The organism is Nonomuraea sp. 3-1Str, assembly GCF_031570565.1.
Classification (GTDB): Bacteria; Actinomycetota; Actinomycetes; order Streptosporangiales; family Streptosporangiaceae; genus Nonomuraea.
On sequence record NZ_JALHBK010000038.1, the window covers coordinates 1 to 56178 of the forward strand.

The 56178-nt window shown below is 72.7% G+C and carries 53 protein-coding genes and 1 riboswitch (1 of these 54 only partly in view); of the genes, 21 read left to right on the top strand and 32 right to left on the bottom strand.

Annotated elements, in window-relative coordinates:
- From MTP10_RS37950 to MTP10_RS37980, 7 genes are all read right to left on the bottom strand, one after another.
- A partial coding sequence (locus MTP10_RS37950) for a YfjP family GTPase (RefSeq protein ID WP_310716245.1) occupies positions 1-1419 on the bottom strand: 1419 nt, incomplete at its 3' end.
- Positions 1416-3146 (bottom strand): ABC transporter, encoded by a 1731-nt coding sequence (locus MTP10_RS37955; protein WP_310716247.1) that lies wholly within the window; start codon positions 3144-3146, stop codon positions 1416-1418. The genes MTP10_RS37950 and MTP10_RS37955, both read right to left, overlap by 4 nt.
- Before the next feature lie 9 nt (positions 3147-3155).
- Complete coding sequence (locus MTP10_RS37960) at positions 3156-3812, bottom strand: response regulator transcription factor (RefSeq protein ID WP_310716365.1); 657 nt, start codon at positions 3810-3812, stop codon at positions 3156-3158.
- A 65-nt stretch (positions 3813-3877) separates the two neighbouring features.
- On the bottom strand, positions 3878-5299 hold the full coding sequence (locus MTP10_RS37965) for a HAMP domain-containing sensor histidine kinase (RefSeq protein ID WP_310716249.1): 1422 nt from the start codon (positions 5297-5299) through the stop codon (positions 3878-3880).
- A complete protein-coding gene (locus MTP10_RS37970; RefSeq protein ID WP_310716251.1) occupies positions 5299-5991 on the bottom strand; it encodes a response regulator transcription factor in 693 nt (230 codons plus the stop codon). Before MTP10_RS37970 ends, MTP10_RS37965 begins: the two co-directional genes overlap by 1 nt.
- Positions 5992-6008: 17 nt before the next feature.
- Positions 6009-7199 (bottom strand): L-2-hydroxyglutarate oxidase, encoded by a 1191-nt coding sequence (gene lhgO / locus MTP10_RS37975; protein WP_310716253.1) that lies wholly within the window; start codon positions 7197-7199, stop codon positions 6009-6011.
- Positions 7196-8209: an NAD-dependent epimerase/dehydratase family protein gene (locus MTP10_RS37980; RefSeq protein ID WP_310716255.1), complete on the bottom strand. Its 1014-nt coding sequence runs from the start codon at positions 8207-8209 to the stop codon at positions 7196-7198. The genes lhgO and MTP10_RS37980 overlap by 4 nt, the downstream gene beginning before the upstream one ends.
- A gap of 81 nt (positions 8210-8290) precedes the next feature.
- Between MTP10_RS37980 and MTP10_RS37985 the strand changes: the two genes are divergently transcribed.
- Entirely contained in the window at positions 8291-8665 is a 375-nt protein-coding gene (locus MTP10_RS37985) for a hypothetical protein (protein ID WP_310716257.1), read from the top strand.
- Positions 8666-8677: 12 nt separating this feature from the next.
- Here MTP10_RS37985 and MTP10_RS37990 read toward each other — a convergent pair whose 3' ends face one another.
- Positions 8678-9724: a hypothetical protein gene (locus MTP10_RS37990; RefSeq protein WP_310716258.1), complete on the bottom strand. Its 1047-nt coding sequence runs from the start codon at positions 9722-9724 to the stop codon at positions 8678-8680.
- 7 nt (positions 9725-9731) lie between these two features.
- A complete protein-coding gene (locus MTP10_RS37995) occupies positions 9732-11015 on the bottom strand; it encodes an MATE family efflux transporter (protein ID WP_310716260.1) in 1284 nt (427 codons plus the stop codon).
- A 43-nt stretch (positions 11016-11058) separates the two neighbouring features.
- Between MTP10_RS37995 and MTP10_RS38000 the strand changes: the two genes are divergently transcribed.
- Entirely contained in the window at positions 11059-12027 is a 969-nt protein-coding gene (locus tag MTP10_RS38000; protein WP_310716262.1) for an aldo/keto reductase, read from the top strand.
- 115 nt (positions 12028-12142) lie between these two features.
- Here MTP10_RS38000 and thpR read toward each other — a convergent pair whose 3' ends face one another.
- The 4 genes from thpR to MTP10_RS38020 all read right to left on the bottom strand — a co-directional run bounded on the left by thpR (position 12143) and on the right by MTP10_RS38020 (position 16034).
- Positions 12143-12700 carry an RNA 2',3'-cyclic phosphodiesterase gene (gene thpR, locus MTP10_RS38005; protein ID WP_310716263.1) on the bottom strand — a complete coding sequence of 186 codons (558 nt, stop codon included), beginning with the start codon at positions 12698-12700 and terminating at the stop codon, positions 12143-12145.
- A 40-nt stretch (positions 12701-12740) separates the two neighbouring features.
- Positions 12741-13964 carry an MFS transporter gene (locus tag MTP10_RS38010; RefSeq protein WP_310716265.1) on the bottom strand — a complete coding sequence of 408 codons (1224 nt, stop codon included), beginning with the start codon at positions 13962-13964 and terminating at the stop codon, positions 12741-12743.
- A 23-nt stretch (positions 13965-13987) separates the two neighbouring features.
- Entirely contained in the window at positions 13988-14434 is a 447-nt protein-coding gene (locus tag MTP10_RS38015) for a MarR family transcriptional regulator (RefSeq protein ID WP_310716267.1), read from the bottom strand.
- Between the two features lie 157 nt (positions 14435-14591).
- Positions 14592-16034 (bottom strand): NCS2 family permease, encoded by a 1443-nt coding sequence (locus tag MTP10_RS38020; protein WP_310716269.1) that lies wholly within the window; start codon positions 16032-16034, stop codon positions 14592-14594.
- Between the two features lie 81 nt (positions 16035-16115).
- On the opposite strand from MTP10_RS38020, the gene MTP10_RS38025 reads away from it, so the two are divergent.
- A complete protein-coding gene (locus MTP10_RS38025; protein ID WP_310716271.1) occupies positions 16116-16331 on the top strand; it encodes a DUF2530 domain-containing protein in 216 nt (71 codons plus the stop codon).
- Positions 16332-16423: 92 nt separating this feature from the next.
- Positions 16424-17899 carry an alpha/beta hydrolase gene (locus MTP10_RS38030; protein ID WP_310716274.1) on the top strand — a complete coding sequence of 492 codons (1476 nt, stop codon included), beginning with the start codon at positions 16424-16426 and terminating at the stop codon, positions 17897-17899.
- A 75-nt stretch (positions 17900-17974) separates the two neighbouring features.
- Here the strand turns inward: MTP10_RS38030 and MTP10_RS38035 are convergent, their stop codons facing one another.
- Positions 17975-21133, bottom strand: coding sequence for a sacsin N-terminal ATP-binding-like domain-containing protein (locus MTP10_RS38035; protein WP_310716276.1), 3159 nt, complete (start codon positions 21131-21133; stop codon positions 17975-17977).
- Between the two features lie 104 nt (positions 21134-21237).
- Positions 21238-22047 (bottom strand): DUF3027 domain-containing protein, encoded by an 810-nt coding sequence (locus MTP10_RS38040; RefSeq protein WP_310716277.1) that lies wholly within the window; start codon positions 22045-22047, stop codon positions 21238-21240.
- A 245-nt stretch (positions 22048-22292) separates the two neighbouring features.
- On the opposite strand from MTP10_RS38040, the gene MTP10_RS38045 reads away from it, so the two are divergent.
- Positions 22293-23915: an MFS transporter gene (locus tag MTP10_RS38045; RefSeq protein ID WP_310716279.1), complete on the top strand. Its 1623-nt coding sequence runs from the start codon at positions 22293-22295 to the stop codon at positions 23913-23915.
- Between the two features lie 42 nt (positions 23916-23957).
- On the opposite strand, the gene MTP10_RS38050 is transcribed toward MTP10_RS38045, so the two are convergent.
- Together MTP10_RS38050 and MTP10_RS38055 are read right to left on the bottom strand one after the other, a co-directional pair.
- Positions 23958-24353 (bottom strand): cold-shock protein, encoded by a 396-nt coding sequence (locus MTP10_RS38050; protein WP_310716281.1) that lies wholly within the window; start codon positions 24351-24353, stop codon positions 23958-23960.
- Positions 24354-24445: 92 nt separating this feature from the next.
- Positions 24446-25063: an HAD family hydrolase gene (locus tag MTP10_RS38055; RefSeq protein ID WP_310716367.1), complete on the bottom strand. Its 618-nt coding sequence runs from the start codon at positions 25061-25063 to the stop codon at positions 24446-24448.
- A 216-nt stretch (positions 25064-25279) separates the two neighbouring features.
- Between MTP10_RS38055 and MTP10_RS38060 the strand changes: the two genes are divergently transcribed.
- The 5 genes from MTP10_RS38060 to MTP10_RS38080 all read left to right on the top strand — a co-directional run bounded on the left by MTP10_RS38060 (position 25280) and on the right by MTP10_RS38080 (position 32181).
- On the top strand, positions 25280-25954 hold the full coding sequence (locus tag MTP10_RS38060; RefSeq protein WP_310716283.1) for a helix-turn-helix domain-containing protein: 675 nt from the start codon (positions 25280-25282) through the stop codon (positions 25952-25954).
- Between the two features lie 50 nt (positions 25955-26004).
- Positions 26005-28419, top strand: a complete 2415-nt coding sequence (locus MTP10_RS38065; RefSeq protein WP_310716285.1) for a helicase-associated domain-containing protein — start codon at positions 26005-26007, stop codon at positions 28417-28419.
- A 94-nt stretch (positions 28420-28513) separates the two neighbouring features.
- Positions 28514-29992: an AMP-binding protein gene (locus tag MTP10_RS38070; protein ID WP_310716287.1), complete on the top strand. Its 1479-nt coding sequence runs from the start codon at positions 28514-28516 to the stop codon at positions 29990-29992.
- Between the two features lie 62 nt (positions 29993-30054).
- Positions 30055-30453 (top strand): hypothetical protein, encoded by a 399-nt coding sequence (locus MTP10_RS38075; protein ID WP_310716289.1) that lies wholly within the window; start codon positions 30055-30057, stop codon positions 30451-30453.
- Positions 30454-30528: 75 nt separating this feature from the next.
- On the top strand, positions 30529-32181 hold the full coding sequence (locus MTP10_RS38080) for a DNA repair helicase XPB (RefSeq protein ID WP_310716290.1): 1653 nt from the start codon (positions 30529-30531) through the stop codon (positions 32179-32181).
- A 228-nt stretch (positions 32182-32409) separates the two neighbouring features.
- Here the strand turns inward: MTP10_RS38080 and MTP10_RS38085 are convergent, their stop codons facing one another.
- Positions 32410-32742 carry a hypothetical protein gene (locus MTP10_RS38085; RefSeq protein ID WP_310716292.1) on the bottom strand — a complete coding sequence of 111 codons (333 nt, stop codon included), beginning with the start codon at positions 32740-32742 and terminating at the stop codon, positions 32410-32412.
- 120 nt (positions 32743-32862) lie between these two features.
- Here MTP10_RS38085 and MTP10_RS38090 point away from each other — a divergent pair, with 120 nt between their 5' ends.
- Positions 32863-34875, top strand: a complete 2013-nt coding sequence (locus tag MTP10_RS38090; protein WP_310716294.1) for an AAA family ATPase — start codon at positions 32863-32865, stop codon at positions 34873-34875.
- 57 nt (positions 34876-34932) lie between these two features.
- On the opposite strand, the gene MTP10_RS38095 is transcribed toward MTP10_RS38090, so the two are convergent.
- From MTP10_RS38095 to MTP10_RS38115, 5 genes are read right to left on the bottom strand one after another with little or no spacing between them, the layout of a single operon-like run.
- Positions 34933-35622: a nucleoside/nucleotide kinase family protein gene (locus MTP10_RS38095; RefSeq protein WP_310716296.1), complete on the bottom strand. Its 690-nt coding sequence runs from the start codon at positions 35620-35622 to the stop codon at positions 34933-34935.
- Complete coding sequence (locus MTP10_RS38100; RefSeq protein WP_310716297.1) at positions 35619-36500, bottom strand: sugar phosphate isomerase/epimerase; 882 nt, start codon at positions 36498-36500, stop codon at positions 35619-35621. The genes MTP10_RS38095 and MTP10_RS38100 overlap by 4 nt, the downstream gene beginning before the upstream one ends.
- Positions 36501-36533: 33 nt before the next feature.
- Positions 36534-37310 (bottom strand): ATP-binding cassette domain-containing protein, encoded by a 777-nt coding sequence (locus MTP10_RS38105; protein ID WP_310716299.1) that lies wholly within the window; start codon positions 37308-37310, stop codon positions 36534-36536.
- Complete coding sequence (locus MTP10_RS38110) at positions 37307-38284, bottom strand: ABC transporter permease (protein WP_310716300.1); 978 nt, start codon at positions 38282-38284, stop codon at positions 37307-37309. Before MTP10_RS38110 ends, MTP10_RS38105 begins: the two co-directional genes overlap by 4 nt.
- Positions 38285-38314: 30 nt before the next feature.
- Positions 38315-39346 (bottom strand): substrate-binding domain-containing protein, encoded by a 1032-nt coding sequence (locus MTP10_RS38115; protein ID WP_310716302.1) that lies wholly within the window; start codon positions 39344-39346, stop codon positions 38315-38317.
- 158 nt (positions 39347-39504) lie between these two features.
- Between MTP10_RS38115 and MTP10_RS38120 the strand changes: the two genes are divergently transcribed.
- Together MTP10_RS38120 and MTP10_RS38125 are read left to right on the top strand one after the other, a co-directional pair.
- The gene (locus MTP10_RS38120; RefSeq protein ID WP_310716303.1) at positions 39505-40713 is read left to right on the top strand and encodes an ROK family protein; all 1209 of its coding nucleotides are present in this window, start codon (positions 39505-39507) and stop codon (positions 40711-40713) included.
- Between the two features lie 88 nt (positions 40714-40801).
- On the top strand, positions 40802-41332 hold the full coding sequence (locus MTP10_RS38125) for a YbhB/YbcL family Raf kinase inhibitor-like protein (RefSeq protein WP_310716305.1): 531 nt from the start codon (positions 40802-40804) through the stop codon (positions 41330-41332).
- Here MTP10_RS38125 and MTP10_RS38130 read toward each other — a convergent pair.
- Complete coding sequence (locus MTP10_RS38130) at positions 41320-41601, bottom strand: hypothetical protein (RefSeq protein WP_310716306.1); 282 nt, start codon at positions 41599-41601, stop codon at positions 41320-41322. The genes MTP10_RS38125 and MTP10_RS38130 overlap by 13 nt on opposite strands.
- Before the next feature lie 19 nt (positions 41602-41620).
- Here MTP10_RS38130 and MTP10_RS38135 point away from each other — a divergent pair, with 19 nt between their 5' ends.
- The 3 genes from MTP10_RS38135 to MTP10_RS38145 all read left to right on the top strand — a co-directional run bounded on the left by MTP10_RS38135 (position 41621) and on the right by MTP10_RS38145 (position 44209).
- Positions 41621-42244 (top strand): histidine phosphatase family protein, encoded by a 624-nt coding sequence (locus MTP10_RS38135; protein WP_310716307.1) that lies wholly within the window; start codon positions 41621-41623, stop codon positions 42242-42244.
- Positions 42245-42515: 271 nt separating this feature from the next.
- Positions 42516-43109 (top strand): sigma-70 family RNA polymerase sigma factor, encoded by a 594-nt coding sequence (locus tag MTP10_RS38140; RefSeq protein WP_310716309.1) that lies wholly within the window; start codon positions 42516-42518, stop codon positions 43107-43109.
- Between the two features lie 5 nt (positions 43110-43114).
- On the top strand, positions 43115-44209 hold the full coding sequence (locus MTP10_RS38145; RefSeq protein WP_310716311.1) for a hypothetical protein: 1095 nt from the start codon (positions 43115-43117) through the stop codon (positions 44207-44209).
- Between the two features lie 81 nt (positions 44210-44290).
- Here the strand turns inward: MTP10_RS38145 and groL are convergent, their stop codons facing one another.
- The 5 genes from groL to MTP10_RS38170 all read right to left on the bottom strand — a co-directional run bounded on the left by groL (position 44291) and on the right by MTP10_RS38170 (position 49045).
- Positions 44291-45919 carry a chaperonin GroEL gene (gene groL / locus MTP10_RS38150; protein WP_310716313.1) on the bottom strand — a complete coding sequence of 543 codons (1629 nt, stop codon included), beginning with the start codon at positions 45917-45919 and terminating at the stop codon, positions 44291-44293.
- A 308-nt stretch (positions 45920-46227) separates the two neighbouring features.
- A complete protein-coding gene (locus MTP10_RS38155; protein WP_068927743.1) occupies positions 46228-46428 on the bottom strand; it encodes a cold-shock protein in 201 nt (66 codons plus the stop codon).
- 274 nt (positions 46429-46702) lie between these two features.
- Positions 46703-46978 (bottom strand): MoaD/ThiS family protein, encoded by a 276-nt coding sequence (locus MTP10_RS38160; RefSeq protein WP_310716318.1) that lies wholly within the window; start codon positions 46976-46978, stop codon positions 46703-46705.
- A gap of 45 nt (positions 46979-47023) precedes the next feature.
- A complete protein-coding gene (gene thrC / locus MTP10_RS38165; protein ID WP_310716320.1) occupies positions 47024-48256 on the bottom strand; it encodes a threonine synthase in 1233 nt (410 codons plus the stop codon).
- Positions 48257-48269: 13 nt separating this feature from the next.
- Positions 48270-48411: riboswitch (SAM riboswitch) on the bottom strand.
- A 79-nt stretch (positions 48412-48490) separates the two neighbouring features.
- Positions 48491-49045 (bottom strand): RNA polymerase sigma factor, encoded by a 555-nt coding sequence (locus tag MTP10_RS38170; RefSeq protein WP_310716322.1) that lies wholly within the window; start codon positions 49043-49045, stop codon positions 48491-48493.
- A 31-nt stretch (positions 49046-49076) separates the two neighbouring features.
- Here MTP10_RS38170 and MTP10_RS38175 point away from each other — a divergent pair, with 31 nt between their 5' ends.
- A complete protein-coding gene (locus MTP10_RS38175) occupies positions 49077-50522 on the top strand; it encodes a trehalose-6-phosphate synthase (protein ID WP_310716323.1) in 1446 nt (481 codons plus the stop codon).
- 17 nt (positions 50523-50539) lie between these two features.
- Here the strand turns inward: MTP10_RS38175 and MTP10_RS38180 are convergent, their stop codons facing one another.
- From MTP10_RS38180 to MTP10_RS38190, 3 genes are read right to left on the bottom strand one after another with little or no spacing between them, the layout of a single operon-like run.
- Entirely contained in the window at positions 50540-51127 is a 588-nt protein-coding gene (locus tag MTP10_RS38180; protein ID WP_310716325.1) for a hypothetical protein, read from the bottom strand.
- Between the two features lie 49 nt (positions 51128-51176).
- Positions 51177-51947: a trehalose-phosphatase gene (gene otsB / locus MTP10_RS38185; protein WP_310716327.1), complete on the bottom strand. Its 771-nt coding sequence runs from the start codon at positions 51945-51947 to the stop codon at positions 51177-51179.
- 52 nt (positions 51948-51999) lie between these two features.
- Positions 52000-52323, bottom strand: a complete 324-nt coding sequence (locus tag MTP10_RS38190) for a DUF3263 domain-containing protein (RefSeq protein ID WP_310716328.1) — start codon at positions 52321-52323, stop codon at positions 52000-52002.
- A 117-nt stretch (positions 52324-52440) separates the two neighbouring features.
- Here MTP10_RS38190 and MTP10_RS38195 point away from each other — a divergent pair, with 117 nt between their 5' ends.
- The 4 genes from MTP10_RS38195 to MTP10_RS38210 form a co-directional block, all read left to right on the top strand.
- Complete coding sequence (locus tag MTP10_RS38195; RefSeq protein ID WP_310716329.1) at positions 52441-53256, top strand: SAM-dependent chlorinase/fluorinase; 816 nt, start codon at positions 52441-52443, stop codon at positions 53254-53256.
- Positions 53257-53385: 129 nt separating this feature from the next.
- Complete coding sequence (locus MTP10_RS38200; RefSeq protein ID WP_310716330.1) at positions 53386-54660, top strand: S8 family serine peptidase; 1275 nt, start codon at positions 53386-53388, stop codon at positions 54658-54660.
- Positions 54661-54705: 45 nt separating this feature from the next.
- Positions 54706-55110: an OB-fold domain-containing protein gene (locus MTP10_RS38205; RefSeq protein WP_310716332.1), complete on the top strand. Its 405-nt coding sequence runs from the start codon at positions 54706-54708 to the stop codon at positions 55108-55110.
- Positions 55092-56178: the 5' portion of a lipid-transfer protein gene (locus MTP10_RS38210; protein ID WP_310716334.1), read on the top strand. Its footprint extends 113 nt past the window's final position; only the first 1087 of its 1200 coding nucleotides appear in the window; its start codon is at positions 55092-55094; its stop codon lies off the right edge, out of view. Before MTP10_RS38205 ends, MTP10_RS38210 begins: the two co-directional genes overlap by 19 nt.

Sequence of the window (56178 nt, forward strand, 5' to 3'; positions counted from 1 at the left end):
CCGCGACCGGGGCGCCCGGCCCGTGGGCGGCGGCGGTGCGGCGGCCTCGCCGACGTCGCGGATCGCGGTCTCCACGCGCGCCTTCTGCACGGCGGAGGCCGCCGGCAGGGACGTACGCCCGACGATCTGCCGGCCGTCGTCCCGCCGGGCGGGGGCCTTGGCGGCGGGCATGCCACCTGACGCGGCGATCGCCGTGCCGGTGCCGCTCCTCGATCCGTTCTCCGCTCCAGGGCCGGGGCCCGGGCTGATGCCTGTGCCGAGGCGGAGGCGGCGCAGGGGGTCGGGCCTGAGGCGGCGGATCCACCGGGTGACCGGCCAGCCGGTGGCGACCACGGCCCGGTGCCGGTGCCCCTTCGCCACGGCCTCCAGCACGAGCGGCACGCCGGCCGCCTCCTCCAGCGCCACCGTGAGCCGCCTTCCCAGCCGCGCCGTGACGTCTCCGGCCGGCTCCGCCTCCGGCAGCTCGGCGGAGCGCGCGATCTCCCTGCCCGCGGCCAGGACCCCGAGAGCTGTGCCGGGCGAGGCCGTCGTGGGGTGATCGTGCTCGTCCGTCTCCCCCGCCGCCTCCTCGTCGAGCGGGGTCCCCGAGGAGCCGGTGGAGGCGGTGGAGGCGGTGGCGAGGAGGTCGGCGGCGGTGGTGACGTCCGCGGCCAGCCGGGCGGCCCAGGCGCGGCGGTCCGCGACGCGCCCCGCCAGGAGCGCGCGCAGCTCGGGCAGCCCCATGCCGGTACGGGCCGAGGTGGCGAGCACCGGCACGCCCTTCAGGTCGTCCTCGTCCAGGAGCCGCCGCACGTCGCGCAGGCAGCGGTCCACCGCGTCGGGCGGCAGGCGGTCGGCCTGGTTGAGCGCCACGACCATCACGTCGCGGTGCCCGGACAGCGGGCGCAGGTAGCGCTCGTGGAGGGCCGCGTCGGCGTACTTCTGCGGGTCCAGCACCCACACCAGCAGGTCGACCAGCTCGACGAGGCGGTCGACCTCCAGGCGGTGGTCGAGCCGGATGGAGTCGTGGTCAGGCAGATCCAGCAGGATAAGTCCGGAAAAATCCTGACCTGTTGGGGTGCCTGCCTCATGGCGGGTGAAGACGTCCAGCCAGTCCAGCAGCGGCCCCGCCCCCGCGTCGCCGTCCCACACCGCCGCCTGCACGGCGGACGTGGTCGGCCGCGTGACGCCCACCGCCGCCACCTCCGTCCCCGTCAGGGCGTTGAACAGCGACGACTTCCCGCTCCCCGTGGCCCCGGCCAGGGCGACGACCGTGTGCTCGGCCGAGAGGCTGCGGCGGACCCCGGCCCGCTCGGCCACCGCCCGCGCGGACTCCACCGCGCCGTCCGGCAACCGTCCCCCGGCCAGCGTGGCGGCCTCCATCAGGGCGTCGAGCCGGGAGTCCAGCGGCGGCCCCTCCTTGCGGCGCAGCAGCTTCATGCCGTACCTCCCGGCGTGTCCAGGGCGCCGGGTGGCAGCTCCGCGCGGTGGGCCCGGACCGACCCGGCCGCCTCCATGAGGGCGTCCGCCGTGCCCGGCGACGGCTCGACGGGCTCCAGCAGCGCGGTGTACCGCGCCGCCTCCTCCTCCATCAGCACCCGCACCCGCTCCCGCAGGTCGTCCCGGGCCCGGACGGTCAGCGTCCGCACCGCCTGGTCGCCGAAGATGGCCTCCAGCAGCTTCTGCGACAGCACGCTGGTGCCGCCCGCGATGCCCACCTCGATCCCGGTCAGCCCGCCCGTCGAGGCGAACACGGCCAGCATGAGCAGCAGCCCCGCCCCGTTGACCCCGAACGACGCCAGCCGCGCCGTCGTGCGCCGCTCCCCGCCTTCCTGCCGTACGAGGTCCATCACGAACTCCTGCCAGCCCCGCACCGCGGCCTCGGCCCGTTTGCCCAGGTCCGGCGAGGCGCGGCCGAGCCGGGCGGCCTCGACGGCGCCGACCCGCTCGATGATCCCGGGGCCGCCGGGCGCGGCCGACCAGCCGTCCAGCGCGCGCTCCGCGGCGGCGTCGGCGGCTCCCCTGATCAGCGCCTCGACCCCGCTCTCCAGCGCGTCGCGCAGCTCGGCGGCGGGCACGCGGCCGGTGAAGAACGACACGAGCCGGTCGCGCAGCCAGCCCACCCGGCTCTCCAGGGACCGCATCAGGTCGCCGGTGCCGATGAAGTCCTGCCAGCGGGCCAGCACCTCACCGCGCAGCAGCGAGCCGTCGCGCATGCCCTCGTCGAAGTCGGCCATCGCCCCCGCGTACGCCCCCGTCACGATGGACCGGAGCCCGTCGAAGCCGGCCTGCTGCCGGCGCACGGCGGTCGCGAGTTCGGGCACCCGCGCGGCCAGGCTGTCGAGCGCCCCGGACAGCGTCTGCCGCACCACGCGGGCCCGCTCGGCGGCGTCGGCGGCCAGCCCGGTCAGCCAGGCGACGATCGGCCCGACGAGCGGGGCGGGCAGGCGCGCCTTTTCGGACGGCAGCGCCGCCTCCGGCACGGTGAACAGCCGGGTGCCGTCGAGCCCGTTGGCGACGAGGAGCCGTTCGAGATCGCGGGTGACGGGCGCGGCGGCCTCCGGGGGCACCCGGTCGAGGACGACGGCGAGCGCGGTGCTCCGCTCGCGGGCCGAGCGCAGGAAGCTCCACGGCACCTCGTCGGCGTAACGGGCGGCGGTCGTGACGAACAGCCACAGGTCGGCGGCGGCGAGGAGCTGCGCCGCCAGCTCCCGGTTGGCGGTCACCACGGAGTCGATGTCGGGGGCGTCGAGCAGGGCCAGCCCGGCGCCCAGCGCCTCGGAGGTCACCACCCGCAGCGCGCCCGCCGAGTCGCCGCTGGTGCGGGACAGCCCGGGCAGCACGTTCGCGCCCATGAACCAGTCGAGGTCGACCGGGCTGGCGACGAGCGTCGGCACGAGCGTGGTCGGCCGCAGCACGCCGGGCTCGGCCACGTCGGCGCCGACGAGCGAGTTGACCAGCGTGGACTTGCCAGCCCCGGTGGAGCCGCCCACCACGGCCAGCAGCGGCGCGTCGATGGCGCGTAGCCGCGGCAGGAGGTAGTCGTCGAGCTGCCCGGTCATCTCCCTGAGCAGCCGGCGATCGTCCTCGGCACGGCCGATGGCGAGCGGGAACAGCTCTCCGTCGAGCCGGCGCCGCAGCCCCTCCAACGCACCCAGCAGGTCCATGTCCTCAAGCTAGCCCGCAGGCGGCTCCCTAAGCACATATCCGACGCTCCGCAGCGTGTGGATCAGTCGCGGCTCGACCGCGTCGACCTTGCGCCGCAGGTAGGAGACGTATGACTCGACCACGCCGGCGTCGCCGCCGAAGTCGTAGTTCCACACGTGGTCGAGGATCTGCGCCTTGGACAGGACGCGCCCCGCGTTGGACATGAAGTAGTGCAGCAGCTTGTACTCGGTCGGCGACAGCCGCACCGGCTCGCCGGCCCGCCACACCTCGCGCGCGTGCTCGTCCAGCTCCAGGTCGGCGACCTTCAGCCGGGTGGCCGGCGCGCTCTCGCCCCGGGTGCGGCGCAGCACCGCGCGGATGCGGGCCTGCACCTCCTCCAGGCTGAACGGCTTGGTGACGTAGTCGTCGCCCACGCCCAGCCCGGCGATCTTGTCCTCGGTGGCGTCACGGGCGGTCAGGAAGAGCACGGGGGCGGTGATCCTCCTGGCCACCTCGAAGCCGTCGAGGTCGGGCAGCATCACGTCCAGCACCACGAGGTCGGGCGAGGTGCGCTCGGCCACCTCGACGGCCTCGTAGCCGTCGGCGGCGGTCAGCACCTCGAACCCGGAGAAGCGCAGGCTGGCGGACAGCAGATCCCTGATGCTGGGCTCGTCGTCCACCACCATGATCAGCGCCTCGGGTTCGGTCACCTACATAGCGTTACGCAGGGAGCTGAGGAATAGCTGAAGGGTCACTCCAAGGCGAGTGGGAGTTCGACGCGGAAGGTGCAGCCGGCGCCGACCTCGGTGGTCAGCGTGACGGCGCCGCCGTGGGCCTCCATGAGGGCCCGCACGATGGCCAGGCCCAGGCCGCTGCCCCGGTCGTCGCCGGCCCGCCGCCGCGAGCGCGCCGTGTCGGCCCGGTAGAAGCGCTCGAAGACCTTCTCGGCCTGGTCCGGCGGCAGTCCCGGCCCCTTGTCGGCGACCTCCAGGAACACGGTGTCCCGGCCGGCGCCGACACGGACGGTGACAGGCGTCCCCTGGTCGGTGTGGACGAGCGCGTTGGTCACCAGGTTGCCGATGACCTGGCGCAGCCGTACCTCGTCGCCGGAGACGATGAGGGCGGCGCCGCCGACGACGTCGAGGCTGATCACCCGGTCGGGCTGCAGGATGCGGGCGTCGTGGACGGCGTCGGCGGCCAGCGCGAGCATGTCGACAGGCCCCATCCTGAGCGGGCGCTGCTGGTCGACGCGGGCGAGCAGCAGCAGGTCGTCCACGAGCAGGCTCATCCGGCCGGCCGCCTTCTCCACGCGCTGCATGAGCTCGGCGGGGTCGGCGCCGGGGTTCTGCCGGGCGTACTCGGCGAAGCCGCGGATGGAGGTGAGCGGGGTGCGCAGCTCATGCGAGGCGTCTCCCACGAACTGGCGCATGCGGTCCTCGGAGCGGCGCGCCGCGGCCTCGGAGGCGGAGCGGGCGGCGAACGCGGCCTCGATCTGCGCGAGCATGCCGTTGAGCGAGCGGGCCAGCCGGCCCACCTCGGTGCGCGGGTCGCCGTCGGGGACGCGCCGGCCCAGCTCGCCGCCCGCGATGGCCTCGGCGGTGCGCTCGATCTGGATCAGCGGGCGCATGCTGCGCCGCACGCTGGTCACGCCGACGACGGCCAGGATCAACAGGATGCCGCCGCCGCCGAGCAGCTCGATCAGGCCCAGCCGCCGGGTGATCTCGCTGACCTCGGTCAGATCGGCGGCCACGACGAACGAGCCGTGCGGGGTCGCGGTGTGCAGGACCCGCCACTCGCCCTCGCCGTCGCCGGCCTTGGCGGTGTAGATGCCGGGGCCGGGCGAGGGCGACAGCACCGGCTTGGACTTGAAGTCCACGTCGCGGTCGATCTGGAGCGGCTGGTAGCGGCCGGTCCCGTCGCGTACCAGGACGATCGTGTCGGACTCGATGAGCAGCGGCTTGTCCCCGACCTTGCGGCCCTTCTCGCGCCGCTGGAAGTCGTACTCCAGCTTCTTCTGCATGCGTACGGCGACCAGGTTGACCTGGCCGTCGACCCGGTCGAGCAGGTAGCCGTGCAGGACCGAGACGCTGACCAGGCCGATGAAGGTGAGACCGAGCGCGAGCAGCGCCAGCATCGCGGCGATCAGCTTGATCCTGAGCGGCAGGCCGGACATCAGGGACTCGGCGGCAGGCGCAGCACGTAGCCGACACCGCGCAGCGTGTGGATGAGCCGAGGGCTCCGGTTGTCGATCTTCCGGCGGAGCACCGACACGTACGACTCGACGATGCCCACCTCGCCCCGGAAGTCGTAGTCCCACACGTGGTCGAGGATCTGCGGCTTGGACAGCACCCGGCCGGCGTTGGTCATGAAGTAGCGCAGCAGCTTGAACTCGGTCGGCGACAGCGCGACCGCGGTGCCGCCGCGCCACACCTCGTGGCTCTCCTCGTCCAGCTCGATGTCGGCGAACGTCAGCCGCGGCGGCGGCGCGGGCCCGTCGCCGGTGGTGCGGCGCAGCACCGCGTGGATCCGGGCCACCACCTCTTCGAGGCTGAACGGCTTGGTCACGTAGTCGTCGCCGCCCAGGGTCAGACCGCGGATCTTGTCCTCGGTGTCGTCGCGGGCGGTCAGGAACACCACCGGCGTGTGCGTCCCGCCGCCCCGCAGCCGCTGCACGATCTCGAACCCGTCGAAGTCGGGCAGCATGACGTCGAGCACGATGAGGTCCGGCCGGTGCCGCTGCACGGCGGCCACCGCGTCGTGGCCGCTCTTGGCCGTGGTCACGTCGAACCCCGCGAACCTGAGGCTCGCGGCGAGGAGTTCGAGGATGTTGGGGTCGTCCTCGACGATCAGCAGGCGCGCTTCCATCACATCCAAGGATGCACTCATCGGGCGAGTGCTGGAACAAGTGCGGCGATATGCCGCGCGATCGCGAGGCTCGACGTGGCCGCCGGAGAGGGGGCGTTGCGGACGAGCACCACCCGCCCGTCCACGTCCACGGCGAAGTCGTCGACCAGGCGGCCGTCCCTGGCCACGGCCTGCGCCCGGACGCCGCCCTCGGTGCGGCGCAGGTCCTCGGCGGTCAGCTCGGGCACGTAGCGCCGGGCCGCCTTGAGGAAGGCGCGCCTGGCCAGCGAGCCGTAGATCTCCTTCAGGCCGGTGCGCCAGTGGTGCCCGGCCATCCGCACCGTTCCGGGCCAGCCCATGATCCGCCGCACGTCCCGCACGTCGCGCCGCCGGTAGCCCTCGTAGGCGAGCGCCAGCACGGCGTTCGGGCCGACCAGCACCTCTCCGCCGATGTGCCGGGTCAGATGGACGCCAAGGAACGGGTAGCGCGGGTCGGGCACCGGGTAGATCAGGCCGCGCACCAGGTCCCTGGCGTCGCCGGCGAGCTCGTAGTACTCGCCGCGGAACGGCACGATCCTGATGTCGCCCCGGCGGCCGGCCAGCGCGGCGACCCCGTCGGTGCCGAGTCCGGCGCACACCACCAGCCGGTCGAAGGCGAAGCGCCGCCCGGCCGCCACCACCTCCACGCCCGAGGCGGTCTCCCTGATCGCGCGAACCTGGTGCTCCAGCCGTACGGACCCGCCCAGCTCCGCCACGTCGAGCGCGAGTCGGCGCGCGACCGCGGCGAAGTCGGTGATCGCCGTGTGCGGCGAGTGGACGGCGCCGACGCCGACGGCGTGCGGCTCGATCTCGCGCAGGCCCAGCGCGTCCAGCTCGGCGACGCCGGGCACGCCGTTGGCCCTGGCCCGCTCGGCCAGCGCCTTCAGCAGCGGGCGCTCGGCGCGGGTGCTCGCCACGACGAGCTTGCCGACCTCCTCGTACGGCAGCGCGTGCCGTGCGCAGTAGTCCTTGAGCAGCGCCACGCCCTCGCGGCACAGCCGGGCCTTGAGCGATCCGGGCGGGTAGTAGATGCCCGCGTGGACCACGCCGCTGTTGTGTCCCGTCTGGTGGGCCGCGACCCGGCTCTCCTTCTCCAGCACGGTCACCTCGGCGCCGCGCTGCATGGCCAGCTCGCGGGCGACCGCCAGGCCGACGATGCCGGCGCCGACGATCCCAATCTTCTCCGTCACGGCGACAGTCTGCCTATTTCCCGCCGATCCAGGTGGCCTTCCGCGCAGAGCCACCGCAATGTATCCGAAACGGTGTCTCGAACCGGGCGCAAAGTGACGCCGAGCGCCTCCAGGGCGGGGGCGTCGTCGGTGGGGACCATGGTGAGCATGATCTCGGCCGCGTCGCGGGTCAGGGGGTAGGCGATCCGGGCGCCGAGCGCCTTGGCCCCGTCGAGGGCCGCCGCGGCCCCGCGCAGCAGGCCGGCGGGCAGCCGGTACGCGCGCCCGCGCCGGCCGGTCAGCTCGGCGCAGAGGGCGGCGAGCTCCGCCCAGGTCAGGAAATGTCCACCGATGAGGTGGCGCCGCGCACCCTGCCCCGGCGTGAAGCAGCGGGCCAGCGCCTCGGCCAGGTCGCGCACGTCCAGCACGCACACGCCGCCCGGGACGATCGGCCAGCCGGAGCGCGTCCCGGCCCGGATGCCCTCGTTGAGCGCGTCCAGCCTGGGCTGTCCCGGGCCGAGCAGGCCGCCGGGGTAGACGATGGTCACGCCGTCGAGGCTCCTCGCGTGGCGCTCGCCCTCGACCTTGGAGCGGCCGTACGCGTTGCGCGGGCCGGCCAGGGGGCTGCCGGCGGTGATGACCGGCCCGGCGGGCGGGACGAACACCGCGACCGTGGAGACGTGCACGACGGGGTCGAGCCGCAGCTCGACGGCCTGGTCGAGGACGTTGCGCAGGCCGACGACGTTCGAGCCGCGCAGGTCGGCGCCGTGCCCGGTGACGCCCATGTCGGCCGCGGCGTGCAGCACGGCGTCACAGCGCTCGAGCGCGTCGCGGACGGCCGCGGCGTCGCGGATGTCGGCCCGGTGCTGAGGCCAGGAGGCGCCGGTCCGTCCGAGGCCGGCTCCGGCCAGGGAGCGCGCGGCCTTGGCCGGGTCCCTGACGAGGAGGTGCGGCTCGTGCCCGGCCTCGGCCAGGGCGACGGCCGCGTGCGCTCCGACGAACCCGGAGGCACCGGTGACCAGCACGCGCATGCGGCCAACCTAACGCTCACTTGGTGAACGATCAACCGTCCTCCCCCTGGCCGCGGAATCGAACGTGAGTACGATGGACTCATGTACGTCCCGCCGGAGTGGCCCGCCGAGGTCCGGCCGCCGAGCGTCCCCGACTGGGAGACGTCCGCCGTGGCCTGGCTGCTCGACGCGGTGCCGCCCGACTACCGCGCCTACGAGGTGCTCAGGCGCCATCCCGTGGCGCTGGCCCGGATGGCGAGCCACCACGTCCGCTCGGCCGTCGAGGCGGCCCGCGCCGGCTACCGCGGCGCCGCCGTCGACCTCAAGGGCCACCTGCCGCCGCACGCCATCGAGGCCGTCCTCGACGCCTACCGGCAGGAGGGGCCCCGCCTGGTACGGCTGTCACGCTCGATCGAGGTGGTGGAGCGCGCCCTGCGGGGCGACCTGTTCACCGCCACGATGCGCCACCACCGCTGAGCCCGCCGGACGTCAGCGGGTGCGGCGGGCGATGTAGGAGATCACACCGGTCGCGCCCGCGGCGGCGGCCAGCCAGATGAGCACGTCCCGGGCGCTCAGCCCCTTGCCCCCGCCGTCCCCGCCGTCCGACGCCTCCGGCCGCGGCGAGGCGGTACGGGCTCCCCGCTGCGAGGTGCGGGGGCTCCGGCTCCGCGTGGGTTCGGCCGACGCCGGGACGTCCCGCACCGCCTGGTCCGGGAGCGGCACCTGGTAGACCGGGCTCGACGCCCCCTCACTGCCGGCGAGCAGCGCCCTGCCGTCGGCCGTGTACGCGATCGACTCGGCCTGGTCGAGCTCCGGCATCGACACCTTGGTGATCATGTCGCCGTTCGGCCGGTAGAGGGTGGCCGAGAAGTAGGTGCGGACCACGTACGAGGAGCCGTCCGGCGCGTACGCGGCGTCGGTGGCCATCAGCGGCGCGGCGGCCACCTTGCGCAGCACGTTGACCCGGCCGGTGCGCAGCTTCGCGGGGGCGGCGTACACGGACCCCGCGAACTCCTTGGACACCACGTACAGCCGCCCCGTGACCGGGTGGACCATGAGCCCCTCGGCGTTGCGGGCGCCGTCCTCGTAACGGAAGCGGTAGCGGACCGCCGGGAGGGTCGCGTCCCGGAGGGTCTCCGGCTCGGTCACCTTGTAGACGGAGACGTCGGGCCACGCACCGTCCATGTTGTCGCCGATGTCGGCGAACCACAGCACGCCCCGGCCGGTGACCGGGTCCTTGGTGGCGGCCATCGCCTCCCAGTCGCGCGCCTGCGCCCCGCTCACCCGGAACGTCGCCCGGGTCCGCCCGTCGCCGCCGACCGCGTAGAAGACGGGGGCGGCGGAGCTGTCGTTGTGCGTGTAGTAGACGTCCCGGTGCGTCGGCGAGACCGCCAAGCCGCTGGACTCGGTGATCCGCTTGTCCTTGAACCGGAACAGCCTCTTGCCCACGTCGTCGGCCGCCGCGGGCGCCGAGAGAGCGCCCAGTGCCACGCATGTCGCCGCGGCGGTCACGACCGCCCGTCTCAGGTCCCCCACGCCGCCATCATGCCTCAACGACCGCCCGACCGACCCGAGCGCTGTGCCGGTGGAAGCCCGTGCCCTGGAGCACGACCAGAACGAGGTTGGTCACGGCCAGGGCCGTCCACAGCCCGGTGAGCCCCCAGGCCGCCGCCACCGGCACGGCCGCCGCCACCATCAGCCCGTAACCGCCGGCGAAGTAGACCATGCTGGCCGCGGACTTCTTCAGCGCGGTCAGCCCGATGCCCTGCACCGCCTGCGCGCCGTCGGCGGCCGAGGCGAGCAGCATCAGCGGCAGCAGCCCGGCCGCCCGCTCCCGGACGCCGGGGTCGTCGGTGAACAGCGCCAGCACCGGATCGCTGACGACCAGCAGGACGAGCGCGCCCACGGCCGTGCCGCCGAGCGCGACCAGCGCCGCCACCCGGTTGGCGCGCCGCGCTCCCGCGGCGTCGGCCGCGCGGGCCACCTCGGGCACCGACGCCTGCGCCACGGACAGCGAGGCCAGCATGATGAGGGAGGTGAGCGTGGTCAGCACCGCGTGGGCGGCGGCGTCACGGGCACTGGTGGTGCTCGCGGCGAAGGTGATGACCCCGAGCCCGCCGAACTTGATCAGCACTGTGGCGGCCAGCGGCACGCTCACCCGGGCCAGCTCGGCGATCCGGGCGGGCCGCGGCCGGCCCTGGCTCACCCGGACGCCGATGGCGCGCCGCAGGCAGACGTTGGCCACCACCACGCCGACCGTCCCCCACAGCAGCCAGGCGACGCCCACGCCGGTGAGGCCGAGGCGCGGCACCAGGACGAGCGAGCAGCAGGCCATCACGGCGGTGCCCGCCAGGCTGGACCAGAGCACCTTCCGGCTGTGGCCGAGCGCGACGAGCACGGTCGTGGCGCCGCCGCCGGAGGCGTACACGAGCAGGTAGAGGGCCAGCAGCCAGGGCAGCGGCCCCAGCTCGGCGACCACCTCGCCGGGAACGCCGGTGACCCGCGCGAGCAGGGGCACGGCGAGGACGGCGAGGGCGCCGGCCGTACCGACGAGGAGCGTGAGCCAGCGCGCGTCACGGAGGACGGGGACGGCGCGGACGGGATCGTCGCGGTGCGGCGCGACGAACGGCCCGAGCCCGCGCAGCGCTCCCGTGACAGCGGCGGCGGCGGGGTTGAGCACGGCGGTCATGACCGCGAAGGCCGCCAGCGTGACGGTGGCGTGCCGGCCGAGCACCGAGGTGACCACGAAGGTGCCGATCACGCTGGTCACCATCGAGAGGAAGAGGGGAACCGCCGACCTGATGATCACCCCGCCCACCCGCGTCACCCTACTAGCCTGGAGTGCGCTCCAGGTATTTAGCCTGGGAGGTATGGATTATGTGAACCTCGGACGCAGCGGGCTCAAGGTCAGCCCGCTCTGCCTCGGCACCATGAACTTCGGGCCCGTGACGAGCGAGGAAGACTCCTTCGCGATCATGGACCGGGCCCACGAGCTGGGCATCAACTTCTTCGACACGGCCAACGTCTACGGCTGGAAGAAGGGCGAGGGAGTCACCGAGCGGATCATCGGCAACTGGTTCGCCAAGGGCGACGGCCGCCGGGAGAAGACGGTCATCGCGACCAAGCTCTACGGCTCGATGGGCGACTGGCCCAACGACGACCGGCTCTCCGCCCTCAACATCCGCCGCGCCTGCGACGCCTCGCTCCAGCGCATGCAGACCGACTACATCGACATCTACCAGGCCCACCACGTCGACCGGAACACGCCGTTCGACGAGTTCTGGGAGGCGATGGAGGTCCTGCGACAGCAGGGCAAGATCCTCTACGTCGGGTCGTCCAACTTCGCGGGCTGGCACATCGCCAAGGCCCAGGAGACCGCGGCCCGCCGCAACACGCTGGGCCTGGTCAGCGAGCAGAGCCACTACAACCTGCTGACCCGCGCGGTCGAGCTGGAGGTGCTGCCGGCCTGCGAGGACTACGGCCTCGGCGTCATCCCGTGGAGCCCGCTCGGCGGCGGCCTGCTCGGCGGCGTGCTCCGCAAGATCGACAAGGGTCGCTCGGCCGCCGAGCACATGGTCAAGCAACTGGAGAAGCACCGCGACCGGATCGAGCAGTACGAGAAGTTCTGCGACGAGCTGGGCGAGGACCCCGCGTACGTGGCGCTGGCGTGGCTGCTGACGCGGCCCGCGGTCACCGCCCCGATCATCGGGCCGCGCACGCTGGAGCAGCTCGACGGCAGCATGCGGACCCTGGAGATCACGCTGGACGAGCAGGCGCTGGCGCGTCTGGACGAGATCTTCCCCGGTCACCGCACCGCGCCGGAGGACTACGCCTGGTAGGAGACGCGGTTCGCGGACGCGTCAGCGGAGCAGGGCGCCGATGATGACGATCAGCACAAGGAGGCCGAGCACGGTCGGCAGCAGCCAGGAGCGAGGACGATCCACGTTGTGGAGCCTAATCGGGCCGCGAGGGTGTCAGCGCCCACTCGGCCAGTGACTCGTACCTCACCTGGGCGCCGGTGTGGCTGCGCACCAGGCGGACGGCCTCCGCCCGCCACGGCGTCCCGCTGAAGCCCGACAGCGACTCGACGAGCGGGCGGAGGTCCGTCTCCGCCCGCGCACGGGCCAGTGTCAGATGCGGGTGGAAGCGCTTGTCGTCGGCCTGACCGGCGCCCGCCCGGCGGGCGCCGGCCTTGACCGAGTCGGCCAGCCGGTTCATGGGGTCGCCGGAGACGGCCGCCCAGAAGACCCTGGCCCGCCGTACGGACGAGAACGCCCCGAACCCGGTGAAGGCCAGGTCCAGGACGTGGTGGCGGCGTACGGCGCGGGCCAGGCGCACCTCCAGCTCCGGCAGGGCCGCCTCGGGCACCTCACCGAAGAAGCCGAGCGTGATGTGCCAGGTGGCGCGGTCCGGCCAGCGCAGCCCGGGCACCACGCCGACGTGCGGCGCGATGACGCGTTCGAGCTCGTCGAGCGCCTCGGCCGGCGGCACCACGGCCGCGAAGAGCCTCATGCCATCCGATTCTGCAACGGATGGCCGGCGGCCGCCCCGCTCAGGCGGTGGCGGCCACGGTGCGGCGCACCCGGGAGCCGATCAGCCGCGTGACCATCAGCGCCAGGCCGGTGCCCGCGAGCGCGAGCACTCCGGAGAGCATCACGCCGGCCCGGGGGCCGCCGAGGTCGGACAGCCAGCCGACCAGCGTGGCGCCGACCGGCGCGCCACCGGTGAAGACGAGCATGTAGATGCCCATGACCCGGCCGCGCATCTCGGGCGAGGAGGCGAGCTGGACGCTGGCGTTGGCCGCCGTGTTGACCGTGATCAGCGCGACGCCCGTGGGGACGAGCAGCAGCAGGTACAGCGGGTAGAACGGCGCCAGACCGGTGGCGACCTGGAACAGCCCGAACCCGATCGCGCCCGCCATCAGCACCCTGCGCGACGGCCGCGACCGCCGGGCCGCGAGCAGCGCCCCGCCGAGCGCGCCGACGGCGAACATGCTGGACGCCAGGCCGAACGAGGACGCCCCCGCGGCGAAGACCTCGCGCGCCATGAGCGCGATCGACATCGAGAACGCCTGCGAGAACATCGACACGAAGCCGATCAGCAGCACCGGCATGAGGAGCTCCTCGCGCTCCAGCACGTACCGCAGCCCCTCGCGGAGCTGGCCCTTGGCCCGCGGCACCGGCTCCGACAGCTGGAGCTCGGACTTGCGCATGAAGACCAGGCTGGAGATGACGGCGGCGAAGGTCAGCCCGTTGATGAGGAACAGCGGCCCCGTGCCCCCGAGCACGTAGATCAGCACACCGGCGACGGCCGGGCCGACCACGCGGGCCAGGTTGAAAGAGGAGCTGTTGAGCGCGATCGCGTTGGACAGCTCACGCCGGCCGACCATCTCGACCACGAACGCCTGCCGGGTCGGCACCTCCACGCAGGAGATCATGCCGAGCACGAACGCCATGACGTACACGTGCCACTCCTGGACGGAGTGCGTGATCGTCAGCAGGCCGAGGGTGAGCGCGAGCACGGCCATGAGCGACTGGGCCGCGATGAGGATGGGCCGCTTGGGGTAGCGGTCGGCCAGCACGCCGCCGAACAGGCCGAAGAAGAGCATCGGCAGGAACTGCAGGGCGGTCGCCGTTCCCAGCGCCGCCGCGCTGCCGTGGGTGAGGTCCAGGATCAGCCAGTCCTGGGCGGTGCGCTGCAGCCAGCCGCCGACGTTGGAGACGGCGCCACCGGCCACGAACATGCGGTAGTTGCGATATCTGAGCGACCGGAACATCCCGGTCCCGGGTTGTTCGCCTTCTATATCCTGCTGAGCTTCTCCAGGATCGGCGCCGCCTGCCTGAGGATCGACCGCTCCTCGGGTGTCAGCTCCTTCAGCCGCTGCGTCAGCCACGCCTCCTTGCGGCGGCGCTCCTCCTTCAGCAGCTTCTGGGCGGCCTCGGTCACGGTCACGGTCACCTGGCGCCGGTCGGTCGGATGCGGGGTGCGCGAGAGCAGCCCGCGTTCCTCGAGTGCGGCGATCACGCGCGTCATCGAGGGGGGCTGCACCTTCTCGAGCTCGGCCAGCTCGCCGGGCGTTATCCCGGAGTGCCGGTCGACCGCGGCGAGCGTCGCGAACTGGGTGGGAGTCAGCGTGTGCACCGCCGCCTGGCGTCGCAGCCGACGCGTCAGCCGGGCGAGCGACACGCGCAGGGCCAAGGCCAGGCCCGCGTCGCTGCGCAGATCTGTCTGTTGCTGGTTCTTCATTAGCACGTCTCATTACCTTTGCTAACTATAGGGCAGGGCAAGATATTTCTCCAACTCATTACGTGTCTCACCTGTTGATACACCGAGGCCGCCCCTCTTGCGAGGGGCGGCCTCGTCGCTGGTCAGCAGGGAAATCGTACGGGGATCAGACCGGGGATCAGACCCCCAGCAGGGCCCTGATGGGCCCCAGCGCGAAGTACAGCAGGAACATGGCCGACACGACCCACATGAGGGGGTGGATCTCCCTGGCCTTGCCCCGGACGACCTTGATCAGCACGTAGCTGACGAAGCCCGCGCCGACGCCGTTCGAGATCGAGTAGGTGAACGGCATGACCACGATCGTGAGGAACGCCGGGATGGCCAGCTCGTAGTCGCTGAAGTCGATCTCGCGTACGGACGTCATCATGAGGAAGCCCACGACGACCAGGGCGGGAGTGGCCGCCTCGTAGGGCACGACCTCGACGAGCGGGGCGAAGAAGATCGCCACGAGGAAGAGCGCGCCGGTGACGACGCTGGCCAGGCCGGTCCGGGCGCCCTCGCCGACGCCCGCGGCCGACTCGATGTAGGTGGTGTTGGACGACACCGACCCGGCGCCGCCCGCCGCCGCGCCGAGCGAGTCGACGAGCAGGATCTCCCGGGTGCGGGGCAGCACGCCGTCCTCGCCGACCAGGCCGGCCTGCCGGCCGACGCCGACCATCGTGCCCATCGTGTCGAAGAAGTCCGTGATGAGCAGCGTGAAGATGAGCAGCGCGACGAGCAGCGCCGAGACGCGGCTGAACGCGCCGAACGGGTCGAACTCGGTGAAGAGGGTCAGAGGGTTGTGGAAGTCGAAGATCTTCTGCGGCGCGGTCGGCACGTTGAGCTGCCAGCCGCCCGGGTTGTCGGCCGACGCCGGCCCGGCCTTGGCCAGCGCCTCCACGATCACGGCGAGCACGGTCGTGCCGACGATGCCGATGAGGATCGCGCCCTTGACCCTGCGGGCCACCAGCGCGGCCGTCGCCAGCAGGCCGACCACGAACACGAGGATCGGCCAGGAGGTCAGCGCGCCCTTGATGCCCATCTCCAGCGGCGGGCCGACGGCGACCCGGCGGACGAAGCCCGCGTCCACGAAGCCGATCAACGCGATGAACAGGCCGATGCCCACGCTGATGGCCGTCTTGAGCTGGGCGGGGATCGCGTTGAAGACGGCCACCCGGAAGCCGGTCAGCACGAGCACGGCGATGATGACGCCTTCGAGGAAGACCAGGCCCATGGCCTCCTCCCAGCTCATCACCCCCGCGATGTTGAAGGTGACGAAGGTGTTGAGCCCGAGCCCCGCCGCCATGGCGAACGGCACGCGGCCCACGACACCCATGAGGATCGTCATCACGCCGGCCACGAACGCCGTCCCGGCGGCCACCAGCGCCACGTTGGGCGCCGACCCGTCGCCGATGAACTGCTTCTCGACGTCCTGGCCGTTGGCGATGATGATCGGGTTCAACACGACGATGTAGGCCATCGTGAAGAAGGTGGCCAGGCCGCCCCGTACCTCACGGGAGATGGTCGAGCCTCGTGCGGAGATTGCGAAGAATCTGTCGATAGCGGTAGTTCTGTCACTCACGCGCGAAGAGTGACAGCAGTGGCGTTCCGGTAAAAGTGCTGGTAATCGGATCGAGACCGGATTGGAAGCTAGGCTGGACACGTGAAACAGGAGTGGCACCCCGATCCGGAGCCGATCGAGACCAACGACGTGGCCACCATCGCCGTGGGCACCGGCCTGTGGGCCGTCGCCCTGGTCGTGCTCCTCGTCCTGCGCCCCGGCCCGGACCACCAGTGGTGGATCTGGACGTGCGCCGTCGGCGCGTTCCTCGGCCTGCCCGGGCTCTGGTACGTCCGCAGGCGCACCACCAGAAGCTGACATTCGTCATCTCCGGCCGATCCTCGAAGTCATCCCGAAGAGCTGTTTCCGGCCACTACCTGGGCGAGAGCGGCAAGCCCATGCTGATGGGCATGAAGACCACCGCCCTCGTCTCCGCCCTCTGCCTGGCCGCCCTCACCGTCTGCGGCGCGGCCAGCGGCACCCCGGCGACCACGACCGCCACCACCACCGGCGCCGCCGGCGCGATCTCCTGGCGGACCTGCACCGGTCTGACCGGCCCCGACGGCAAGCCCGCCGCCCCGGACCCGACCCTCCAGTGCGGCAAGCTCGCCGTGCCCCTCGACTACGCCAAGCCCGGCGGCGAGCGGATCGACCTCGCGCTGATCCGGGTCAAGGCCACCGGCGACCGGCTCGGCTCCCTCGTCTTCAACTTCGGCGGGCCGGGCGGCTCCGGCGTCGACACGCTGGCCATGGCCGCCCGCGCGTTCGCCGCCCTCGGCACCCGCTACGACCTGGTCAGCTTCGACCCGCGCGGCGTCGAGCGCAGCGCCGGCGTCCGCTGCGGCGGCGACGTCGAGACCATCCTGAACGCGAGCGACGGCGCGAGCGGCGACAAGGCGGTCAAGAAGTACGTGGCCGCGTGCCGGAAGGACTCGGGCAAGGTGCTGCCGTACGTCGGCACGATCAACGCCGCTCGTGACATGGACCGCATCCGCGCCGCCCTCGGCGACGCCAAGCTCAACTACTTCGGCCTCTCGTACGGCACGCAGCTCGGCGCCGTCTACGCCACCCACTTCCCGCGGAACACCGGCCGGCTCGTCCTGGACGCCGCGTACGACCCCACGGGCACCTTCGCGGACCGGGCCGTCATCCAGGCCACCGGGTTCGCGACGTCCTTCGACGCCTTCGCCAAGGACTGCGTCGCCAAGGGCTGCGACCTCGGCCAGGACCCCGCCGAGGTGAGGAAGACCGTCGAGACCTTCGTGGACGGCCTGCGGGACAAGCCGATCAAGGTGGGCAAGCGCTCGCTCACCCACGCGCTGGGCCAGCTGGGCGTCATCACCCCGCTGTACGCCAAGGCCTCGTGGCCGCTGCTGGAGCAGGCCGTCGCCGCCGCCGTGAAGGGCGACGGCACCATGCTCCTCGCACTGGCCGACACCTACACCGGACGCCGCGCCGACGGCACGTACACCACCACGCTCACCAGCATGCAGGCGATCACCTGCGCGGACACGTCCGAGCGGCCCACCCGCGCCCAGGCCGCCGCGGTCAACCGCAAGATCAAGAAGATCTTCCCCGTCCTGGCCACGAGTGGCACGGTCGCGCCGTGCGCCCACTGGCCGGTGCCGGGCGACGACCGGGCCAAGCGGATCGACGCCACGGGCTCGGCCCCCATCATGGTGGTCGGCGCCAAGGGCGACCCCGCCACGCCGTACCGGTGGGCGACCAGCCTCACGGCCCGGCTCAGGACGGGCGTGCTGCTGACGTACGAGGGTGAGGGCCACGGCGCGTACCTCAGCGGCAGCGCCTGCGTCGCCCAGCACGTCAACACGTACCTGCTGACCGGCAAGCTCCCGGCCCGCGACACGAGCTGCCCCGCCACCTGACCCACCGGCGCCCCGACGCACCGGTCCCCGGCCGGCCCGACCGGCCGGGCAGAGGGCGGACGACGACGAGGCCCGTCAGGACAGGTCGGCCTCGGCGAGCAGGAGGGGGACGGCGGACGGGTCGCGGAGGAGGGCGGCGACCGCGAGGCGGTCGTTCCACTGCCCCGTCGCCCAGGCCAGCCCGCGCGCCAGCCCCTCGACCCCCGTGCAGTGGACCATGCCCTCGAAGAACCGCCACGTGCAGGCCACCCCGTCGACCAGGAGCTTCTCGTGCTCCACGTACGTGGCGGGCGCCGTGGGCAGCAGGGAGCGCACCTCGGGCGGCACCGGCCGGGTCTCGCCCTCGGAGGTGACCTCGCCGGTGGCGAGCTCGCCCGCCAGCGGCAGGTCGAGCAGCTCCGACAGCGCCTCGGCCAGGTCGTACGGGGCCAGCACCAGCGGGCGCTCCACGACGAGCTGGAGCAGGTCGGGCGCCTCCACCACGACGGCGTCGTCGGCCGCGGCCACCACGATGTCGCCGCGCAGCACCGCCCGCACGTGGGAGGGCGGCGCCACCCGCGCCGGGTCGACCGCCGCCAGGGCCATCCACAGCGCCCGGAGCTGGGCCCGATCGACCTCGACGGCCTCGTCGGCCATCAGGTCGAGCAGCTCCTCCGGACCGCCGTGGGAGGCGAGCAGCTCGGCCAGCGTGGTGCGCACGCCGAGCATGGCCAGCGCGCCCTCGTCGACCCCGGCCGGAGCGTCGGCGTACAGCCCCTGGAGCAGCGGATCGGCGCCGGGCAGCCGCAGCTCGCGCGGCCGGCGCCCGTCGAGCACCGGGTGGTTGGACAGCCACCACGCCGTGTAGGACGGCACCTCGACGCCCTCGACGCGCAGCGGGTGCAGCGCGGCCCGCAGCGGCGGCCTGGCCAGCAGCGTGAGCGCGGCGGGCCAGTCGGCGACCAGCTCCAGGTCGCGCACCGCCGTGAACTCCGCCACGACGGGCGGCACGTCGAGGTCGGGCAGCAGGTCGATCACGTGGTCGAGCCAGTCGTCCTCGCCGTCGAGGTCGTGGTCGCATTCGTCGTGGTCGAGCAGCACGTCGGAGTCATGGACCACGGCGAACCCGTCGAGCACTCCGGCGGCGGCCAGCACGCGCGAGCCGTAGGTCTCCTCCAGCTCGGCCGACGCCACGCCCAGGTGGCCGCCGGGCTCGACGAGCCGGGCCAGCGCGCCGTCGGCCAGCATGAGCTCGCCCGCGGCGTACAGCTCGCCGTCCGTGCCCGGCAGCGCCAGCTCGGCCAGCCACGGGGCCTCACCGGGCGCCAGGCCGGCCGCCTCGACGAGCGACAGCACCGCCCGGGCCACGGGCTCGGGGTCGGGGCTGTCGAGCGACTGGGAGACGGCCGCCTTGGTGAGCGGGTCCTCCAGGACGGTGCGCGGCGTGGCCTCGGCCGCGCCGAGACGCAGCAGCACCGGGTGAGCGGCCTCGGGATGCACGATGCGCAGCCCGAGCGGCGTGAGGTCCAGCCCCGTCCGCCCGGCCGCGGCTCCGGCGCCGCCTCCGGCTGTGGCGCCGCCTCCGGCTGTGGCGAGGTCGAGGTGGAGGATGAGGGTGCCGCGGGGGCCGCGGACCAGGCGGCCGTCGGCCAGCGGCACGGGCAGCGCGCCGAGCGACTCGGGGTCGTCGGCGGGCAGCACGTCGTACAGCGAGCGCCACCACGACGGCTCGCGCCCCTCGACGGCCTCCCCCGAGAGCAGGTCGACGACCTCGGCCAGCTCCACCCGGCGCACCCCGAGCGAGGCCATGGCCGGGTGCCGGGCGGGCCAGCCCGCGGGCAGCAGGCCCGGCACGAAGTCGGCGACGGCGGCCAGCAGCTCGCCGGAGCCCGCCACCACGGCCGCCTCGCTGCCCGCGACCACCCAGCCGTCGCCCTGGCGCTCCGGCGCCGGATGCTCGACCCGCCACTCGGCGTCCGGCTCGTACACCTCGGCGTCGGCGAACGACGGCGTCTGCACGGCCGGCGCGGGGGCCGACAGGGCGGGCAGCAGCGGCGTGCCGGGGAGCCTGCGCAGGATGGCGCGCCGGATGCGGGCGTCGAGCTCGCCCTTGCCCATGAGGGCGGGGACGAGGTCGAGCAGCTTCGGCGTGCGCGGCAGCTCCCGCAGCAGCCGGACGTAGGCGTCGGCGGCGCGCTCCACCAGGAAGTCGGTCAGCGGCCCCTTGGCGACGTGGCGCCGGTCGGTGGCCATCGGGAACGACGCGATGAGCAGCGCCGGCAGGTCGAGCGGCTCGTCGCTGGGCGTCGGCGCGTGGACCACGGGAGGCACGGTCGCGGGCAGCCGTCCCGGCTCCCCGCCCCCGGCGTCGCCCTCCACGCCGCCCGCGCCCGCCGACGCGGCGCCCGTGCCCGCCGACGCGACGGCGCCCGTGCCCGTCACCGGGACGGCCCAGCGGACCGACCAGTACGGCCGGGCGCGCTCCTCGGTGGGGCGGTCGCCGAACAGCTCGGCGACCTGCTCCGGCCCGAACTCGCCCGACTCCGACACCACGTGCCACCCGTCGGCGGCCACCGTGCGGACCTGGCCGTCGAGGTCGATCTCGATGGCCGTCAGCGCGGGCATGCCCAGCGGCAGCGCCGGGCTGGTCTCCTCCAGCATGCGCCGCACCGCCGCGACCGCCGCCTCGTCGCGCAGCGGGAGCCGTACGAGCGTGTCGAAGCCCTCCGGCACCTCCAGCGGGGCGGCGGTGAACGGCAGGCGCAGCAGCGGCACGTGGCCGGAGCGGGAGGCCAGCTCCCCGGCGAGCGCGGGCACCTCGGACACCAGCGCGGCCGTCTCCGTCCGCGACCAGCGGACCGTGCCCGCGTCGCGGGAGCCGACGGACGGCTCGTCGCACACCGACACCACCGCGGCGAACCCGACGCCGAACCGACCCGCCGTGCCCGCCTCGCCCCGCTTGCCGGACACGCGCAGCGTCGACAGGCTCTCCACGCCGGTGGCGTCGAGCGGCGCACCGGTGTTGGCGGCGGTCAGCACGCCGTCGCGCAGGGTCAGCCGCAGCACCCCGGGCACGCCCGCGCGCAGGGCCGCGTCGGCGGCGTTCTGGGCGAGCTCCACGATCAGCCGGTCGCGGTAGCCGCCGAGGGCGAAGTCCTCCTCGGCGTTGGCGTCCTCGCGGAATCGGGCGGGCGAGGCCGTCCAGGCGGCGAGCACGGCGGCCCGCATCCGGTCGGTGCCGAAGGTGTCGGTCATTGATCACGATCCTGATTGGGAGTAGGGGGCCACCGTAGGTTAGCGGCCCTCACCGACACTCCCGGCCCCGTCGGCGATCACGGAGTCGCGACCGCCGGACGGGCTCAGGAGTGGCCCAGCTCCTCGGAGGCCAGCTCGTCCACCGACCCCTGCTCGGCCCGGTCCTCCTCGATCAGGTCGTACCCGAGGTCGTCGAGGATCGGGGTGGCCTGCTCGACCGGCGGCGGCATGACCGCCGCCTCGGAGTGGGCGCCGCAGCCGTGGTCGGCGGCCACCACCTTGCCGTCGTCGGGGGCGTACTCATTGGCGCAGACCCCGAACATCTCCCGGAGCCCGCCCGCGAGCAGCCAGTAGAAGCCGCAGGTGGAGCACTGCGCGGGAGCGGCGTGTGCGATCGGAGTGTGCGGCCCGTGCTCGCCCGAGTGCCAGCGTCTGGCAGCCCGGTCCTTGCCGACGGCCGAGAGCACACGTGCCCGGCCCAGGCCGTACTCGAAAACCATCTGGCGGTCTACGTCTTCGTCGGTCTCGGTGAAACCCGGCGCCAGCCGGTCGTCGTCCTCCGGGGTCGGCAGCAGGTCGCCCACCCCGAGGTCGCCGGGGCGCAGGCGCTCGCTCCACGGCAGCCACTCGGGCGCGAGCAGGGCGCCCGAGCCGGGCAGCAGGACCGCCTCGCTGACCGTGACCTTCTTCGCGCGGGAGGCGCGGGTGACCGTGACCGCCCAGCGCCAGCCGCGGTAGGCCCGGTCGAGGCAGGCGAAGTAGTGAGTGACGACGCGGTCGCCCTCGGCCTCGTGGCCGAGGTGCTCGCCGGGCTCGCCCGGCCGCGCGAGCTCCTCCGCGGCGGCGCGCGCCAGGTCGACCGCGGCGACGCAGGCCTGGTCGGGGGCGGAGACGCGGGTCCGGGTCCGGCTCATCGGACCGCCTCCGCCGAAAGGTGCTGTTCGCTCACACTTCATTCTCACCCATGACCGGACCTGAAGGTGCCGACTGTGCCGATCTCTCCGCACGCTCCTGCCACGGGAAAGGCGAATCCGGTCCCTATTCGTCCCTAGTGCGAAATTCCGCAAAAGATGTCGATAGCGGGCGAAGACCCCGCGAAGGGCCAACGGTGAACCGTGATCGCCCGGGAGCGGGCGTCCATCGGGTAAGACTGGTAACCGTGGAGGGTGGGTGGGACAGGGCGCGGCGGGTCTCGCGGCGCGTCGGCCGCGGGATGGCCGGCGCCGGCCGCGCGACGGTACGCGCCGGGCGGGCCACCGCCTCCGGCACCGGCAGGGCCGCCAGGGCGACCGGCCGCGGCGTCAGGCTCGCGGGCCTGACCACCGTCGGCGGTGTGCGCGGGGCCGGGCGCGCCACCCGCCGCCTCACCCACGCGGGCGGGGCGGGCCGCACGGGGCTCGGCCGCCTGATCGAGCTGACCGCGGGCCACAGCGCGGGCGACGCGCTGGTCACGGTCGCGTTGGCCAGCACGGTGTTCTTCGGGGTGCCGGTCGGCGAGGCGCGGGGGCCCGTTGCGCTGTACCTGGTCATCACGATGCTGCCGTTCGCGCTGCTCGCGCCGTTCGTCGGGCCCATCCTCGACCGCTTCCGGTCCGGCCGGCGTTACGTCATGGCCGGCACGCTGTTCGGGCGCGGCCTGCTGTGCTTCGCGATGGCCGCCGCCGTGGGGCCGGGCGACGTGGTGACGCTGTTCGGCGGGGCGCTCGGGGTGCTCGTGCTGTCCAAGGCGTACAACGTCTCACGCGCGGCGATCATGCCGAGTGTGCTGCCCGCCGACATCACGCTGGTGTCGGCCAACGCCCGGGTCGCGCTGTTCTCACTGGTCTCGGCGGGCGCGCTGGTGCCCGTCGGCGCGGGCCTGTCCGCCTGGCTGGGCAGCGCCGCGGTGCTGCGCGTCGCCATGGTGGTGTTCCTCCTCGCGGGGGTCTCGGCGGTACGGCTGCCGCGGCACGTCGACTCGCCCGACCTGGAGGAGGTGGAGGAGGAGGGCGGCGGGCAGGGCCGCGCGCCGAAATGGCGCACGCTGCTCCAGGTGGGCCCGGCCGTGGCCGAGTCGGTCTGGGCCAACGTGGCGATCCGGCTGTTCTCCGGCTTCCTGCTGTTCTTCCTGCTCTTCCTCGTGCAGGACGGCGGCGTGCCGTGGCTGGGCGGGCGGGACCCGTTCTTCGACGTGCCGAAGACGATCGCGCTGCTCGCGGCGGCGGCCGGGCTCGGCGGCCTGCTCGGCGCGGTCGCCGCCAACTGGGCGCGACGGCACTCGCCCCAGGTGATCGTGCTCATCACGCTGGCCGTCACCAGCGTCACCACGATCGTGAGCGCCGTCCTGTTCGGCCTGTGGACCGCCGTGGCGATCTCGCTGGTCACGGCGTTCGCCCAGGAGCTGGGCAAGCTGGCCCTCGACGCGATCGTGCAGCGGGAGATCGGCGAGGAGGTGCGCTCGTCGACGTTCGGGGTGGTCGAGGCGCTGCTGCAGCTCGCGTGGGTGTTCGGCGGCCTGGTCGGGCTGCTGCTCTCCCTGACGGAGAGCAGCGTGGCGGGGCTCGCGACGCTGGGCGCCGTGCTGACCGCCACACTGGGCTGGCTGGCCGTACGACGGGGCCGCCGGCTACGGACGGTGGACGAACGGATCAGCGCCGAGACGGGCGGCGGGACCGACACGCGGACGGACGAACAGCCCGGCGCCGAGCCGGCCCAGCCTCATCGGCGGCCCGGTCGCTCCGGGCACGCCGATCTGGACACCACCCTGGAGCGCACCAAGCCCCTGACCAACCCCAACGCCTGACGGGGCCCCGACGCCTGACGCGGCCCCCACGCCTGACGCTGCTCAGTCGTCGAGGTCGTCGGCCACCGCCCGCAGCACCTGCGCGAGCTTCTTGGCGTGGGCCGCGTCGGGGTGCTTGCCCCGCTGGTACGAGGTCGAGACGCCGTCGAGCAGCTTGATCAGGTCCTCGACGATGACGACCATCTCGTCCGGCTTCTTCCGCTTGCCCTTGGGCTTGGCCTTGGCGAGCGTGGGCGGCTGTTCGAGGATCCTGACCGAGAGCGCCTGTTGGCCGCGCCGCCCCTCCGCCACACCGAACTCCACCTTCTGGCCGGGCTTGAGCGGCCCGGCGCCGGCGGGCAGTGCGGAGGAATGCACGAACACCTCACCGCCGTCGTCACGGGTGAGGAAGCCGAACCCCTTGTCGGCGTCGTACCACTTGACCTTGCCACTCGGCACAGGAGGGACCTCGTTCGAGCTGTCGTAAAGGATGAATGGATGTAGGTTATGCCCCCGAGCGCGCCTGGGCGACCGGGTAATTCACGGAGCAATTACACGAGTTCGTCCTGAGGGCGCCAGCCCGCGAACCAGGCGGCGAATTCGGTCAGGTCTCCCAGCGCCACATCGGCTCCGTGATCACGCAGCTCCTCCACCGTGTAGGGGCCCGTCGCGACCGTCACGCTGACGGCCCCGCCCGCCCGCGCGGCCTCGATGTCGGCGACATGGTCACCAACATAGGCGGCGGCGCCGAAGCGCGCGAGAGCCGTTCCCTTGGCGGCCCCGAACACCGACCCCACGACCTCGTCCACCTCGAACCCGAGCGAGGTGACCGTGCGCACCGCGTCATGGACGTTCTTGCCGGTCACGACGATGACCCGGCCCCCGCGGGCCCGCACGGCCTCGATCGCCTCCGCCGCCCCGTCCATGGTGGTCGTCATGGGCACGGCCACCTCCGGATAGATCTCCCGGAACAGCGTCGCCACGGCCGGGATCTCCTCAGCCGGGAACCAGTTCGCCAGCTCCGTCTCCAGGGGCGGCCCGAGCCGGGTGACGATGGCGTCACTGTCGATCGGCACGCCCAGCCGCGCCGACACCTCGTCGTAGACGGCCGCGATACCGGAACGCGTATCCGCCAATGTCAGATCCAGATCGAAACCCACCGAAGTCATCACACGCTGCAGGATGCCAAACGCCGCAGAGTTCCCCACAACCGCCCTTGTTGTGCGACGGTGGGGAATGGGCGGAAACGCCATTGTCTTATCGGAGCGACGACCGCTTACGCGCGCCCGGGGAGGCCGCCGTCCGGACCGGACCGCCCGCGACCCGCCGTGATGACCGCACTCCTCACCGCGACTACGCTCCTCACCGGAGGTGTCACCGAGGACATGACCAGATCGCCAGCCGCCTCGGCCGGGAGCGGGCCCGCCAGGACCGGGACGCGCCCCGCCGTGAGCACGCGCGAGCGGATCATCGACGAGGCCCTGCGCCTGTTCGCCGAGCGCGGCTACGCCGCGACGTCGGTGGCCGAGATCGAGGCCGCCTCGGGGCTCTCCCCCGGCGCGGGCGGGCTGTACCGCCACTTCAGGTCCAAGTACGAGGTGCTCGCCGCGGCGATCAACGAGCACGCCGCGCGCACCCGCACCCAGGTGGCCGAGAGCCTGGCGGTGCTGGGCGACATGGAGGGGTCCGTCGACCTGGAGGCACGGCTGTCGCGACTGTGCCGCGCCGGGCTGGCCAAGGTGCGCGAGGAGTCGGAGCTGACCCGGGTCTTCTTCCGCGACCTCAGCCAGTTCCCCGAGCTGGTGGCGGTCGTGCGTGAGGGGCTGCTGCAGCCGATGTTCGACGCCATCACCACGTGGTTCCGCACGCAACCGGAGTACGGCGAGGCGGACGTCGACTGGAGCGGCGTCGCGGCCGTGCTCGGCGGCGCCGTGGTCCACTACCGGATGTTCCAGGAGACGGTCGGCGACGCGCCGGGTCACACCGACAAGGACCAGTTCGTCGCGGCCTGGGTGTGCCTGGCCATGGGCCTCGTGCCAGGTCCCGCGATCCGCCGCTGAGCGCCCGCGCGGCCCCGGCACCCCGATCAGGGGGACATACCATGGCATCGATGGAGTTCACGGAGTGGATCAGGGGCCGCAGCGACGAGCAGCTGCGGGCGCTCGTGTCCGCGCGCCCCGAGCTGATCACTCCCGTCCCGGCTCATCTGGAGGGCCTCGCCGCGCGGGCCGGCAGCCCCTCGGCCATCGGCAGGGCCCTCGACCGCCTCGACCGCTTCACCCTGGCCGTCGTCGAGACGCTGGCCGTACAGGACGGGCCGGTGCCGAAGGAGGCGCTGCGCGACCTGCTCGGCCGCGCGCTGGCCGCCGGCGGGCCCGAGCCGGCGCTGAGCGCCGCGCTCGACCGGCTGCGCGACCTCGCCCTCGTGTACGGCACCGACGGCGCGCTCGACCTGGCCCCCGGCGTGCGCAAGGCGCTCGACGACCCGGCCGGCCTGGGGCCGCCCGTCGCCGAGGTCTTCCGGCACCACCCGCCCGAGCAGCTCGGCGAGCTGGCCGACGACATCGCCCCCGGCACCACCGGCACGGGCAAGGACCGGCTGGCCGTGGCGCTCGCCGAGCCGGGCAAGCTCGTCGAGGAGGTCTCCGGCGAGGCCCGTGCGGCGCTCGACCAGCTCGCCTGGGGCCCGGCGACGGGACGGGTGCCCAACGCGCGCCGCGAGGTGAGCGTCGAGTCGGCCCGCTCCCCCATCGAGGAGCTGCTGGCCCGCGGGCTGCTGGCCGCCACCGGCGAGGAGAGCGTGACGCTGCCCCGCGAGGTGGGCCTGCACCTGCGCGGCGGCCGGATCCACCGCGACCTGCTCGCCACGCCCCCCGCCCTGGAGGGGACGGCACGCGACCAGGAGCTGGCCGACCGCACCGCGGCCGGGCAGGCGTTCACGTTCGTCCGGGTGGTAGAGGAGCTGTGCGAGCGCTGGAGCGTCGCGCCTCCTGGCGTGCTGCGCACCGGCGGGCTCGGCGTACGCGACATGAAACGCGCCGCGACGGAGCTGGACGTGCCCGAGTGGACGGCGGCGCTGGCCGTGGAGGTCGCGCACGCGGCGGGGCTCGTCGCCACCGGGGGCGGCGTGGACGGCGAATGGCTGCCGACCACCGGCTACGACCTGTGGCGGGTGCGGCCGACGGCCGACCGGTGGGTGACGCTCGCGCTCACGTGGCTGCACATGGACCGCCTGCCCGGCCTGGTCGGGGAGCGAGACGAGCGGGACCGGCCGCTCAACGCCCTCCATCCCGACCTGCGCAGAACGGCCGCGCCGGTGGTGCGGGCGGCGGCGCTCGGCGTGCTCGCCACGGCGCCCGGCCTGGCCCCCACGCGGGAGTCGGTGCTCGACCGGCTGGCCTGGGAGCAGCCGCGCCGCCGGGGGCCGCTGCGGGAGCAGCTCGTCGAGTTCGCGCTGCGCGAGGCCGAGCAGATCGGTGTGACCGGTCTCGGCGTGCTGTCCGTCCACGGGCGCGCCCTGCTGTCCGGCTCACCGAAGGGCGCCACGGCGGACAAGACGGCCGACAAGGCGGCGGACAAGCCGGGGGCCAGGAAGGCCGCCAAGGCGGCTGCCGATCCGGCCGCCGTGCTCGCGCCGCTGCTGCCCGAGCCGGTGGACCACGTCCTCCTCCAGGCCGACCTCACCGCCGTCGCACCCGGCCCGCTGACCAGCGAGCTCAACCGCTGGATGACGCTCGCCGCCGATGTCGAGTCCAAGGGCGGCGCGACCGTCTACCGGTTCAGCGACGCCTCCGTCCGGCGCGCGCTGGACGCCGGGCAGGGCGCCGACGAGCTGCTGGCCGCCCTGGAGCGCCACTCCGCCACTCCGGTGCCGCAGGCGCTGTCGTACCTGGTCGCCGACGTGGCGCGGCGCCACGGCCGCATCCGGGTGGGCACGGCCGGCGCGTACGTCCGGTGCGACGACCCGGCCCTGCTCGACCAGATCACCGCCGACCGCCGCTCCGCGTCGCTGCGGCTGCGCCGGCTCGCGCCGACGGTCATCGCCTCGCGCACCTCCCGGGCCGCGCTGGTCGACTCCCTGCGCGCCATGGGGTACGCGCCCGTCGCCGAGTCGCTGGACGGCGACGTCATCGTCTCCCGGCTCGACGGCCGGCGCAGCGAGGGCCCGGCCCAGGCCCGGCCCGTGCCGGTCGCCAACGGCCTCGACCCCGAGGTGGCGGGGGCGGCCGTCCGCGCGCTGCGGGCCGGCGACGCCGCGCACCTCTCCCGCCGCGAGCCGGTCGCCGCGCCGGGCGGCACGGTCCCGCGCGGCCCGGCGACGACCACCATCACCGCCCTCCAGGACGCCATCAAGCAGGGAGTCCGCGTATGGATCGGTTACCTCGACTCGCAGGGCAACGCCACGTCCCGCATTCTCGAACCCGCCCGGATGGAGGGCGGCTACCTGACGGCGTACGACGAGACCAGGGCGGCCGTGCACCGCTTCGCCCTGCACCGCATCACCGGAGTCGCCGGACTGTCCTGACAACCCTTGACTCGGGGACGATGATCGCGCGAGGTTGGAGACCGTGAGTGTTGCGAAAGACCGCGCCCCCGGCCGGGCGAGGCGAGGAGGCGCCGTGGGTGAGCTGACACTGGGCCGGCTGGCCGAGGAGGCATGGAACAGGTTCGACGACCACGACGCGGTGTTCTACGACGGCGTCTGGCACCGCGGTCACGCGCTGGCCGAGCGGGCGCGGCGGGTCTGCGGCGGGTTCGTCGAGGCGGGGATCAGGCCGGGCGACCGGGTCGCCGTGATGATGGCCAACTCGCCGGACGTGGCGGTGATCTACCAGGCGCTGTGGGCGGCGGGCGCCGTCGTGACGCCGGTGGTGTCGCTGGTGGGTGCCGCCGAGCTGCGGCACATCCTGACCGACAGCGGCGCCTCCGCCATCGTGACCTCCCCCGAGCTGCTGGCCACCGTGGAGGAGGCCGGCGTCGGCGTCCGCACGTTCGTCGACACCGCCGAGCTGCGGGAGGCGGACGAGCACGGGCCGGTGCCGCGCGAGCCCGGCGACCTGGCCGCGCTCATGTACACGGGCGGCACCACCGGCAGGGCCAAGGGCGTCATGCTCAGCCATCGCGGCCTCTGGCAGGTGGCCAGGGACGCCTTCGAGATGTCCCACCAGGAGGGCCTGGACCGGGCCATCGTGCCGGTGCCGCTCTCCCACGCGTACGGATTGATCGTCACGGTCGCCTGGATGCACGCGACGACGCCGCAGCAGGCGGTGCTGATGCGCTGGTTCGACCCCAAGGCGTTCCTGTCGCTGGCCGCCGAGCAGCGCGTCCAGTACGGCACGGTCGTGCCCGCGATGCTGCACCTGCTGCTGGCCGAGCCGCTGGAGTCGCATCCGCTGCCCGACCTCAAGTTCCTCACGTGCGGGGCGGCCCCGCTGGGGCGCGAGGCGCTGGCGGAGTTCGAGCGCCGGATGCCGGGCACCCAGATCCTGGAGGGCTACGGGCTGACCGAGACCAGCGCGGTCACCACGTTCAACCCGCCGGGCCGGCGACGGGCGGGCAGCGTCGGCCTGCCGCTGGCCGGCTACGAGATCGCGATCCGCGACTCCTCCGGTGAGGAGGTCGAGTGCGGCGACGTGGGCGAGATCTGCGTGCGCGGCGAGTCGCTGATGCTGGGCTACTGGGGAGAGCTCGCGCACGATCCGGACGGCACCGCGCTGGCCGACGGGGAGCTGCGCACGGGCGACATCGGCTGCGTCGACGACGACGGCTACCTCTACGTCGTGGACCGGAAGAAGGATCTGATCATCCGGGGCGGGTTCAACGTCTTCCCGCGGGACGTGGAGGCCGCGCTGAACGAGCACCCGGAGGTGGTCATGTCCGGCGTGGTCGGCCGCCCGGACCCGCGCGTGGGCGAGGAGGTCGTGGCGTTCGTGCAGCTCATGCCGGACGCCACGGTGACGGCCGCCGAGCTGATCGCATGGGCGCGGCAGCGGGTCGGGCGGGTCAAGTACCCGCGCGAGGTCGTCTTCGTGGACTCGGTCCCGGTGACGAGCGTGCTCAAGCTGGACCGCAAGGCCCTGCGCGCCCGCCTGCCCTGATCGCGTTCCCCGGTGGTCTGACCGACATGTCGTGATAGATGTTGACCTCCTAGGAGGTGAACATGAGCCACCCGAGCCCGCCGGGCGACCGGCCGTACGAACAGCACCCGCCGTACGAGCCGCCGTACGAGCCGCCGTACGAGCCGTACGGCGGCCCCTACGGACAGCTGCCCCCGCCCGGCTACGGCCCAGGCCCGTACTACGGCCCGCCGCCGCCCCGGAGCGGCGGGGTGAACGCCGCCGCCCTCGTCGCGCTCATCCTGAACCTGCTGTCGATCGTCTCCTGCTGCAACATCCTCGCCATCCCCGGCTCGATCCTGGCCGGGCTCGCGCTGCGCGCCGACACCCCGCCGCACCGTGCCCGCGGCATGCTCGCGTGGAGCTGGACCCTGTTCGGTCTCGGCTTCGTGCTCGCCGTCGGCGTGTTCGTCCTCCTCGGTGTCAACGGCTACCTGGACTGACTGACCGGCGGTTTTCGCCGTTCGGGGACTGTTCCGGGCTCCGGATGTGTTGGATAGGCGTCAACCGGAGGAAGGATGTCCGTGAACGACGGCCCGCTCATCGTCCAGTCGGACAAGACTCTGCTGCTCGAAGTCGACCATGCCAAGGCCGACGAGTGCCGCAAGGCCATCGCGCCGTTCGCCGAGCTCGAACGCGCGCCCGAACACGTGCACACCTACCGCGTCACCCCGCTCGCGCTGTGGAACGCCCGAGCCGCGGGCCACGACGCCGAGCAGGTGATCGACGCCCTCATCAGCCACAGCCGCTACCCCGTCCCCCACGCGCTGCTGGTCGACGTCGCGGAGACCATGGCCAGGTACGGCCGGCTCCGCCTGGAGAAGGACCCGGTCCACGGCCTGGTCCTGACCTCCAGCGACCGGGCCGTGCTGGAGGAGGTGCTGCGCTCCAAGAAGATCCAGCCGATGCTGGGTGAGCGGCTCGGCGCCGACTCGGTGGCCGTCCATCCGAGCGACCGCGGCAACGTCAAGCAGGCGCTGCTCAAGCTCGGCTGGCCGGCCGAGGACCTGGCCGGCTACGTGGACGGCGAGGCCCACCCGATCGACCTGGCGCAGGACGGCTGGAACCTGCGGCCCTACCAGCAGGAGGCGGCCGACGCGTTCTGGCACGGCGGCTCCGGCGTGGTGGTGCTGCCCTGCGGCGCCGGCAAGACCATCGTCGGCGCGGCGGCCATGGCCCACGCCCGCGCCACGACGCTGATCCTGGTCACCAACACGGTGAGCGCCCACCAGTGGAAGCAGGAGCTGATCAAGCGGACCTCGCTCACCGAGGACGAGATCGGCGAGTACTCCGGCTCGAAGAAGGAGATCCGGCCGGTCACCATCGCCACCTACCAGGTGATGACGACCCGCCGGAAGGGCGTCTACAGCCACCTGGAGCTGTTCGACGCGCGCGACTGGGGCCTGATCGTCTACGACGAGGTCCACCTGCTGCCCGCGCCGATCTTCCGGATGACCGCCGACCTCCAGGCCCGCCGCCGCATCGGCCTGACCGCGACGCTCGTGCGCGAGGACGGCCGCGAGGGCGACGTCTTCTCCCTGATCGGGCCGAAGCGCTACGACGCGCCGTGGAAGGAGATGGAGAACCAGGGCTGGATCGCCCCGGCCGACTGCGTCGAGGTGCGGGTGACGCTCTCCGACGAGGAGCGGCTGGCGTACGCGATGGCCGAGTCGGAGGAGCGCTACCGCTTCTGCGCCACGACGCCGTCCAAGACGCGGGTCACCGAGGCGCTGGTCCGCCGTCACCTGGGCGAGCAGGTGCTGGTCATCGGCCAGTACATCGACCAGCTCGACGAGCTGGGCGAGCACCTCAACGCGCCGGTCATCAAGGGCGAGACCAGGATCAAGGAGCGCGAGCGCCTCTACCAGGCGTTCCGCGACAAGGAGATCCAGGTGCTGGTGGTGTCCAAGGTGGCCAACTTCTCGATCGACCTGCCGGAGGCGGCGGTGGCGATCCAGGTGTCGGGCACGTTCGGCTCGCGCCAGGAGGAGGCGCAGCGGCTCGGCCGGGTGCTGCGGCCCAAGGCCGACGGCGGCGGGGCGCGGTTCTACACGGTGGTCAGCCGCGACACGGTCGACCAGGAGTTCGCGGCGCACCGCCAGAGGTTCCTGGCCGAGCAGGGGTACGCGTACCAGATCATCGACGCGGACGACGTGCTGGGCGGGGTGTGAGGCTCACCGGACTCACCGGCCTCACCGGCTGATGACCCGGCCGCTGCGCGGCCGGGCACCGGTGTCCGTCACGTCCACGAGACTCCGCGGGCCGTCGACAATCGAACCACCCCCCTCTGCGTGCGATCCGCCGCCGTAGCCGAACCGCTGGCGACATACCCCCATGATCGGGCAAACCCACCTGATATGCCCCAATTTCTTAGTTTTGCCAGCCTTCTTCCAGGTTGATTACCCGGCCAGCATGCCGCCCAGGAACAGCACTCCCTCGGCGGCGATCCAGGCCGCCACACCTGCCCCCATGAGCCAGGCGAACGCGCGCGAATCACGCCTGGTCGTCGGGATCAGCCACGCCCCGGCCGTGCAGCACGCCGCCAGGACCGCGAACAGTCCCGACACCGTCGAGACCGCGTCCAGCCGCTGCGTGCAGACCTCGGACCGGCCGCCCGAGCAGAACGCCTCCATGCCCCAACCGGCGAACACCGACAATCCCCACAACGCGGCCAGCAGGAAGCTGGCGATGGTCGGGATGATCGGCGAGAAGCGAAGCTGAACGCGTCCCACGCCCTGTGCCTACCCCGGGTAAATCCATTGGAAGCATGCCGGAGCCCCCACTAAACTGTCCGGCTCGCTACCTTGCATCACCACCACCACCGCCGACGCTCCTCAGGGAGGCGCTTTCGCATGCCCGCACACCAGCTCGCCCCCGACATACCCGACGCCCCCGCCGACGTGCTCGCCGCCGAGCAGGCCCACCTGGCCGAGTCGCGGACGGCGCTGCGCGCGATGCGCACCCATGCCCAGTCCCTGTCGGCCGACGCGGCCGGCGACTGGGTCTCCCAGCAAGTCCTCCAGGGCCTGCTCGACCAGCGGGTGGCCGCCCTGGCCGACCACCCCGACACTCCGCTGTTCTTCGGCCGCCTCGACCGCGCCGGCGGCGACGACCTGCCCTCCACCATCTACGTCGGCCGCCGCCACGTCCACGACGGCACCAGCCGCCCCCTCGTCATCGACTGGCGGGCGCCGGTGTCCCGCGCGTTCTACCAGGCCAGTCCCGCCGAGCCCATGAGCGTCGTACGGCGGCGCCGCTTCGGCTACCACGGCGGCGCGCTGACCGCGTACGAGGACGAGCCGCTGGCCGAGGGCGGTGAGATCGGGCCGTCCCGGATCCTCACCGACGAGATCGAGCGCCCGCGCACCGGCCCGATGCGCGACATCGTCGCCACGATCCAGCCCGACCAGGACGAGATCGTCCGCTCCACGCTGGCCCAGACCGTGTGCGTCCAGGGGGCGCCCGGCACCGGGAAGACGGCCGTGGGCCTGCACCGGGCCGCCTACCTGCTGTTCACCCACCGCGAGCGGCTGGCCCGGTCCGGCGTGATGATCGTCGGGCCGAACCGGGCGTTCCTGTCCTACATCTCCTCCGTGCTGCCCGCGCTCGGCGAGGTCAAGGTGGACCAGACGACGGTCGCCGGGCTGCTCGGCGAGCACGCCACCCCCGAGGACCCCGAGGTGGCGGCGCTCAAGGGCGACGCGCGCATGGCCAAGGTCCTCCACCGCGCCCTGTGGCTGCACGTCGTCAAGCCCGAGGAGGGCGTGGTCTTCACCAAGGGCGCCTACCGCTTCCGGGTGGCCGACCACGAGGTCCGCGAGATCGTCGCCTCCCTGCGCGGCACGACCCGCTACGCGCCCGGCCGGGCCGCGCTGGCGCAGCGCCTCGCGCACCAGGTGCTGGTCCGCATGGAGCAGCGGGGCGAGTCGCCCGACGACCGGGTGCAGGACGCGGTGGCGCGCTCCAAGCCGGTGCGGCAGCTCGTCGACGCGGTCTGGCCCAAGCTGACGCCCGAGCAGGTGCTCTTCCGGCTGCTGTCCGACCCGGAGTTCCTGGCCCGCGCCGCCAAGGCCGACCTGTCGCCCGAGGAGCAGCAGCGGCTGCTCTGGCCCAAGCCGTACCGGGGATGGAAGTCGGCGAAGTGGTCGGCGGCCGACGCCGCGCTGCTCGACGAGCTCGCCGACCTCATGGAGCGCACGCCGTCGCTCGGCCACCTGGTCGTGGACGAGGCCCAGGACCTGTCGGAGATGCAGCTGCGCGCGCTCGGCCGCCGCTGCCGCAACGGCTCGGCCACCGTCCTCGGCGACCTGGCCCAGGGCACCACGCCCTGGTCGGCCACCACGTGGGAGGCCGTGCTGGCGCACCTCGGGCAGGAGGGCGAGGTCACGGAGCTGACCCTCGGCTTCCGGGTGCCTCGCGAGGTGCTCGACTACGCCGCCCGCCTGCTGCCCTCCATCGCGCCCGGGCTGGCCGCGCCCCGCTCGCTGCGTCCCGGCGCGGGCTCCCTGAGCGTACGGCAGGGCGGCGACCTCGTCACGGCCGTCCGTGACGCGCTCGGCCGCGAGGGGTCGATCGGCCTCATCGCGCCCGACGCCCTGGTGGCCGAGGCGGCGGGAGCGCTGGCGGAAGCCGGCCTCGCCCACGCCGTCCTCGGGCCCGACTCGACCGAGGAGCACCGGCTGCTGGTGGTGCCCGCGACGCTGGCCAAGGGTCTGGAGTACGACCACGTGATCGTGGTGGAGCCGGCCGATATCGTGGAGGCGGAGCCGCGGGGGCTGGCACGGCTGTACGTGGTGCTGACCCGCGCGGTCACCTCGTTGACGGTCGTCCACGGCAAGCCGCTGCCGGCGCAGCTCACGGCCTGACGCCGGCCCCGCCCGGGTCGTCGCCGACCGAGTCGGCCCTGATCGGGTCGTTCCCGATCACCTGATCGGGTCGTTCCCGATCGGGTCCCTCCCGATCGAGCGGAGCAGCCGGTCGGGGACGACGAGGTCCGCGCGGTCCCGGGTGGTGGCGATCAGATCGGCGTTGCGCTGGTCGGTCCCCATCACCCAGGCCACGGCCGCCTCCGGCTCCTTGCCGAACCGCGTGTGGCGGGAGACGAGCCGGCGCACCCGCTCCGTGGAGTCGAGCGCGCAGTACCACACCTCGTCCAGACCGGGCCGCACCCGCGCCCAGTCGCCCTCGTCGAGCAGCAGGTAGTTGCCCTCGGTGATGACGAGCCGGGCGGCCCGGGGCACGGGGATGCTGCCCGCGACCGGCTGCTCCAGGTCCCGCTCGAACGCGGGCGCGTAGACCACCTCGTCCTCGTCCTCGCGCAGCCGGCGCAGCAGCGCCGCGTAGCCGGCCGCGTCGAACGTGTCGGGAGCGCCCTTGCGGTCGCGCCGCCCGAGCCGGTCGAGCTCCACGTCGGCCAGGTGGAAGCCGTCCATCGGCACGTGCGCCACCCACTCGGGCGGCCGGCCGGCGGGCGGCGCCTGCCGCAGCGCGCTCACCAGGTGCTCGGCGAGCGTCGACTTGCCCGCTCCGGGCCCGCCGGTGATGCCGAGCAGCGCGCGTCCGCCGCCCCGGACCAGGGAGCGGGCCCGGTCCGCCAGGTCGTCGAGGGTCATCGGGCGCGGCTCGCGTGGAGCTGGCCGCCGATGAACGCGCGGGCGTGGCGGGCCAGGTCCTCCCCGTCCGTCCACAGGTTGCGCCAGATGGCCAGGTCGTTGGACAGGCCGCGCATCACGACCGCCGAGGAGAACGACTCGAACGTGATCGGCCCCTGGTAGCCGATGTCGCCCAGCGCGTGGAAGAACGCGGTGAAGTCGATGTGCCCGGACCCGAGGTAGCCGCGATGGTTCTCACCCACATGGACGTAACCTAGCCGGTCCCCGACCTCGTGGACGGGCCGGACGAGATCCTCCTCCTCGATGTTCATGTGGTACGTGTCGAGGTGGATGAGCACGTTGTCCTCGCCGATGTCGTCGGCCAGGCGGAGCGCGTCGCGGGCGGTGTTGACCACGTTGGTCTCGTACCGGTTGCAGATCTCCAGACCGAGCGTCATGCCCTCCTCGGCGGCCTCCTGGGCCAGGCGGCGCAGCACCGACACCACGTTGCGGCGGCCCGCCTCGGTCAGCGGGTGGCCGTACTTGCCCAGCGCGCTGTAGAGGGCGCCGGTGAAGTGCGTGCCGCCGAGGCCGCGCGTGACGGCGAGGGAGTCGTGCAGCAGCTTCTCGCCGCGTTCGACCACGGCGAGGTCGTCGCTGGAGACGTCGGCGTCGAAGGCGAGGCCGCGCGAGCAGGCCACACCCAGGCCGGCGGAGCGCAGCGACTCGCGCGCCGCCGCGACGTCGAGGTTCGCCGAGTCGTGCAGGGAGATCTCCAGCAGGTCGAACCCGGCGGCCTTGGTCTTGCCGATGGCGAGGTCCAGCGAGGCTGGACTCGTGTCGCCGACCCATACCAGGGCGTGAACGCCGATCGGGTTGGCCGGGTTGTCGGTGGCCATCGGAGCATGCCTTCTTTCGTTCGGTGGATGTTCTCAGGAGCCGATCGCGCCGGTGACCAGGCCGACGATCTCCTCGCCGGTGGTCTCGGCGGTGCGCCGCCCGCCCACGCAGCGGCCGGCGCGCATGACCCACACCTGCTCGCTGAGCCGCATGACCTGGGCGAAGTTGTGACTGATGATCAGTACGGCGTGTCCCTCGTCGCGCAGCCGGAAGACGAGCTCCTCGACGCGGGCCGTCTCCTGGACGCCGAGCGCCGCCGTGGGCTCGTCCATGATGACGAGCTTGGAGCTGAAGCCGGCGGCCCGGCAGATGGCGACGGCCTGGCGCTGCCCGCCGGACAGCCGCCGGACGCGCGACCCGACGGCCGGCACGTTGACGGCGAGCGCCGAGACCATCTCGCGGGCCCGGGACTGCATGGCCCGCCGGTCGAGCACGGCGACGGGGCCGAGTTTGCGGACGAGCTCGCGGTTGAGGAACAGGTTCTGCCACACCGTGAGGTCCTCGACGAGGGCCAGGTTCTGGTGGACGGTCTCGATCCCCGCCTCGCGGGCGTCCTCCGGCGAGTGGAAGTCCGTCAGGCGGTCGTCGAAGGCGATGCTTCCGCTGTCCGGCCGGTGGATGCCGGAGATGCAGCGGACCAGCGTCGACTTGCCCGCGCCGTTGTCGCCGACGAGCGCGGTGATCTCGCCGGGCCGCAGCGTGAGCGAGACGTCGACGAGGGCTCGGACGTTGCCGAAGGACAGGGACACGTCCTCGCAGGCAAGGAGCACGCCGGGCTGGAGCCGGCCGTTCTGCTGCTGGTCGGTCATTTCTGGAACCTCATGAGGAGCGCGGCCAGCACCACGACGATGCCGACGGCGAGCGGCTGGTAGAACTGCGAGACGCCGAGCAGGGTGAGCCCGTTGACCAGGGCGATCAGCAGCAGGGCACCGAAGATCGGCCCGATGATGGTGCCCCGGCCGCCGAAGAGGCTGACCCCGCCGAGCACCACCGCGGCCACCGAGTTGAGCAGGAAGGCCGTGTTGGCGGCGGGCTCGGCCGCGCCGATCCGGCCGACCAGCAGGATCGCGCCCAGCCCGGCGAGCAGGCCGCTGATCAGGTAGACGGCGATCTTGATGCGGGCGGTGCTGATGCCCATGGCCGTCGCCGACTCGGGCGAGCCGCCGGTGGCGAGCAGGTGGGTGCCGAAGCGGGTGTGGAAGAGCACCACGTGTGCCACCACGGCGACCACCAGCGCGATGACGAACGACCAGCCGAAGATCCCGATGCCGCTCGTGGACAGGCGCAGGAGCAGCGGGTCGATGACGGTCACCGGCTTGCCGTCGGACAGGATCAGGGCGAGCCCGGAGGCGGCCGACAGCATGCCGAGGGTCACGATGAAGTCCGCGATCTTCCCCCAGGCGACGATGATCCCGTTGACGGCGCCGGCCACCGCCGCGGCGACCACGGCCAGCAGCGACGCCATCCCTATCCCCAGCCCGGCCGCGTACGCCTGGCCGAAGACGACCGCGCCGAGCGTCATCACGGAGGCGATCGACAGGTCGATGCCCGCGGTGGCGATCACGAACGTCTGCCCCACCGCCAGGATGATGAGGATGGCCGCGGCCACGAGCATCGAGGCGATGTTGCCGGGGCTGAGGAACGTCGGGTTGAGCGCCTGAAAGACGATCACCAGGACGATCAGCCCGACCAGGGCGGCCCATTCCGCCCAGAACCCGGCGTCCTTCAGCCGGTGGGACCAGTTCTGTCCTTCACCGGCCCTCAGCGTGGTGGTGTTGGTCATGAAGGTCTCTCCTCCGCGGATGCGTCGCGGCTACTTGGTGAGAGCCTTGAACGGATCGTTGTACGGTCCGAACGGCTTGGGCGTGGACGCGAGCGCCTGCGCGGCGTTGTCCTTGGTGACGAGCTCCACCGGGGCCGCGACGCCCGCGGGCAGCTTCTTGCCGCTCACGGCGGCCTGGCACGCCTCGACGCCCATCATCCCGATGGTGTACGGGTACTGGGCGACGGTGCCGTCCAGCGTGCCCGCCTTGACCGCCTCCAGCGCGTCCTTGATGCCGTCGACGCTGATGACCTTCACCTTGCCGGTCTTGCCCGCGTCGGCGATGGCGCGGGACACGCCGAGCCCCATGTCGTCATTGGCGACGAAGAAGCCCGCCAGGTCCGGGTGCGCCCGCAGCACGTTGGTGGCGGCGGTGAGGGCGGTCTGCCGGTCCCAGTCGGCGGCGACGGTCTGCACCACCTTGAGGTTCGGGCCGATGCCCTGCTGGAAGCCCTCGATCCGGGCGCCGCTGGTCACGTCGCCGGCGATGCCGCCGATGGCCGCGACCGGGCCGCCGGAGGGCAGCAGCTCGGTCATCCGCTGCCCGGCCATCTTGCCGGCCGCCCTGTTGTCGGTGCCGACGTACGTGGCGAGCTTGACGTTCGCGCTCTTGGCCGCCGTCGGGTCGACGGGACTGTCGATGTTGACGATGGGCTTGTTGAGCGCGGACAGCTTGGCGAGGCCCTGGATGAGGTTCGTGCCGGAGATCGGGTTGACGATGTAGCAGGAGAAGTCCTGGCCGGCCAGGCCGTTGAGCTTGTCCGCCTGCCCGGTGGTGTCGGTGATGGCGTTGGCGGCCTGAACGGTGACGGACACCCCGGCGGTGTGGGCCTGGTCGTCGATGCCCTGCTTCATCGTCTGGAAGAACGGGTTGTCGAGGCCCTTGATGACCGCGGCCATGTTCTGAGGCTCGGCTTCGGCGGCGGCCTGCGTGTCGCCGACCACGGTTCGGGTGGCCGGGCCGGAGCCGCACGATCCCAGTACGAGCGCGCCGGCGGCCGCGATCGCACCGACTGCCGCCACGCGACGGCCTCTGGCGTTGGCATACATCGGTTGTCCCTTTCCGCGTTGGTGTCCAGACCGTAATCCCCGCTTCTAACGCTTGACAACCCTTCTTTCGACTTTTTCTGACGAAACATGCTTGACTTACGAGCAGTCACCGTCATAGCTACAGTGGTGCTATGACGACCACAGGCCCCATCGCACCGAGGATGGGGGTGAGCAGCGGCGAGATCCTCGGTCTGTTCCGCGACGAGCCCGACGGGCTGACCAAGGCCGACGTGGTGCGCCTGACCGGCCTCTCCCGCACCACGGTCAACCAGCGCCTCGACGGGCTGCTCGCCGCCGGCCTGCTGGTGCCGGGCCCGGAGGAGGCTAGGACGCGCGGCCGCCCGGCCGGCCAGTTCGTGGTGAACCGCGAGCGCGGCGTGCTGCTCGTCGCCGACATCGGCGCCACCGCGCTGCGGGCCGCCGTGTGCGACCTCGGCGGCAACGTCCGCATCGAGCGGGAGGCCCGCGCCGACGTCACCTCGGGCCCGCAGAGCATCCTCACGATCGTGGACAAGCTGTTCGCCGAGGTCCTGGACGACGCCGGCCAGACGCCCGACGCGGTGCTCGGCATCGGGCTCGACGTGCCGGGGCCGGTCGACTTCACGTCCGGACGCGTGATCAGCCCACCGATCATGACCGGCTGGGACCGCTTCGACATCCCCGGCTGGTTCGCCGGCCAGTACTCCTGCCCCGTACTCGTCGACAAGGACGTCAACGCCATGGCGTACGGCGAGCAGCGCCTGTGCTACCCCGGCGTCCCGCACCTCCTCATGATCAAGATCGGCACCGGCGTGGGCACCGGCCTGATCGCGGGCGGGCAGGTGCACCGGGGCGCCGACGGTGCGGCCGGCGACGTCGGCCACATCCACGTCACGGTCGACGACGTGAGCGAGCCGCCCGCGTGCCGGTGCGGCAACACCGGCTGCCTGGAGGCGTACGCCGGCGGCTGGGCCCTGGTGCGCGACCTGCGGGAGCAGGGCCGGGAGGTCGCCACCGTGGACGACGCCGTGCGCCTGATCCGCGGCGGCGACCCGGTCGCGGTGCGGCTCGCCCGGCGGGCCGCCCGCATCCTCGGGGGCGCCATCGCCGACATGGTCAACCTGTTCAACCCGCGGGTCATCGCGGTCTGCGGCCAGCTCGCCCACACCGACGAGCAGCTCTTCGCCGGCATCCGGGAGATCGTCTACCGGCGGTCGCTGCCGCTCGCCACGCGCAACCTGCAGATCGTCCGCAGCGGCCTCGACCCGCGCGCGGGGGTGCTCGGGCTCGCCCAGCTCCTGGTGGACGGCATCTACTCGCCCGAACGGGTGCAGGAGCTGGTTGACCGCGCCACGACCTGACCGGGGCCCGCGGCGGTGATCGGGGCGGGACGGGCGCTTCTAGGATGTCCGGAGAGACCTCTCAAGGCCGCCAAGCAAGGAGGACACCGTGCCCGCACCTCTGCCGCACGAACACCTGCCGTCGGTCCCCGCGCTCCAGGTGCGCAGCGACGACATCACCGACGGCGAAAGGCTGGGAGACCTCCACGTCTTCAACGACTGGGGCATGACCGGCCAGAACCTGTCGCCCGCGCTGAGCTGGTCCGGCGCGCCGGACGGGACCCGCAGCTACGCCGTCACCTGCTACGACCCGGACGCGCCGACGGGCAGCGGCTTCTGGCACTGGGTGCTGTTCGACATCCCGGCCTCGGTCACGGAGCTGCCCACGGGCGCCGGCACGGGCCCGGAGTTCAAGGGCCTGCCGCAGGGCGCCAGGCACGCCCGCAACGACTACGGCACCAGGGAGTACGGCGGCGCCGCTCCCCCGCCGGGAGACCCGCACCGCTACGTCTACACGGTCCACGCGCTGAGCGTGGACAGCCTGGAGGTGGGCGAGGACGCCAGCCCGGCGGTGGTCGGCTTCAACATCACGGCCAACACGCTCGCCCGCGGCCACCTCGTCCCCCATTACGGCGTCTGACCGCCCTTCACGGCCGTCTTCTCTGCCTCCACGGTCTTCTCGGTGTTCTCGGTGTTCTCGGTCTTCACGGTCTTCACGGTGTTCTCGGTCTTCACGGCAGATAAGACCCCCATCCTGTACGGCGAAGCCCGGCAGGCCGCCACCCGCCGACCGTGGCCGAGGGCCTCCAGGAAGACGGCCTCTGACCCGCACGTGGCGAGGCGCCGTGACGGCGCCTCGTGGGCCACCTCCGTGGTGCCCGTCCTGTTCGACCAACGACTCAGACGCACCCATGGAGGATTCCGCCCCATGACAGCCACGGCCACACGCTTTCTCTACCTCGCCCGGCACGGAGAGGCTTCGCCGGACGAGAGCGAGCTGACGGTGGCCGGCCGTCGCCAGGCGGTGCTGCTGGGCGAGCGGTTGCGCGACGTGCCGCTCTCGGCCGTCCACCACGGGCCGCTGCCCCGGGCGGCGCAGACCGCGGGACTGGTCGGTGAGCGGCTGGACGGGGTGCCAGTCCGGATGGCGGAGGAGGCGGGTGACTACGTCCCGCACGTGCCGGAGAAGGACGAGCTGCCGCCGGAGGCGGTCGATCGGGTGCTCGGCTTCCTGGCTGAGGTCACCGACGAGGAGCGCGCGCACGGCGCGGCGCTGGCACGGGCGGCGATCCACCGGTTCACCGGCCCGGTCGCGGGGGACGAACCCCGCCACGAGCTGGTCGTGACCCACGCCTTCCTGATCGGCTGGCTCGTGCGGGCCGCGCTCGACGCGCCCCGGTGGCGCTGGTTCGGCCTCAACCACTGCAACGCGGCGCTGACCCTCATCAGGTACACGCCGGGCAGGCCGGCGTCGGTGCTGTTCTTCAACGACACCGCGCATCTGCCGGAGGAGCTCCGCTGGACCGGCTTCCCTCCCGAACTGCGCCCCTGAGCAACGCCCTCTGCCTCCCCGAACCGCGCTCCTGAACACGCCCCTGCCTCCCCGAACCGCGCTCCTGAGCACGCCCGCCTGCCTCGTCCCGCCACGGTGGAGCCGTCCGCCGCTCCACCGCGCCGCGGAGACCGGGCCCGACGTCATGTGCGGTTCCCGCCTTCCCGCCTTCCCGCCTTCCCGGCAGCCGGTAATGATCGGCGTTTTCCCTACATAGAGGGAGGTGTCCGTACCTACTGCCGGCAAAGGAAGCCTGTCATGGGAACCGCCCGTGCATGACACACGGACGGCCAGATTCGAGGCCGTCTACAAAGCGACATATGGCCAGATCACGGCCTATGCCGCGCGCCGCTGCGACTCGCCGCAGGACGCGGCGGACGTGGTCGCCGATACCTTCACCGTCGCCTGGCGGCGTGTGGACGAGCTGCCCGAGGGCGAGCAGGCCACGCTGTGGCTGTTCGGCGTGGCGCGCAAGGTCCTGGCCAACCACCGCCGGGTCGACGGGCGCCGTACCGGCCGCCCGCGGAGCGGCGACGGCGGGCCCGGCCACCTCCGCCAGGCGCGCAACCCCCGGCTCGACGCCGAGATGGCCGACCTGTACGGGGGGCGGCCCGACAGCGGGGTCGAGCTGGCCGCGATCGCCCAGGCGTTCCGGAGCCTGCCTGACGACGACCGCGAGCTGCTGTCGCTGGTCGCCTGGGAGGGCCTGGGCCGGGAGGAGATCGCCACGGTGCTCGGCCTGACCCGCAACGCCGTACGCGTCCGGCTCCACCGCGCGCGCAAGCGCTTCGCACGCGCGCTCGCGGAGGCGGACCTCCCCATCACGACGACGAGCCGGCTCCTCCCGGCGGAGAGGCCACGGTGAAGGAAATGACCAAGGACACGACGCGGGGCAGGGACCAGATCGACGCCCTGACGGCGGCGCTGGCCCGGGTCGAGCCAGCTGCGCCCGGTGCCGACCCGTCCGGCGCGGGGGCCCGGACGCTGCTGGCCTCCATCCTCGCGGGCCCGGCCGCGGGAGACGTGCTCGCGGAAGACCCGGCCGCAAAGGACCTGATCGCGGAGAACGCGCTCGCGGAGAACCCGGTCGCGGGGGCGCCTGCCGCAGGGCGCTCGGTCGCGGGGCACTCACCGACGCGCGGGCGCCGGCGCGGGTTCGGACGGCTGGCCGCCGGGCTCGCCGTCGCGGCGGCCCTGGCCGGAGGCATCGTCGTCGGCCCCAGCCTGGTGGAGGAAGGCCGCGGCGTGACGGCCTCCTACGCCGTCACCAAGGACGAGCGCGGGATCGTCACCATCCAGGTCCGGGACTTCGACGACGCCGACGGGCTGAGGAGGCGGCTGGAGGAGCTCGGCGTCCCGGCCATCGTGGACTACGTGCCCGAGGGGAAGCGGTGCAGGGAGCCGCGCGCGGAACACGTGCAGGACATTCCCTCCGGCCTCTACTCCGTGCCCGCGAACATCCCGGGCGAGAAGGGCGGCTGGCAGATGCGCATCGACACCCGGCTGTTCCGGCCCGGCGAGACCTTCGTCTGGACCATCACCCCGCGCCCCGACGGAGGCGGCAGCACCAGCACCATCCTCATGAAGGACCCGGTGAAGCCCTGCGAGTTCATCCCCGACCGGCCCCCGCTGGAGGAGGTCGACGGCAACGGGCTGCGCCTGGCGACCACCAGGGGCGGCTCGCTCGCCGGTTACCGGGTCGACGAGAAGACCGTCGCCGTGGTGCTTCCGGAGCTGCGGAAGCGCGGCCTGAAGGTCACCTTCATGGTCATGTCCGGCCCCGACGGCCTCGGCGAAAGGCACCTTCAGGCCCGGACCAGCCCTCTTGCCACGGTCGGCGACGACTGGGTGGTCTGGGATGCCATGGACATCCGCAAGGGCGAGGTCTGGCTGTGCGTCTCGAAGCAGCGCTACGACCGCAACCCGCTGTACGGCGGCCCCCGCGACGCCGTCATCAAGGACTGAACCCGCTGAACGCGCGAGGGCGGCCCGTCCAGTGCTGGACAGGCCGCCCTTGATGGTGCGTGAGAGTGCTGCGAGAAGGACTTAGAAGTCCATGTCGCCGCCGCCGGGCATACCGGCGGGAGCGGCGGGGTTCTTCTCCGGCTTCTCGGCGATGACGGCCTCGGTGGTGAGGAAGAGCGCCGCGATGGAGGCGGCGTTCTGCAGCGCGGAGCGCGTCACCTTGGCCGGGTCGATGATGCCCGAGGCGAACATGTCGACGTACTCGCCCGTGGCGGCGTTGAGGCCCTCACCCGGCGTGAGGTTGCGGACCTTCTCCACCACGACGCCGCCCTCGAGGCCGGCGTTGACGGCGATCTGCTTGAGCGGCTCCTCCAGAGCCTTGCGCACGATCGCGGCACCGGTGGCCTCGTCGCCCGACAGCTCCAGCTTGTCGAACGCCTTGGCACCCGCCTGCAGCAGCGCCACGCCACCGCCGGGGACGATGCCCTCCTCGACGGCCGCCTTCGCGTTGCGAACGGCGTCCTCGATGCGGTGCTTGCGCTCCTTGAGCTCGACCTCGGTCGCGGCGCCGGCCTTGATGACGGCGACACCACCGGCGAGCTTGGCCAGCCGCTCCTGGAGCTTCTCGCGGTCGTAGTCGGAGTCGGTGCGCTCGATCTCCGCGCGGATCTCGTTGACCCGGCCGGAGATGGCGTCGGGGTCGCCGGCGCCGTCGACGATGGTGGTCTCGTCCTTGGTCACGACGACCTTGCGGGCGCGGCCGAGCTGGTCGAGCGTGGTGCTCTCCAGCTTGAGGCCGAGCTCCTCGGCGATGACCTGGCCACCGGTCAGGATGGCGATGTCGCCGAGCATGGCCTTGCGGCGGTCACCGAAGCCCGGGGCCTTGACGGCCACGGAGCGGAACAGGCCGCGGATCTTGTTGACCACCAGGGTGGCCAGGGCCTCGCCGTCGACGTCCTCAGCGATGATCAGGAGCGGCTTGCCGGACTGCACGACCTTGTCGAGCAGCGGCAGCAGGTCCTTGTTGGCCGAGATCTTGGAGTTGACGACCAGGATGTACGGGTCCTCGAGCACGGCCTCCATGCGGTCCGAGTCGGTGACGAAGTACATCGACGTCATGCCCTTGTCGAAGCGCATGCCCTCGGTGAGCTCAAGCTCCAGGCCGAAGGTGTTGCTCTCCTCGACGGTGATGACGCCTTCCTTGCCGACCTTGTCCATCGCCTCGGCGATGAGCGAGCCGATCTCGGGGTCGGCGGCGGAGATGGAGGCGGTGGAGGCGATCTGCTCCTTGGTCTCCACGTCCTTGGCGAGCTTGGACAGCTCCTCGCTGACGCGCTCGACGGCGGACTCGATGCCCTTCTTCAGGGCCATCGGGTTGGCGCCGGCGGCGACGTTGCGCAGACCCTCGCGCACCAGCGCCTGGGCGAGCACGGTGGCCGTGGTGGTGCCGTCACCCGCGACGTCGTCCGTCTTCTTGGCGACTTCCTTGACCAGCTCGGCGCCGATCTTCTCCCAAGGGTCCTCGAGCTCGATCTCCTTGGCGATGGAAACGCCGTCGTTGGTGATGGTGGGGGCGCCCCACTTCTTCTCCAGCACGACGTTTCGGCCCTTGGGGCCGAGGGTCACCTTGACGGCGTCGGCGAGCTGGTTCATACCGCGCTCGAGACCGCGCCGGGCGTCCTCGTCAAACGCGATCATCTTGGCTGCCATAAGGCTGGACCTCCCAGATGCAGGGTGGCTTGCGGCGGATCGAGCCGACGCCCGCGACGGCATATGGGTCCGCGTCTCCGTTGGCGGACCCCATCGTCCCGATCCCAGGTGCTGGCACTCACATACAGAGAGTGCCAACGAACTGTTTAGCACTCTACCCGGTCGAGTGCAAGCGAGCACCGCAGGCGCCCAGGTCAGCCGCACGGCGGGCCCCGGAGGGACCCGCCGTGATCTTCGACGAGGGTGCGAGGGCAGGCCGTACGGACTGCGCTGCCGCGCGGCCTGCCACTGGACGCCAGCGACCTGGGTCAGACAGCGCGGACGGACTCCGCCTGCGGCCCCTTCTGGCCCTGTGTGATCTCGAACTCGACCCGCTGGCCCTGTTCGAGAGAGCGATAGCCGTCCATCATGATTGCCGAGTAATGGACGAATACATCCTTACCACCGTCTACCGCGATGAAGCCGTAGCCCTTGTCCGCGTTGAACCACTTGACGGTGCCCTGCGCCACTTCCGACTCCTCTTACTGGGCTCGCGGATCCCGCCCATTCGTCCGCGAGACCCGCAATCGCCACGACTTATGGCAAAACAGCCGGACGATCGTCCTCGACCATACCTGTGGCACGGCGTTTGGCAACAGAGTCAACCCGCAAACCGCGCAATTCCTCTCAACGGTTTCCCTAAGGGGATGTATGGGCACATGGCCAAAGTAGTTCAACATTGAATATCCGGGAAAAGCAGAAGGCGCCCACGAGGGGCGCCTTCAGGGAGCGATGCGGGGGGCGTCAGCCGCCGGCGACCGCGGGGATGATGGAGATCTGGACCCCTTCGGGCGCGGGCGTGTCCAGACCCTGCGCGAAACGGACGTCCTCTTCTCCCACGTAAACGTTGACAAAACGACGAATCTTGCCCGATTCATCCAGAATTCGCGCGCCGATCCCCGGGTAGTCGGAGTCGAGCTTTGCGAGGACGTCACGAAGAGTCGTGCCCTCGCCACTCACTTCCGCGTTTCCGCCGGTGTACGTGCGCAGGATGGTGGGAATCCGTACAGAAACACTCATGATTAAGTCGCCTTTCCTGGTTGAACGGGCAGCCGCGTGCGGCGGTCAGACAGCCGCGCGGAACGCGTCGAGAGAGGGCTTGATCACAGCCGTGGGCTGGGCGTCCCCGGAGACCGCGTCGAGCGTCTTGAGCCCGTCGCCGGTGTTGAGCACCACGGTCTCCGCCTCGGGGTCGAGCCGCCCGCTCTCGGCGAGCTTCTTCAGCACGCCGACCGTGACGCCGCCCGCCGTCTCGGCGAAGATGCCCTCGGTCGAGGCGAGCAGCTTGATCGCGTCCACGATCTCGGCGTCCGTCACGTCCTCCACCGCGCCGCCGGTGCGGCGGGCGATGTCGAGCACGTAGGGGCCGTCGGCGGGGTTGCCGATGGCCAGCGACTTGGCGATGGTGTCGGGCCTGACCGGCTGGACCACGTCGTGGCCGGCCTTGAAGGCGGCCGACACGGGCGAGCAGCCGAGCGCCTGGGCGCCGAACACCTTGTACGGCCGGTCCTCGACCAGCCCCAGGGCGATCAGCTCCTTGAAGCCCTTGTCGATCTTGGTGAGCTGGGACCCGGAGGCGATCGGGATGACGATCTGCTCGGGGAGCCGCCAGCCGAGCTGCTCGGCGATCTCGTACGCGAGCGTCTTGGAGCCCTCCGCGTAGTACGGCCGGAGGTTGACGTTGACGAACCCCCACTTGTCGCCCATCGGGTCGCCGATCAGCTCCGAGCAGAACCGGTTGACCTCGTCGTAGGTGCCGTCGATGCCGATGAGCTTGCCGCCGAACACCCGGGCCATGGCGATCTTGGCCTGCTCCAGGTTGGCGGGGATGAACACGCAGGCGTCGAGCCCGGCCCGGGCCGCCGCGGCCGTCACCGCTCCGGCGAGGTTGCCCGTGGAGGAGCACGACAGGGTGTGGAAGCCGAAGTTGCGCGCCGCCTCGACGGCGATGGCCACGACCCGGTCCTTGAAGGAGTGGGTGGGGTTGCCGGAGTCGTCCTTGACGTACAGGGACTTGAGGCCGAGCGCGCGGCCGAGGTTGCCCGCCTTGACGAGCTTGGTCCAGCCGGGGTTCATGTTCGGCTTGGTGGCCACGTCGGCGGGGACGGGGAGCAGCGAGCGGTAGCGCCAGATGTTGGCCGGGCCCGCCTCGATGTCCTCGCGACGGACGTCGCCGAAGGAGTAGGCCGCCTCTAGCGGCCCGAAACACTCCAGGCACGCGAAGCTCGGACCGAGGTCGTAGCGGGTGCCGCACTCGCGGCAGGACAGGGCGGTGGCAGGACCGAAGTCAAGCGACATGAAGCGAGGCCTTCCCTCATCTTCGCCCGCGGCCACCTTGACCGCAGACCGGAATTGGCACCTTGTCCCGGTCGGCCTCGCCAGGTCGCGAGTCTCAAGCCGGGAGGGTTGCCGGGGCTTCGCAGGGCCGGTCCCTCCACCCCTCTGGATGAGCAATATTCAGTTGTCGCATCAGACTGTACCCGGCCACGCGCCGCCGCCGTCCACTCGTCTCATAGCATGAGACGAGTGATCTCACCGGTAGTCGTCGCCGAGCGCCGCCTGAACGTACTTGCGCGCCTGGTGGATGCGCGACTTGGCGGTGCCGAGCGGGATGCCGAGCTGCTCGGCCACCTCGTTGTAGTCGAGCTGGACGATGTCGCGCAGCACCAGCGCCTGGGCCAGGTCGGGCTTGTCGGCCTCCAGCGCCTCCATGGCGTCGAGCAGGTCCAGCCGCGACCCCGCGATGACGCTGACGCGCGCCACGTCGGGTTTCTGCACCGGCAGCTCCTCGGAGGTCTGCTCGGCGGCCCGCCGCTTCAGCGACCGGTACGTGGTCCGCGCGCAGTTGGCCGTCACGATGTGCAGCCACGTGCTGAACCTGGCCCGCCCCTCGAAGCGACCGATGTTGCGGGCCACCGCGAGCAGAGTGTCCTGGGACGCCTCCTCGGCGTCCTGGCGGTAGGGGAGAATGCGGGCACAATGCCGCATCACGTCGGGCTCGATCCGCTTCAGGAGCTCGCCGAGCGCGCGATGATCTCCGGCTGCGGCGGAACGGGCCAGTTCCTCGGTTAGCTCATCAAGCGCCATAGCTGGGATCCTATGATCGGAGGGAGGTTAAATGAACAGTGTCCTGGTCGCCTCCAACAGAGGCCCGGTCTCGTTCACCGTCGACGACGACGGCGCGCTGACCATGAAACGCGGCGGCGGGGGGCTGGTGTCCGGGCTGTCCGGAGTGACCAGGGACCACGGTGTGCTCTGGGTGTGCGCCGCGCTGTCCGACGGTGACCGCATCGCCGCCCGGCAGGCCCCCGGAGGCCGGCTCGACCACACGGGCTACGACACGGGCGCCCTGCGGATGCTCGACATCCCGGCGGCGACGTTCCACCGCGCCTACAACGCGGTGGCCAACTCCACACTCTGGTTCGTCAACCACCTGCTCTACGACACCCCCAATGCGCCCAGTTTCGGCTCCAGGTTCCTGCGCGAGTGGGAGTCGTACCGCGACTACAACGGCGCGTTCGCGCTGGCCCTGGCCGAGGAGGCCCACCACGGGGCCCGCGTCATGGTGCAGGACTACCACCTGACCCTCACCCCCGCCATGCTCCGGGCCGAGCGGCCCGACCTGCGCATCGCCCACTTCAGCCACACGCCGTGGGCGCCGCCCGAGTACTTCTCGCTGCTGCCCGACGACGTGGCCCGCGAGGTGCTCGAAGGCATCCTGGGCGCCGACCACGCCGGCTTCCTGGCCACACGCTGGGCGGACGCGTTCATGGACTGCTGCCGGGCGCTGCTCGGCGCCAGGGTCGACCACGCGGCCCGTACGATCACCCACGAGGGCCGTACGACCCGCGTCGGGGTGCACGGCCTCGGGGTCGACGGCGACGCGCTCTGCGAGCGGGCCGGCGAGCCTGACGTCGAGTCGCACATGGCCGCGCTGCGCGACCAGGTCGGCGACCGCGCCCTGATCGTCCGCATCGACCGGACCGAGCTGTCCAAGAACATCGTGCGCGGCCTGCTCGCCTACCGCGAGTTCCTGGCCGCCCACCCCGAGTGGCACGGGCGGGTCGTCCACCTGGCCTTCGCCTACCCGAGCCGGCACGACCTGCCCGAGTACCGCGAGTACACCGCCTCGGTGCAGCGGTGCGCCAAGGAGATCGAGGACGAGTACGCCACCGAGGACTGGGACCCGCTGATCCTCAACGTCAACGACGACTACCCGCGCTCGCTGGCCGCCTACCGGATGGCCGACGTGCTCCTGGTCAACCCGATCCGCGACGGCATGAACCTGGTGGCCAAGGAGGGCCCGATCCTGTCGCCGCGCGCCGCCCTGGTGCTGTCGCGCGAGGCCGGGGCGGCGGCCGAGCTGGGGCCGCACGCCCTCGTGGTCAATCCCTACGACATCAGCGACACGGCCGGCGCGCTGCACGAGGCGCTGGTCATGCCCGAGGAGGAGCGGGTGCGCCGCCGCCGGGAGCTGGTGGCCGCCGCCACGGCGCTGCCTCCCGAACGGTGGCTGGAGGCGCAGCTCGACGCCCTGGACAAGCTCGGCCCCATCCAGGGCTGACCGGCCGAAGGCCACCTTCATCGCCAGGTCGCGCGCTTGAGCACGCCGGCCAGGCCCGGGGTGTTCCACTGGTCGACGACGAGCACCTTGGTCCTCGGCAGGTACCATTCGCGCTGGATCCACCTCGACCTGACCTCGGCGCCGTCGTAGGTGACGCAGGTGGCCTTCCATTCGCGGTAGTACGCCTTGTGGCCGGGGCCGACCTGACGCAGGCCCTTGACCCTGGCGGCGCCGAGCCTCTCGCCCCACCTGCGGTCGTGCGGGCAGGGCTGGACGTCGGTGGCCGGGTAGAACGGGCGCTCGGCGGTGTACGGCTCGAACACCTCGCCGCCCAGCTCGATGGCCTTCGGCCCGAGGATCCAGAAGCTGTCGCACTCCGACCCGGCGTAACCCGACCCGGGCTTGGGGCACGAGCCGGTGACCACGCGGATCCAGTCGCCCTTGCCGTACACCTTCCAGCCGCCCGGCAGGCTCAGTGTCAGGCCGTCGCGCAGGCGGAGGGGGGTGCCCGAGCCCCCGGCGGAGGCGGAAGCGGTGGCGGTGGCGGGGATCAGGAGCGTGACCGCCGCGGCGAGGCCCGCGGCGGCGAGAGCTGTCTTCGGCATGCCGTGACCGTACGGCCGGGCACTTGCAGATCGATCACCAACGACTTGATCAGGAGCGCGCGACAGCCGAGGCGAGCTCACGGAGCAGCGCCACGACCCCGTCGGGCCCGTCCACCACGATGTCGGCCCGCTCGGCCAGCCTGGTGACCTCCGCCGAGCCGCTGCACACGGTCACGCCCGGCAGCCCCGACGCCTCGACCGCGTCGAAGGCGGCCAGGTCGCCGAGGTCGTCCCCGGCGAACATCACGGACCTCGCGGCCCGCTCGGCCAGGAACAGCCCGAGCGCGTGCCCCTTGTCCATGCCCGGCGGTCTCAGCTCCAGGACGAGCCGGCCCGGCTCCACCACCAGGCTGTGCCGGGCGGCCAGCTCGGCCAGCGGCTCGCGCAGCGCGGCCAGCGCGCCCTCGGGGTCGTCGGCGCGGCGGGTGTGGACGGCCACCGCCCGGCCCTTGTCCTCCACGGTCACGCCCTTCAGGCCCAGCGAGTCGAGCAGCAGCGGCAGCTCCGCCTCCGCCCGCGGCACGCCGGCGGGAGGCGGCGGGCCGGAGACCGTGCCGCGCTCCCATCGCTCGAACCCGTAGTGGCCCAGCACCACCAGGCCCGGCACGTCGGCCAGGCCGGGCCCGAGCTCCAGGGCGGTGGCGACGGGCCGTCCGGTCACGATGGCCACCGCCCCGACGTGCCCGCCCAGCTCGGCCAGCACGCCGGGCGCCTCCGGGTGGATCCGGGCGGAGGCCGGGTCGGGCACGATCGGGGACAGCGTCCCGTCGAAGTCGAGCCCGATCACGGCGCCCGCCGGGTCCTTCAGGATGGCTTCCATGCCAGGGATGTCTCCAGGGATGTTCCTCACGCGGCTGGGCCTACCCAGCCGGTCAGGGGCGCATGCCCAGACGCCTCGCGGCGCGGTCCCGCTGGCGGCCGGCGCGCAGCCTGCGCAGCCGTTTGACCAGCATCGGGTCGTGCTCCAGGGCGGCCGGCTTGTCGATGAGCTCGCCCAGAAGCTGGTAGTAGCGGGTGGCGGAGAACCCGAAGGTCTCCTTGATGGCCTGCTCCTTGGCGCCCGCGTGGCGCCACCACTGGCGCTCGAAGGCGAGGAGGTCGAGATCGCGTCGGGTCAGCTGTGCGGGTGACGTGAGGGGCTGGTCGTGCGCTGGCTGTCGGGGTGCACTGTCACCGCCGGCCGGTGCAGTGTCCATGGTTCCTCCTCCAAAGGCTGCGCGCGACGATCACGACACGCGCATGCGGCCCGACGCCATCGTAATGTGCGCAGTCCGGCTGTTCATGGCGGATGGCTAGACGTACAGTCACGAAGTGTGACCTCAGTCATCACGCTTCTCACGGACTACGGGCTGGAGGACGGCTACGTGGCGGCCTGCCACGGGGTGATCGCCGGCATCGCGCCCGAGGCCCGGGTGATCGACGTGTGCCACACCATCCCGTCGGGCGACGTACGGCGCGGCGCCGCGATCCTCGCGCAGACCATTCCCTACCTGCCCCTGGGCGTGCACATCGGCGCGGTGGACCCCGGCACGGGAGGCACCCGCCGGGCCGTCGCGATCGAGGCGGGCGGCCGGGTGTTCGTCGGCCCGGACAACGGGCTGCTGTCGTGGGCGGTGCACGCCAGCGGGGGCGCCGACGCGGCGTACGAGCTCAGCAACGAGGACTACTTCCTGCGACCCGTCTCGCCCACCTTCCACGGGCGCGACATCTACTCGGCCGTTGCGGCCCGGCTGTTCAAGGGCGCCAAGCCGGCCGACATGGGCCCGGAGCGCCCGGTCGGCCGGCTCGTCTCGCTGGCGGAGCCGACCTCGGTGGTGCGCGAGGGTGCCGTGGAGGGCGAGGTCGTCTCGGTCGACCGCTACGGCAACACGCAGCTGTCGATCACCGCGAGCCACCTGGAGTCGCTGGGGGCGCGGGTGGGCGACACGCTGGGCGTGTGGCTGGGGCGGCGGCAGCTCACGCTGCCGTACCGGGAGACGTACGCGGCGGTGCCGCCGGGTGAGCTGGTGGCGTTCGCGGACTCGGCGGGGCTGATCGCGATCGCGGTGAACTCGGGGGACGCGGCGCAGCGGCTCGGGCTTCCCCCCGGCGCCCATGTCCGGATATCTCCCTCTATAGGCAAGTCTTAGGCTACGAAAGTTACTTAAGCCTAATTACGCGATGTATCGGACCGTTTACTGAAGGTCCTGATCAATCGTGGGCGTCGCGTGTCACAATCTCCGGCAACGGGCATCCCCCCACCTGCCCCGGAGGTCGCGATGCGCCACTTCCGTCCCATGCCGCGCGTCCCCAGGAGACTCCTACCCCGCCTCACCGTCTGTCTCATCACCTGTCTCGTCGCCTGCCTGTGCGCCTCGCCGCTGACGGGCCGCACATCGAGCGCCGGCGCCGCCGCCCGCACCGGGACGGCCGCGTACGAGGCCGCGCAGTGGCAGCTCCCCGCGCTGCGCCTGCCCGAGGCGTGGCGGATCAGCAGAGGCGAGGGCGTGCTGGTGGCGGTCCTCGACACCGGCGTGAACGGTCGCCACCCCGACCTCGCGGGCTCCGTGGTGGCCGGTCCCGACCTGACCGGCGCCGGGAGCCGGCCCGGCCGGTGGGGCCACCACGGCACCGCCATGGCCAGCCTCATCGCCGGCCACGGCCACACCCGCACGCCCGCCGCCTCCCGGGTCGCCGCGTTCTCCTCGCCCTCCTCCCCGGCCCGCGTGACGCGGGCCGGGGAGGAGACCGCACGGACCGGTGTGATCGGCGTCGCCCCCGAGGCCCGCGTCCTGTCCGTCCGCGTCACGCTGGAGAACGACGACCCGCTCCGCACCCATCCCTCCGCCGGCCGGCCCGACGCCCTGGCCCGCGGCATCCGCTACGCCGCCGACCACGGCGCGGACGTCATCAGCATGTCCCTGGGCGGCGGCAGCGGCGTCTGGAGGGGCTCGCCCGCCGAGCAGGCGGCGGTGCGGTACGCGCTGTGCCGCGGCGCCGTGCTGGTGGCCTCCTCCGGCAACGACGGCGAGACCACGAACCGCAGGAACTACCCGGCCGCCTACCCCGGCGTCATCGCGGTGGGCGCGGTGGACCAGCGGCTCAGGGTGACGGCGTTCTCCAACCGTCAGAACTACCTGTCGGTGGTGGCCCCCGGCACGGGCATCCTCACCGCCGACGGCGCCGGCTCGTACGTGGTGGGCGACGGCACGAGCGCGGCGGCGGCCATGGTGGCGGGCATCGCGGCACTCGTGAGGTCCGCCTACCCCGGCCTGCCACCGGACCAGGTGCGCGCGGCCATCGAACGCGGCACGGTCTCTCGCCCGGCCGCCCGCGACCCCTCGTACGGGCACGGCGTGGCCGACGCGCTGCTCGCGCTGCGGGAGGCGGGCCGGATGGCGGGAGCCCGTGCGGGCGAGGCCCCTCCGCCGCCGCCCGCGCCCGGCCGGAGCGCCGGACCGGAGCCGGAGTCGCGGCTGCCGACCCTGGTGGGGCTGCTCGTGCTCTGCCTGGCGATGGCCGCGCACGTGGTGGCGCGGCGGCGCGCCTCCTGAGCCGCACGGCTTAAGCCTAGCAAGCGCTTGTGTAATACTCGTGGCATGACCCTGGCGATCGACGGCTGGTTCACGATCGAGGACGGCGCCACCCACCTCCTGGGCGCCCGGTGCTCCGCCTGCGGCACGGTGACGTTCCCGCCGCGGACCGGCTGCTGCCCCGACCCCGGCTGCGAGAGCGAGAGCCTGGAGGTGACGCGGCTGTCCCGGCGGGGCCGGGTCTGGTCCTACACCGACGCCCGCTATCCCCCGCCCGAGCCGTACGTGGCCGCCGAGCCGTACACGCCGGTCACGCTGGCGGCGGTGGAGCTGGAGCGCGAGGGGATCGTGGTGCTCGGCCAGGTCAGGGACCTCACGGTCGAGGACCTGGAGGTGGGCATGGAGCTGGAGCTGACCCACGGCGCGCTCGCCGACGGGCCGCTGGTGTGGATGTGGGGGCCGGCGTCGTGAGCGTGGTGGTGCTGGGCGCGGGCATGCACCCGTGGGGCAAGTGGGGCCGTCCGTTCACCGAGTACGGCGTCGCGGCGGCCCGAGAGGCGTTGCGCGACGCCGGGGTGAGCTGGCCCGAGATCGGGTTCCTGGTGGGCGCCGACACGATCAGGAACGGCTACCCGGGCTTCGTGGCCGGGGCCACGTACGCGAGGGCGCTCGGCTGGTCGGGCGCCCGGATCGCGTCCTGCTACGCCGCCTGCGCCTCCGGCGCGCAGGCCATCGACATCGCCCGCACCCGGATCCTCGCCGGGCTGTGCGACGTGGCGCTGGTGGCGGGCGCCGACTCGACCCCGAAGGGCTTCTTCAAGCCGGTCGGCGGCGACCGCCCGGACGACCCGGACTGGCTGCGCTTCCGCCTGCTCGGCGCCACGAACCCCGCCTACTTCGGGCTCTACGCGCGCCGCCGCATGGCCCTGCACGGCTCGACGGCCGAGGACTTCGCCGCGGTCAAGGTCAAGAACGCCCGCGCCGGCTCCCTGAACCCGCTGGCCCGCTACCGCAAGCCCGTCACGGCCGAGGAGGTGCTGGCCTCGCCCATGGTGGCCGATCCGCTGCGCCTCATGGACATCTGCGCCACCTCCGACGGCGGGGCCGCGCTCGTGCTCGCCTCCGCCGACTACGCGCGGCGGCGCGGCGTCACGGACGCGGTGCGCCTGGCCGCCGTGTCCACGGTGACGCCGTCCTTCCCGAACGCCGTGCTGGAGCTCCCGGAGTTCGCCACCGACTCCCGCGCCGCCGTGCCGCCCCCCGAACGGCCGTTCCGCGCGGCGATCGCCCACGCCGCCTACGAGGAGGCGGGGCTGGGACCGGAGGACGTGTCGTTCGCCGAGGTGTACGACCTGTCCACGGCGCTGGAGCTGGACTGGGTCGAGGACGTCGGGCTCTGCCCGCCGGGCGAGGCGGACAAGCTGCTGCGGGCCGGCGACACCGCGCTCGGCGGGCGTGTCCCGGTTAACCCCTCCGGCGGGCTCGCCTCGTTCGGCGAGGCCATCCCCGCCCAGGCGATCGCCCAGGTGTGCGAGCTGA

Bases quoted from the DNA above. Each gene is read 5' to 3' on its own strand.
- MTP10_RS38090 (WP_310716294.1), top strand. From the start codon at position 32,863: ATGCCCGCACACCAGCTCGCCCCCGACATACCCGACGCCCCCGCCGAC.
- MTP10_RS38160 (WP_310716318.1), bottom strand. From the start codon at position 46,978: ATGAGTGTTTCTGTACGGATTCCCACCATCCTGCGCACGTACACCGGC.
- MTP10_RS37965 (WP_310716249.1), bottom strand. From the start codon at position 5,299: ATGTCCGGCCTGCCGCTCAGGATCAAGCTGATCGCCGCGATGCTGGCG.
- MTP10_RS38080 (WP_310716290.1), top strand. From the start codon at position 30,529: ATGTCCGTGAACGACGGCCCGCTCATCGTCCAGTCGGACAAGACTCTG.
- MTP10_RS38055 (WP_310716367.1), bottom strand. From the start codon at position 25,063: ATGACTTCGGTGGGTTTCGATCTGGATCTGACATTGGCGGATACGCGT.
- MTP10_RS38075 (WP_310716289.1), top strand. From the start codon at position 30,055: ATGAGCCACCCGAGCCCGCCGGGCGACCGGCCGTACGAACAGCACCCG.
- MTP10_RS38065 (WP_310716285.1), top strand. From the start codon at position 26,005: ATGGAGTTCACGGAGTGGATCAGGGGCCGCAGCGACGAGCAGCTGCGG.
- MTP10_RS38145 (WP_310716311.1), top strand. From the start codon at position 43,115: ATGACCAAGGACACGACGCGGGGCAGGGACCAGATCGACGCCCTGACG.
- MTP10_RS38180 (WP_310716325.1), bottom strand. From the start codon at position 51,127: ATGCCGAAGACAGCTCTCGCCGCCGCGGGCCTCGCCGCGGCGGTCACG.
- MTP10_RS38010 (WP_310716265.1), bottom strand. From the start codon at position 13,964: ATGTTCCGGTCGCTCAGATATCGCAACTACCGCATGTTCGTGGCCGGT.
- MTP10_RS38200 (WP_310716330.1), top strand. From the start codon at position 53,386: ATGCGCCACTTCCGTCCCATGCCGCGCGTCCCCAGGAGACTCCTACCC.
- MTP10_RS38000 (WP_310716262.1), top strand. From the start codon at position 11,059: ATGGATTATGTGAACCTCGGACGCAGCGGGCTCAAGGTCAGCCCGCTC.
- MTP10_RS37955 (WP_310716247.1), bottom strand. From the start codon at position 3,146: ATGGACCTGCTGGGTGCGTTGGAGGGGCTGCGGCGCCGGCTCGACGGA.
- MTP10_RS38135 (WP_310716307.1), top strand. From the start codon at position 41,621: ATGACAGCCACGGCCACACGCTTTCTCTACCTCGCCCGGCACGGAGAG.
- MTP10_RS37970 (WP_310716251.1), bottom strand. From the start codon at position 5,991: ATGGAAGCGCGCCTGCTGATCGTCGAGGACGACCCCAACATCCTCGAA.
- MTP10_RS38205 (WP_310716332.1), top strand. From the start codon at position 54,706: ATGACCCTGGCGATCGACGGCTGGTTCACGATCGAGGACGGCGCCACC.
- MTP10_RS38120 (WP_310716303.1), top strand. From the start codon at position 39,505: ATGACGACCACAGGCCCCATCGCACCGAGGATGGGGGTGAGCAGCGGC.
- MTP10_RS38110 (WP_310716300.1), bottom strand. From the start codon at position 38,284: ATGACCAACACCACCACGCTGAGGGCCGGTGAAGGACAGAACTGGTCC.
- MTP10_RS37985 (WP_310716257.1), top strand. From the start codon at position 8,291: ATGTACGTCCCGCCGGAGTGGCCCGCCGAGGTCCGGCCGCCGAGCGTC.
- MTP10_RS37960 (WP_310716365.1), bottom strand. From the start codon at position 3,812: ATGGTGGTGGACGACGAGCCCAGCATCAGGGATCTGCTGTCCGCCAGC.
- groL (WP_310716313.1), bottom strand. From the start codon at position 45,919: ATGGCAGCCAAGATGATCGCGTTTGACGAGGACGCCCGGCGCGGTCTC.
- thpR (WP_310716263.1), bottom strand. From the start codon at position 12,700: ATGAGGCTCTTCGCGGCCGTGGTGCCGCCGGCCGAGGCGCTCGACGAG.
- MTP10_RS38095 (WP_310716296.1), bottom strand. From the start codon at position 35,622: ATGACCCTCGACGACCTGGCGGACCGGGCCCGCTCCCTGGTCCGGGGC.
- MTP10_RS38035 (WP_310716276.1), bottom strand. From the start codon at position 21,133: ATGACCGACACCTTCGGCACCGACCGGATGCGGGCCGCCGTGCTCGCC.
- MTP10_RS38105 (WP_310716299.1), bottom strand. From the start codon at position 37,310: ATGACCGACCAGCAGCAGAACGGCCGGCTCCAGCCCGGCGTGCTCCTT.
- otsB (WP_310716327.1), bottom strand. From the start codon at position 51,947: ATGGAAGCCATCCTGAAGGACCCGGCGGGCGCCGTGATCGGGCTCGAC.
- MTP10_RS38015 (WP_310716267.1), bottom strand. From the start codon at position 14,434: ATGAAGAACCAGCAACAGACAGATCTGCGCAGCGACGCGGGCCTGGCC.
- MTP10_RS38190 (WP_310716328.1), bottom strand. From the start codon at position 52,323: ATGGACACTGCACCGGCCGGCGGTGACAGTGCACCCCGACAGCCAGCG.
- MTP10_RS38100 (WP_310716297.1), bottom strand. From the start codon at position 36,500: ATGGCCACCGACAACCCGGCCAACCCGATCGGCGTTCACGCCCTGGTA.
- MTP10_RS38030 (WP_310716274.1), top strand. From the start codon at position 16,424: ATGAAGACCACCGCCCTCGTCTCCGCCCTCTGCCTGGCCGCCCTCACC.
- MTP10_RS37980 (WP_310716255.1), bottom strand. From the start codon at position 8,209: ATGCGCGTGCTGGTCACCGGTGCCTCCGGGTTCGTCGGAGCGCACGCG.
- MTP10_RS38175 (WP_310716323.1), top strand. From the start codon at position 49,077: ATGAACAGTGTCCTGGTCGCCTCCAACAGAGGCCCGGTCTCGTTCACC.
- MTP10_RS38060 (WP_310716283.1), top strand. From the start codon at position 25,280: ATGACCAGATCGCCAGCCGCCTCGGCCGGGAGCGGGCCCGCCAGGACC.
- thrC (WP_310716320.1), bottom strand. From the start codon at position 48,256: ATGTCGCTTGACTTCGGTCCTGCCACCGCCCTGTCCTGCCGCGAGTGC.
- MTP10_RS38170 (WP_310716322.1), bottom strand. From the start codon at position 49,045: ATGGCGCTTGATGAGCTAACCGAGGAACTGGCCCGTTCCGCCGCAGCC.
- MTP10_RS38040 (WP_310716277.1), bottom strand. From the start codon at position 22,047: ATGAGCCGGACCCGGACCCGCGTCTCCGCCCCCGACCAGGCCTGCGTC.